Genomic DNA, 43,508 nt, shown 5'->3' on the forward strand with positions numbered 1-43,508 from the left:
TTTTCAACAGAATCGGCCGATTGCTGCGCGTCACAAACGGCAAAAATCGGCCAAAAGCTGCCACTCTGTCCCTCATAATCGCGACGAGTTATTCGCCTATTTCGACCGGCATAAGTCGTTGGCAGCGAGTAGCTTTTTTTGCATTTCGGCTCCATCCGCATGGGATCAGATATCCCTGAGAAGCCCTTGGGATTCATGTGCTGACTGGTTAGCCAAGTCTATGGCTGATGCTGCCTTCTGTCGAAAAGCACGCGGTGGGCAATTGCACTCTTTTCTGTTCATCCATACAGTAGTAGTCTCGCTCGAATGCAAGGCCGAAAACAATCAGCTTGAGGCAGATTGACATCATGAGGTAAATTCGGTGACTTAACTAGGTTATTTGTCGAAAACAAGGAAGTATATATGGACGTAAAGGTAAATTTCGCGGTTGTTCATGAATTAATCAAAGAACAATTTAAAGATATTCAAAAATCCGATATTCGTGAGGTCGTGCTCAAGAAAGATAAGCCGGCTGTAAATAAGCTGATAATTGGTGCGACGTCTATTTACGGCAAGAAGAACAATGCTACTCACTACGGGATATTTGCAAAAAAGACCGTGAGTGATTTTCCTAAAGATTTTGATGCCTATTCAAAGATCGAGATTTCGGAAAAATCTTTTTTGGAGATTACTGAGTCGGCAATGGTAGAACTTTTCGCCGCAGCAAAAAAAACGGCAGCGTCTTCTGGTGGTTATATTTTGTTTGTAGATTACGAGAATAGCCAAGGGCGGTTCTTGCTAATTGCAATGCTTAAAAAGCGTGATGGTTTAAGACTGAACGAGCACCTCGAACCTGAAGAGTTAATTGAGTTAGATCTGAGCAGCCTGTATCACGCAGCTCGCATTAATTTCAACAAATATAATGAGCACGCTGCAGCCGATGATGAGGCTAAACAGGAGCTAAACTACCTTAGCTTTTTGAGTCAAAGCGCAGGTCGGTCTGCTGCTGGATATTTTGTAACGGCGCTTGGATGTGCAGTAGGCACCGCTTCAGCAGCAGCCACAAAAAATCTTATTCTGGAGAGTGTAAAGTTTTTCAGGGAGCGTCCCAATCTCCGTGACAAGCGAATTCAGTTCAAGGATGAGGTTCTGAGGTACTTGGAGCGCCAACGAGACTCTGGACAATCTGTGAAACTGTCGGAAGTGGAGGCCATCGCTCGTCAGTTCTTTCCTGCGGAGATGGAAGGTGAGGCTGATGATTTAGCAAGTGAGTTTATAGGGCATCTAAATAGTGAGGCAGTAGGGATTCCCGTCGAGTTTCCTATTAGTAAAGCCACACTTGATAAGTACACCCATGTGGTCTATAAGGCAGACAACTGGCAGCTAAAATTTGATCGTAACTCTTTAGGTGAGGGGATTGATGCTGAAATTCGCTTTGTTGAACAAGATCGCAAGCTAATCATCAACAACCTTTCTGAAAACGCTATCGAAGTTATACGTCAAGCTATTGCCGATAAGCGAGACTCAGCCGAGATAGAGTAAACGATATGGTGGATGTGCTTATATTTGCCGAGGCGTACCGGTCACTTGGACGTCCTGTGCTTGCAACGGGCAACGCTTTTGATTTCAGAGCGTCCTGTTTTGATCCTAAAATAAACACTGCAATTGAAGCATTGGCAATTTCTAAGACTGGACGGTTTGATGAATTAGTTGTTGATGGGCACGACATCAGTTCATCTGTTATGGAACTCCCTAAGCAGTGGTCCTCAATTGAGCTAACGTTCGTGCTTGATACTTCAGGAATGGTGCCGATTTTCAAAAACTTTGATCAGCTTATGGCTCGTTCAAAAAGCTTTGTGCGCGCGCAACTCCCAGAAGTCTTCTACCTTCTGGAGGAAGATATTCTTTCCTCGGAAGAACCGTTTGATAAACGGATAATAACTCTCCAATCATTATGTAGGCTTATTGTTTACTTGGCCGACCTGGCGCACTTTCATGATGAAAAGGAGTCCAGCGATGAATACAAGCTAGTATTCGTTGCAGAAGATATCGCCAAAGGCGAACGCGCCATAACACTTTATCCTTATTTGGATGGTGAGCTTCTAACTTTTGAGGTTGGAACAGACCTAGTCGACAGTCTTCAAATGAATAGCTTGGATAAGAGCCCGCATCTCTTTAAGGAACGGTCGATTTTTCGTGCGACTTTGATTGAGTATTTATCTGGGTATCACGGAGGAAAAGAGCGATTTAAAGCTTTAGTTGCCACTTGGTCGCAATTTTTGAGTTTGTATGGGAATAATCTTTCTACTTATCTTAGCGGCTTCTCTTTTCACAAGGCAAAACAAGAAGTGGCTGCCGCACAACTAACTATCGCGGATCAAATGTCAAAAGTGGTAAGTGATATTAGTGGGAAAATACTTGGCGTCCCGATTTCGTTGATTGCTGTTATTGCAATTTCAAAAACCGATAATGCTTTAGAGAGCTCGATTCTAGTTGTGGGGATTTTAATGGCCTCTGCCTTATTGGCGGAGACTCTAGCTGCTCAAAAACTACAATATGACAGAATCAAGCATTCGCGCCTAATTTTGTTCTCATCCCATCAACAGAAATTAATTCAATATCCGACAGATCTTCGTAACTATATACATGAGTCTGTGGTTGCTCTAGTTGCGAATGAGACAAAGCTCAAGCGCTCGCTACTGATACTGCGATGTCTATCATGGTTTCCCGCGATGACTGCAGCAAGCGTGCATGCATATATCTATCGAAAGGATTTGAGTGAGGGTGTGATGATGATTGCTAATTTTGCGTGCGGGGTAAGTCATCGCCTTTGCGCATAGCCTTAAGCGGTCGTAAGTCTAGGGCTGTCATAGACCAGAAGTCAAAAAAGTTCTGAAATTTTGGTTTGTAAGGATAGTATCTAGCGAAGCGGAAGCTGTTTAGGCTTCCACCTTTTCATTACCCGTTCTTTCTTTTGAGCTGGAGGTCAATGAAATCAAGCTCCGCCTTAATTGCATTAATCGTGAGCGTCTCAACTTTGGTGTCTTTGTTTTCTCTAGCGTTGCGCTTTTTCATGCCAGCCAGGACGACAATTATCCCGTTTAAATGAAACTTTCGGGCCTTCAGGTAATCATGCATCTGTGCGCTGTTTTGTGGTGGTTTGTTCATGATTGGACCGATGGTAGGCCCGAAGCCACTAGCTCTCGCCGGTTGCTTCGGGGTAGGTTGGGTTAGGCAGCCAGCAGGTCATGCAGGCTGTGTTGGTGAGAGCGATCCACGAGTTCGCGCCAAGTCCAGCTTCCAAAGTGCTCGCCCTGTTCAGGGATATCCAGTTTCATCAGTGCGACCGGGTCACGACTAATCAGGTTGCGTGCTGCCCACAGCTTGCCGCCTGTCTCCAGCAGTGTTTTCGCGGCCTCATTCCATTGTCCTTCTAACACTGTGTTCGCCAGATGAGCCGCTTGGTTTTCGATCTTGGCGCGTTCTTTTTGTGCCTCCGTAATGTGCAGATCAATCGTCACCAGCTCTTGCTCCAGCGCGGTGATGATCAGTTGTTTGCGACGGTGATGCTCAGCCGCCGCCGTAAGGTTTTTTGCTGCCTTTTGAGCTTCCGCGTTAGCGGCTTTCTCGCCCTCCACATCGCCCCAGGCGACAGCCTGCGCATAAGCGGTGGCTGCGTACGTTTCAGCTTGTCGAGCCTTTGCCATGTCTTCCTGATCGCTCTGGCGGACCTGCTGCAACCGGGTCTCGATGCTGCTGCGCTTTTCGTTGAGTTCCATCTCGTCGGCTTTCCCGTTCGCCATATCGCTGAGATAGCCCGCAGCCAAGCTCTCACGGTTTGCCAATGTCTCAAGGCGATCTATTTTCTGGTTCAGTGCGCTGATCTCGAGATTTCGCGAGTCGATGCGTCTTTTGTGATCGTTGATTTCATCCTGGACGGCCCTTTGGCGGCCCTCCTGGATAACCTCGGGACATTCCAATGCCGCTTCAAAGGGCGCTAGATCGCGCCGAATGCTCTCCATTTCGAGGGTCAGTGTGTCGCGGCGTTCTTTCAGTTCTTGGATAGTGTTCATCTGTATTGCCTCTGGGTACTGCGGGTGATAGGGATGGTTGTCGAACGGCTGGCGAGGCTGGGAATGAGCCGGCGCTACCTCGATCAGCAGGCTCGCCGTCAGGCGGCCTTGGCCGCGCCTTCGTCCGTTCCTGGAACGGTCTTAACCACGTAGCAGCGCTGGGGCCCTAACCCGGGCAGGCGAATCAAGCTGTAGGCCTTGCCGTCACTACCCGGCTCAAGCACGCCGCATTGCAGCAGCTCCTTGTTCACCGCACTGATGTTCATGCCTTTGAAGATCTCGGCCCTCCAGGCTTCAGGCAGTACGTAATAGGTGTTGGTGGTGTGCAGGGCATCGCCCATGCCGTGCTCCATCGTCTTGCGAAAGCCCAGCCGATCAATCGTGCGTGGTCCGTGTTCATCGATCTTGGCGGCGGCAGATTCCCAACGGGTAAAGCGGCTTTCTCCAAAGCGCTCGATGACCTGTCTCAGTCGCGCCAAAATCGCATCGCCCTCGAAATTTCCGGCGCCGCCACGCTCGGCTAACCACGCATGCAGACACACACGTGCTGCGGTCGTGGCTGTGCCGTCCGGCCAACCGGTGACGCCGAAGGCGGTGGCCAACTCTCCGGCCGCTGCCGCAAGACCGAAACGAAGGGCGGCACGCTGGGCCTGACCACTGGCAGAGGCGGGCAGGTTCTGGTTGATGAACTGCTCCACCGTGCGACGAATGATCACCGACCATCTGAGCATTTCCCCTGGTGCGCACAGTGCGTGCATGAAGGCGGTGAGGGGTGTGCCGTAGTATTTGGCTACACGGGCCTTGAGCGCATCGGAGAGGGCGGCAGCGTCCTCAAAACCGTTCAGCACATCGAACATGCCTAGCCCTTGCTGGCATCTGCTGGTACCGCAAGCATGCGCACCTCCATGCCCGCTTTCAGCTCCTTGTTTGCATCCGCCATGTGCTGCGCCAATGTCTTCTCGCCGGTCGAGAGAAACAGCAAGCGCCACTCCTGCACCTGTCGGCCCGCTTGTCCTCGATCATTCACCCGGGCTTTACCCGTGCCATTGCCGAGCATGTACACCGTCTCGCCAATGATGCGCGGGTCACACATGCCGATTTCATGCAGCACCAGGAGGCCGTCTGAGTGTGCAGCGGCAATGGACTCCAAGGCGTTATCGGTCGAGCGCCACGAACGCACCAGACGCGGTCGGCCATAAACCGAGGCAGCAATTTGCAGGTGGGTGGTCTTTCCCCGGAACTGTCGCCGTGGCGATGGAAGCCGCCGGAATCATGCCCCAGCAGGTTCAGCGGAGGTTCTGCAAAGTCTGTTCGGGCAGAAGCAAAGCGTTGTCGCTTACAGCGCGGGAAGTTACAGGGCGATAGGCGAGGAATGGATCGCCAGAAACAAGAAAGCCCGCACAGGGCGGGCTTCTTGGGGTGTTTCGTAGCCTGTCTTAGACAGCCCGAAACCACTATATGGTGCACCCGGCGGGATTCGAACCCACGACCCCTGCCTTCGGAGGGCAGTACTCTATCCAGCTGAGCTACGGATGCTTTGCGGGCGCCATCATACCCATGTCGCCCTTGGGCGTCCATGCTGGTTTTTCCGCGTTGGCAGGTAGGAAAAAGCGCCGCGAAGGCCCTGCGCCGGTGACCGCTGATCACTGCGATGCAACCCGACCTCGCAACGCTGATCAAAAAGCACTGGCAAAGTCGGCGCTTTCGTTCTTTTTTTCGAACAGACTATTGCCCTGTACCCCCATTGATCCTAGGATTCGTTTGAGATTTCAAACGCTTTGTCTCCCGCGCGCTGTTCACTTTACCTCCGCGTGCTGGGGCTGATTTTCCTGACGGCAGCCCACAAGGCGCCTTTCTACAACTCTAATTCGCTCCGCGTGCGCGCGGTGCTGTTAAGGAAAGCCGACATGCAGCTCAAAGATACTCAGTTGTTCCGCCAACAAGCCTTTATCGACGGCGCTTGGGTGGATGCGGACAACGGTCAAACCATCAAGGTTAATAACCCTGCCACCGGCGAGATTCTCGGCACTGTGCCGAAGATGGGTGCTGCTGAAACGCGCCGTGCCATCGAGGCCGCTGACAAGGCGCTGCCGGCGTGGCGTGCGCTGACGGCCAAGGAGCGCGCGAATAAGCTGCGCCGTTGGTTCGAGCTGTTGATCGAAAACCAGGATGATCTCGGTCGCCTGATGACGCTTGAACAAGGCAAGCCGCTGGCCGAGGCCAAGGGTGAAATTGTTTACGCCGCGTCTTTTATCGAGTGGTTCGCTGAAGAGGCCAAGCGCATCTACGGTGATGTGATTCCTGGCCATCAGCCCGATAAGCGCCTGATTGTGATCAAGCAGCCGATTGGCGTGACGGCGGCGATTACGCCGTGGAACTTCCCGGCCGCGATGATCACGCGTAAAGCTGGCCCGGCGTTGGCTGCTGGTTGCACGATGGTTATCAAACCGGCTTCGCAAACCCCGTTCTCGGCCTTGGCTTTGGTAGAACTGGCGCACCGTGCCGGTATCCCGAAAGGTGTGCTGAGTGTGGTCACCGGCAGCGCCGGCGACATCGGTGGCGAGCTGACCAGCAACCCGATTGTGCGTAAGTTGTCGTTCACCGGCTCGACCGAAATCGGTCGTCAGTTGATGGCTGAATGCGCCAAGGACATCAAGAAAGTCTCGCTGGAATTGGGCGGCAACGCGCCGTTTATCGTGTTCGACGACGCGGACCTGGATAAGGCCGTTGAGGGCGCGATCATCTCCAAGTACCGCAACAACGGCCAGACCTGCGTTTGCGCGAACCGTCTGTATATTCAGGATTCGGTGTACGACGCGTTCGCTGAAAAACTCAAGGTGGCGGTGGCCAAACTCAAGATCGGCAACGGCTTGGAAGACGGCACCACCACGGGGCCGCTGATCGACGAAAAAGCCGTGGCCAAGGTGCAGGAACATATCGCTGATGCCCTGAGCAAAGGCGCCAAGCTGTTGGCCGGTGGCAAGGTGATGGAAGGCAATTTCTTCGAGCCGACCATTTTGGTGGACGTGCCGAAAAACGCTGCCGTGGCCAAGGAAGAGACCTTCGGGCCACTGGCGCCGTTGTTCCGTTTCAAAGACGAAGCCGACGTGATCGCGATGGCCAACGACACCGAGTTCGGCCTGGCGTCCTACTTCTATGCCCGCGACCTGGGCCGTGTGTTCCGTGTGGCGGAAGCCCTGGAATACGGCATGGTCGGCGTCAACACCGGGTTGATCTCCAACGAAGTGGCGCCGTTCGGCGGCATCAAGGCGTCAGGCCTTGGCCGTGAAGGCTCCAAGTACGGGATCGAGGATTACCTGGAAATCAAATACCTCTGCTTGAGTATCTAAGCTCGGCAAGGCATGGCTGCAAACGCAGAGGGCACGAGAGCGCTGACCCTTTGCGTGTTTCAAAACGTTATTCGTAGTGGCCGGGAAAGCTGTGGCAGTCGATCATCGCATGCTGCCGTAGTTGCCTCCCCGCCACGTATTCCTTGGACCACGCCACCCGATGAGTGGCGAATGAGGACTTTATGAGCAAGACCAACGCATCCCTGATGAAACGCCGCGAAGCCGCTGTACCGCGCGGTGTTGGCCAGATTCACCCGATCTTCGCTGAATCCGCGAAGAACGCCACCGTGACCGACGTTGAAGGTCGCGAGTTCATCGACTTCGCCGGCGGTATCGCCGTGCTGAACACCGGCCACGTGCACCCCAAAATCATCGCCGCCGTGACCGAGCAACTGAACAAGCTGACCCACACCTGCTTCCAGGTATTGGCCTACGAGCCGTACGTAGAAGTGTGCGAAAAGATCAATGCCAAGGTGCCAGGTGATTTCGTCAAGAAAACCCTGCTGGTCACCACCGGTTCCGAAGCGGTTGAAAACGCGGTGAAAATCGCCCGCGCTGCGACTGGCCGCGCCGGCGTGATCGCGTTTACCGGCGCTTACCATGGCCGCACCATGATGACCCTGGGCCTGACCGGTAAAGTGGTGCCTTATTCGGCGGGCATGGGCTTGATGCCGGGCGGCGTGTTCCGCGCGCTGTACCCGAACGAATTGCACGGCGTGAGCGTCGACGATGCGATCGCCAGCATCGAACGCATCTTCAAGAACGATGCCGAGCCGCGTGACATCGCCGCCATCATCATCGAGCCAGTGCAGGGCGAAGGCGGTTTTTACGTCGCGCCTAAAGCCTTCATGAAGCGCCTGCGTGAGCTGTGCGACGCGCACGGCATTCTGCTGATCGCCGACGAAGTGCAAACCGGCGCCGGCCGCACCGGTACGTTCTTCGCCATGGAACAGATGGGCGTTGCTGCCGACCTGACCACCTTCGCCAAATCCATCGCGGGCGGCTTCCCGCTGGCCGGTGTGTGCGGCAAGGCTGAATACATGGACGCCATCGCGCCAGGCGGCCTGGGCGGCACTTACGCCGGTAGCCCGATTGCGTGCGCGGCGGCTTTGGCGGTGATGGAAGTGTTCGAAGAAGAGCACTTGCTGGACCGCTGCAAAGCCGTCGGCGAGCGCTTGGTGACCGGCCTGAAAGCTATCCAGGCCAAGTACCCGGTGATCGGCGAAGTGCGTGCCTTGGGCGCGATGATCGCGCTGGAGCTGTTCGAAGATGGCGACAGCCACAAGCCGAACGCTGCTGCCGTGGCGGCTGTGGTCGCCAAGGCGCGCGACAAGGGCCTGATCCTGCTGTCTTGCGGCACTTACGGCAACGTGTTGCGTGTGTTGGTGCCGCTGACCTCGCCGGACGAGCAGTTGGACAAAGGTTTGGCGATCATTGAAGAGTGCTTCTCTGAGCTGTAAGCAGAGGCTGACTTGATCGACAGAAAAAACCCGCTTCGGCGGGTTTTTTTGTGCTTGGCGCTGCGCATTCTTGGCTGGTTGGTTGTGCGCAGGCAGCCTGATTGGTGTCTTTTGTGGGCGCGGGCTTGCTCGCGATGCGGGCACTTCGGAGCATCAGGCATACCGGGTTGAGGCCATCGCGAGCAAGCCCGCACACAGTTGACTGCATTTCAACAGTGACTCAACGAGTGAGCGCTTTAACTGGCTATTACGCGGTTTTTGCCTTGGCGCTTGGCCTCATACATGGCCGCATCCGCCCGAGCGAACAGCACGTCCAGCGTTGAGTCATCTTCGCGCAGGTTGGAGAGGCCTTGGCTGACGGTCACGGTAAACGCGCGGCCTTCATAGTTGAAACTCAGTGCCTGAATCTCCTTGCCCAGCCGCTCGGCCACTTGCAATGCCATTTCCGGCGGGCAACCGGGCAGCACGGCGGCGAACTCTTCGCCGCCAATGCGCCCGAACAGGTCGCCACGGCGCAATACGCCGCGACCGCTCTCGGCGATGCGCCGCAACACCTGGTCACCCTCCAGGTGGCCGTAGGTGTCGTTGACCTCTTTGAAGTCATCGATGTCCAGCAACAGGAAGGCCAGCGGCGCGCCTTGGGCGCAGGCGCTGTCGAACGCCTGGTTGGCGCATTCAAAAAAGTGCCTGCGGTTGCTGCTTTGGGTCAGCACGTCGGTGGTCGCCAGACGGTGCAGTTCCAGCTCCATCTGTTTCTTTTCGGTGATGTCTTCAGCCATGCCGACCACGATCACCGGCTCGCCGGGTTCGACCTGCTGGTTGATATAGCATTTGTCACTCAGCCAGCGAATCTGCCCGTCGGCGGTGATGATGCGGTACTCGCGGTCTTCCACGGCGCCTTGCTCCAGGACCCGGGCGAGGCTTTGTTCGGCGTAGTCGAGGTCTTCGGGATGAATGCTGTTGCGCCATTCGCGATGATCGCCCAGCAACATACCCGATGAACGGCCAAATACCCGTTCATAAGCCGGGCTGACATACAGCACGCGGCGGGTTTCCCAATCAATTGCCCATAGCACGGCGTTCACACTGACCAGCAGTGAACTGAGCAGTTGTTCGCGCTCGCTCAGCCGCTCGACTTCGCCCTGGGCGTGCATCAGCGCCAGCAGGGTAGCTGCCGCCGAACGGGGTGTTTCAGCCGTCGGGGTATCGGGCAGGTAGGGCTTTTCGTGAACCATCGGCACAACTCTCTCTGGGCGCGCCGCAGGATGGAGCAGCGGTCACTACAAGGGCCACCATGATGGCGAAGTGTTCATTGAGAGAGGGTAAATGCGGTGAAGTTCCGTGAATGGGGTGACTAAGAACTGACGTCAGAAAGTGGTGACAAAGCGAAATTTGAGCTTTGCAAGGGGGCTGGGGCGGTAGTTTATGCGGGGTTTTTTGATGAACGTGGGCGTTGGGTTTCAGGGGCGCTACGCGCCCCAACGCAGGCAAGCCCGCTCGCCACAGAAAGCCCATTCACCAAGGCAAGCCCGACCGTTCCATTCGGGCTGTGAATACCCGGTTATAACGCCGCGGGGCGCAGGGAGTAAGTCTTCAATTGGTGCGCAAAGTCGCGCAGCGATTGAATGCCGCTCGCCTCGGCCTCATGCACCCACTCCTTGATCGCGGCCAGCATATCGTGGCCGTTGGAGCTGGTTTTGAGCCAGATCTGTTGCAACGCCAGGCGCTTCTCGTAGATCACTTTCAGGGCGTGGCTGTGTTCCAGCAGGCTTTGGATGCGCAGGTGGTGGCGGTCATCCAGCAGGCTGGTTTCACGCGACAGCAGGCGCTTGGCACGGTGGAATTGGTGGCGCACCGAATGATCAACCTTCCCAAGCTCTTGCTTGACCAGTGGGCCGATAACCAACTTGCGGTACTGGGCCATGATCTGGAAGCGGTTGTTGAGGATCGCCATGGCGGTGTCCATGTCCAGGTGGCCCTTGCCCTCCACGCGGTGCGCGATAGGCGCTACGCGCTGCACTTTGGCCAGGCGCAGGAAGCTGAACACTTTGATCCACGCCCAACCGAGGTCGAACTCCCACTTTTTCACCGACAGCTTGGCCGAGTTGGGGTAGGTGTGGTGATTGTTGTGCAGTTCTTCGCCGCCGACGATGATGCCCCACGGCACGAGGTTGGTCGCCGCGTCACGGCATTCGAAGTTGCGATAGCCCACGGCGTGCCCAAGGCCGTTGATGACACCGGCGGCCCAGAAGGGGATCCACATCATCTGGATCGCCCAGATGGTGACGCCGATGGTGCCGAACAGCAGCAGGTCGATCACGCCCATGATCGCCACGCCCAGCAGCGGGTAGGGCGTGTAGACGTTGCGTTCGATCCAGTCGTCCGGGCAGTTCTTGCCGTAGATGCGCAAGGTCTCGGGGTTCTCCGCCTCGGTGCGATAAAGCTCGGCACCTTTGCGCAGTACCGTGGACAAACCTTTTATGACCGGGCTGTGCGGGTCATCGACGGTTTCGCATTTGGCGTGGTGTTTGCGGTGGATGGCGGTCCACTCGCGGGTGTTCTGCGCCGTGGTCAGCCACAGCCAGAAGCGGAAGAAGTGTTTCAGGCCGGCATTCAGCTCTAACGAGCGATGGGCTGAATATCGGTGCAGATAGACCGTGACCCCAATGATGGTCACGTGGGTCATCAACAACGTGACTGCAACCAGTTGCCAGGCTGACAGGTCAAGAAAACCGTTGTACCACATAGGCTGTATGGCCCTCTGATAAAGTAAAAAACAGCTCACGCATTATCACTAAGCCTACAAAGAAAACCAGCCGCTCTTTCAGATAGGAGTGACCGGATGTTTCTTATTCTATAATCCGCAGTCTTTGTAGGGCGATTTTGTTTTTTGGGTAAGGATTACTGACTATATGCTGTTTTCGTACCGAGGTGCCTTGGGAGTGGGGCTGGCATACCTGCTGGTTTCCATCGTGTGGCTTCAGCTCGGCAACCACTTATTGATCGAGTTTCTCGATGACCCACGGGATCTGGGGCTCTGGCGTGAGGTGCTCGGGTATGTGTGGGTGGCGCTCAGTGCGCTGGCCATCTACCTGATATGTGCGCGTTCTGCCCGCACCCATCAACTGCAGCAACCTCTTCAGGAAAACCGCGAGCGCTTGCGCCAAGCTGCCGCCGTGTTCGATTGCACCCGAGAAGGGGTGCTGGTCACCGACGCGCAGGGGCTGATCGTGCACGTCAACCGGGCTTTTATGGAGATAACCGGGTATAGCCGCGAAGACGTAATGGGCGAGCAACCGAGCCTGTTGAAATCCGGGCACCACCCGTCGAATTTTTATCAGCAGATGTTTCAGGCCCTGGAGCGCACAGGCGAATGGAGCGGTGAAATCTGGAACCGGCGCAAAAGCGGTGAAATTTATCCACAGTGGCAAACCATCCGCGTGATCCCGGATGACCAGGGCGATGTCAGTCATTACGTCGCGGTGTTTTCCGACATCAGCGCCATCAAGGATTCCCAGCACGAACTGGCGCACCTCGCCCACCACGACCCGCTGACCGACCTGCCCAACCGCCTGTTGTTCACCGACCGCGCCGAGCAGGCGTTGGCCTCGGCGCAAGTGCACAAGCGCGGCTGTGCCTTGCTGCTGCTGGACCTGGACCACTTCAAAATCATCAACGACAGCCTCGGCCATAACGTCGGCGACCAGTTGCTCAAAGCGGTGGGCGAGCGGCTTAAAGGCCTGTTCGGCCCCGGCGTGACCTTGGCGCGCCTCGGTGGGGATGAGTTCGCCGTACTGGCAGAAAGTTGTCCACAGGTGGTGCAGGCCGCCGCGTTGGCGCAACGCATGCTCGATGCCATGAAGCAGCCCTTTATATTTGACGGCCACCAGTTGTTTATCAGTGCCAGCCTCGGCATCAGCCTGTTCCCGAGTGATGCGCTGAGCGCCGAACAGTTGCTGCGTAATGCCGATTCCGCGCTGTTCAAGGCCAAGAGCGCCGGCCGCGAAAGCTACGCGCTGTATACCGAAGAGCTGACCGCGCATGCGCAGAATCGCGTCGAGGTGGCCAGCGAGTTGCGCCGCGCCCTCGATCAGCAAGAACTGCGCGTCTACTACCAACCGGTGCACGACCTGCGCGGTGGCCGCCTGATCGGCGTCGAAGCCCTGGTGCGCTGGGAGCACCCGGAGCGGGGCATGGTGCCGCCGGGCGACTTCATCCCCATCGCCGAACGTACCGGGCTGATTGCCGACATTGACGCCTGGGTCATGGGCCAGGCCTGCCGCCAGATGTGTGAATGGCTGGCGGGCGGCGCGCCGCTGAGCTTTATCGCGGTTAACGTCTCCAGCCGGTTGTTTGCCCGTCGCGAGTTGTACCAGCAAGTGGCTCAGGTACTGCACACCACCGGCCTGGACCCTGCGTTCCTTGAGCTTGAAGTGACTGAAAGCGCAGTGATGGACGACCCCGAAGTGGCCCTTGAACAGTTGCACCGCCTGCGCGAACTGGGCCTGCAACTGGCGATCGACGACTTTGGCACCGGTTATTCCTCGCTGCTGCGCCTCAAGCGCCTGCCGGTGCAAAAGCTCAAGATCGACCAGGGTTTTGTTGCCGGGTTGCCGTGGGATGAAGACGACGCGGCGATTGTGCGCGTGGTCATTGCCTTGGCGAAAAGCATGGGCATGCAGGTGCACGCCGAAGGCATCGAGCAAGTCGAGCAGGCGCGGTTTCTGTTGGATCAGGAATGCGATATGGGCCAAGGGTATTGGTTCGGGCGCCCAATGCCGGCGCATCAGATTGATTGGTCACGTGCGCCAGCCATCCGATAGGCAACACCGGGCCAATGTGGGAGAGGGCTTGCTCCCGCATTGGAGCTACTCCAGCGTTACTGTTGGCGCTGCCGGCAAAAATCCCCTCGCAACCCCACGGCCCGCCAGAAAATTCTTTCTGGTTATATAAACATTCTTAAATAGTATTTTTAAGAATATCCGCGCTTATCTACTATCGCCCTACGCCGCAAGCAGTGCCGCCACTGCGAGGCACTATTCATTTCAGGAGCGAGACCATGAGCGCATCTCTACGTAGCGTCGACGGCCAGGACGAAGCAGCCATTTTGCGTGAGATCCAGAGCGCCTTGCGCGACCTGCGGTTTGGCGCGGTGGAAATCACTGTGCACAACGCCCAGGTCGTACAAATCGAACGCAAAGAAAAATTCCGTTTGCAGAACCCCGGCAACAAACCGGCTTAAGCGACACCGGCGATTCGCATGCCAGACCCGCAACTATAAGAAAAAGCCAACACCCCAGAATTTCAGGAGCCTTCTATGTCGTCGATTCGCCGTTACGCCCTGGCCGCACTGGCCAGTGCTGTGTTTGCAGGTTCCGCTGTTGCCAAGGACTACGAGTTGCTTAACGTCTCGTACGACCCTACCCGTGAGCTGTACCAGGACTACAACGCTGAGTTCACCAATTTCTGGAAACAGTCCCACCCCGGTGACAACGTCAAGATCCAGCAATCTCACGGTGGTTCGGGCAAGCAAGGCCGGGCAGTCATCGACGGCCTGCGCGCTGACGTGGTGACGTTGGCCCTGGCCGGTGACATCGACGAAATCGCCAAGTTGGGCAAAACCCTGCCGGAAAACTGGCAAACCCGCCTGCCGGATGCGAGCACCCCGTACACCTCGACCATCGTGTTCCTGGTGCGCAAGGGCAACCCTAAAGGCATCAAGGATTGGGGCGACCTGATCAAAAAAGACGTGTCGGTGATCACCCCGAACCCGAAAACCTCCGGCGGCGCCCGCTGGAACTTCCTCGCCGCCTGGGCCTACGGCCTGAAAGCCGGTGGCAGCGAAGCCAAGGCGCAGGAATACGTTCAAGCGCTGTTCAAGCACGTGCCGATCCTCGACACCGGCGCTCGCGGTTCGACCATCACCTTCGTCAACAACGGTCAGGGTGACGTGTTGCTGGCGTGGGAGAACGAAGCGTTCCTGGCGCTGAAAGAAGACGGCGGCGCCGACAAGTTCGACATCGTGGTGCCTTCGCTGTCGATCCTCGCGGAGCCGCCGGTGGCCGTGGTCGACAAGAACGCCGAGAAAAAGGGCAACACCGAGATCGCGACCGAATACCTCAAACACCTGTACAGCCCGGCTGGCCAAGAGATTGCGGCGAAGAACTTCTACCGCCCACGCGATGCAGCATTGGCCGCCAAATACGCCCAACAGTTCCCGAAACTGGACCTGGTGACTATCGACAAAGACTTCGGCGGCTGGAAAACTGCCCAACCGAAATTCTTCAATGACGGTGGCGTGTTCGACCAGATCTACACGGCGCAGTAAGCAACACTACTGGCAGGAGCAAGTTTTCTGTGTGACGCACTCATTGTGGCGAGGGGGCTTGCTCCCGTTGTAGTGCGAAGCGCTCCCAAACCGGTATCCGAGATGCGCCTGATGCATCTGGGTCGCCTGGTTTTGGGGCCGCTTCGCAACCCAACGGGAGCAAGCCCCCTCGCCACAGTGAGCTAACCTTTGCAGGTGCGGCGCGCTCTTACAGTGGTCTCTACCCCGTTAACCAAGGACTCTTATGTCGCGTCGTATTTCCCCCGTCATACCCGGCTTCGGGCTGACGCTGGGCTACACCGTCGTGTACCTCAGCCTGATTGTGCTCATCCCGCTGGCGGCGATGTTTGTACACGCCGCCCAACTCACTTGGGATCAGTTCTGGAACATCATCTCGGCACCGCGCGTGCTTGCCGCGTTGAAACTGAGTTTCAGCACCGCGCTTTACGCGGCGCTGATCAACGGCGTTATCGGTACGCTGCTGGCGTGGGTGCTGGTGCGCTACACCTTCCCCGGCCGCAAGATCATCGATGCGATGATTGACCTGCCGTTCGCCCTGCCCACCGCTGTCGCCGGTATCGCACTGACGGCGCTGTACACGCCCAACGGCCTGGTTGGCCAATTCGCCGCAGACCTCGGCTTCAAAATCGCCTACACGCCGCTGGGCATCACCCTGGCACTGACCTTCGTCACGCTGCCGTTTGTGGTGCGCACGGTGCAGCCGGTACTCGCTGACATCCCCCGCGAAATCGAAGAAGCCGCCGCCTGCCTGGGCGCCAAGCCATTGCAGGTGTTCCGCTACATCCTCGTGCCCGCGTTGTTGCCCGCCTGGCTGACCGGTTTCGCGCTGGCGTTTGCGCGTGGCGTCGGTGAGTACGGTTCGGTGATTTTCATTGCTGGCAACATGCCGATGAAAACCGAGATTTTGCCGTTGCTGATCATGGTCAAGCTCGACCAATACGACTACCGCGGTGCCACCTCCATTGGCGTGCTGATGCTGGTGGTTTCCTTTGTTTTGCTGCTGCTGATCAACTTGTTGCAGCGGCGCATCGAACGTCCATAAGGAGGCGCGGAACATGTCCCAATCGTCTATTTCCGCCGCGTCCTCGGCCAACGCTGCCCGCCGTGGCAGTGCAGTGTCGCGCCGCATCCTGATCGGCCTTGGCTGGCTGGTGTTCTTCCTGTTTTTGCTGCTGCCGCTGTTTATCGTGGTGTCCCAAGGCTTGAAGAATGGCCTCGGCGCGTTCTTCACCGCGATCCTGGAGCCCGACGCGCTGTCGGCCCTCAAGCTCACGGTGATCGCCGTGGCGATTTCGGTGCCGCTTAACGTGGTATTCGGCGTCAGCGCCGCCTGGTGCGTCAGCAAGTACTCGTTCCGTGGCAAGAGCATTTTGGTGACGCTGATCGACCTGCCGTTTTCGGTATCACCGGTGATCGCGGGCCTGGTCTACGTGCTGATGTTCGGTGCGCAGGGCTTCTTTGGCCCGTGGCTGCAAGAGCATGACATTCAGATCGTGTTTGCGTTGCCGGGCATCGTGCTGGCGACCATTTTCGTCACCGTGCCGTTCGTGGCGCGTGAACTGATCCCGCTGATGCAAGAGCAGGGCACCCAGGAAGAAGAGGCCGCGCGGCTGCTGGGCGCGAATGGCTGGCAGATGTTCTGGTACGTAACCGTGCCGAACATCAAGTGGGGTTTGATCTATGGCGTGGTGCTGTGTACGGCACGCGCATGGGTGAGTTCGGCGCGGTGTCGGTGGTCTCCGGGCATATTCGCGGCGTGACCAACACGCTGCCGCTGCACGTCGAGATCCTCTACAACGAATACAACCATGTCGCCGCGTTTGCTGTCGCGAGCCTGTTGCTGATCCTGGCGCTCTTCATCCTGCTGCTCAAGCAGTGGAGCGAGAACCGTATCAACCGCCTGCGCAAAAGCGCCGGTGAGGAATAAGTCATGTCGATCGAAGTCCGTAATGTCAGCAAGAATTTCAACGCCTTCAAGGCCCTGAACAGCATCAATCTGGACATCCAGAGTGGCGAGCTGGTGGCGTTGCTCGGCCCGTCCGGCTGCGGCAAAACCACCTTGCTGCGCATCATTGCCGGCCTGGAAACCCCGGATGACGGCAGCATCGTGTTCCATGGTGAAGACGTGTCCGGCCATGACGTGCGTGATCGCAACGTCGGTTTCGTGTTCCAGCACTACGCGCTGTTCCGCCACATGACCGTGTTCGACAACGTGGCTTTCGGCTTGCGCATGAAGCCGAAAAACCAGCGCCCGAGCGAAAGCCAAATCGCGGTAAAAGTCCACGAATTGCTGAACATGGTGCAGCTCGACTGGTTGTCTGATCGCTACCCGGAGCAGCTTTCCGGTGGTCAGCGCCAGCGTATCGCCCTGGCCCGCGCGCTGGCGGTAGAGCCCAAAGTACTGCTGCTGGATGAGCCGTTCGGCGCGCTGGATGCCAAGGTGCGTAAAGAGCTGCGCCGCTGGCTGGCGCGCCTGCACGAAGACATCAACCTGACCTCGGTATTCGTGACCCACGACCAGGAAGAGGCCATGGAGGTGGCCGACCGTATCGTGGTGATGAACAAGGGCGTGATCGAGCAAATCGGTTCACCGGGCGACGTCTATGAAAACCCGGCCAGCGACTTTGTGTACCACTTCCTCGGTGACTCCAACCGCCTGCATTTGGGCGAAGACCAGCACGTATTGTTCCGCCCTCACGAAGTGTCGCTGTCGCGCCATGAGCTGGAGGACCACCACGCGGCCGAAGTGCGCGACATTCGCCCGCTGGGCGCCACGACCCGCGTGACCTTGAAGGTCGAAGGCCAGAGTGAGCTGATCGAAGCCGAAGTGGTGAAAGACCACGACAGCCTGACCGGCCTGGCGCGCGGTGAAACGCTCTTCTTCAAACCCAAGGTGTGGCAAAAAGCCTGAACCCACTGCACAACCTGCGTGGGAATGGGCTTTTGTGGGAGGGGTTTGCCCCCTCCCACATTTCAGACCGGTTTAGCCCTTGGATCATGGCGCGTTACCGGCCCGGAACGGGCTTCGATCTGCTGCTTCAGGCCCTGCCGCAATCCCAGCAAAAATGCCAATTCTGCCACCACAAACAACGGCCCGACGATCAGCCCCGACACGTCATCTATAAACGCAGGCTTCTTGCCCTCGTAATAGTGGCCGACAAACTGAATCACCCAGCCCACCACAAACAGGCCGATGCCGCTGCTGAGCCACACCAGCGTGCTGTGCGCTGCCAGTACATGCCCGACCCACACCGACAACCCCATCAACAGCGTCATCAGCACGCCGAGCGCGCGTTCCAGGCGCAGGTAAAACCACGCCGAACACAGCGCCACAATCACCGCCGGCGACAGCCATAACCCGCCCAGCGGCCATTCGGGGCGTGACAGCAGCACAGCTACGGCGACCACAATCAGCGGGATGCCGATAAAGTGGCTGGCGATGTTGCGTGGGTCGCGGTGGTACGCGGCGTATTGACTGAGGTGGTCGACGAGGCTTTTCATTGTTGTTCCTCCTGTAGGATGCTTGATCATGCCCTGCCAGCCTGCGCCTGACTGTCAGGTGGGCGACAATCTTCGGAGTGCTCATGATTGCGGCTAAATGGTACGCCCAACTGGCCAGCGGGCATTGGTTCAGCCACTTGCCTGCCGAGCTTCAGGATAGTCTGTTGGCTGCGGCGCGCCTGCACGTGCTGACGGCGGGGCAGGCGCTGTTCAAGCGTGGCGATTGCCCGTGCGGGGTGTACGCGGTATTGCAGGGCACCGTGCGTATCAGCGCGGTCAGCGCACAGGGCAAGGAAGCGGTGTTGAGCCTGGTTGAGCCGCCTCACTGGTTCGGTGAAATCTGCCTGTTCGACGGTTTGCCGCGTACCCACGACGCAATGGCCGTCGGCCCTTGCATGCTGTTGCAGGTGCCGCAGCCTGCGCTGCTCAAAATACTCGACAACCGCCCGGTCTATTGGCGGGACATGGCCTTGCTGATGAGCCACAAGTTGCGCCTGTCGTTGATCAACATCGAGCAGATGAGCCTGATGCCTGCAGCCCAGCGGCTGGCCCACCGGTTGTTGATGATCGCCGAAGGCTACGGCGAAACAACCTCGGCGCGGCGCGTGTTGCAACTGCCCCAGGAAGACCTGGCCGCGATGCTCAGCGTGTCGCGCCAAACCACCAATGCCTTGCTCAAAGCGTTGCAGCAGCAGGGCATTGTCGACTTGAGTTATGGCGCAATCGAAGTGCTCGATTTACCGCGCCTGCGCGCTGCCGCAGGCGCCGCTTGAACTAGGAACCGCGATAGGTCGAGAAGCCGTAAGGGCTCAGCAGCAGCGGGATGTGGTAATGCTGGTCGGCCTGTTTGACCTGAAAAATCACCGGCACTTCTGGAAAGAACGTTTCGCGGTTGGCCTTCTTGTAGTAATCGCCGGTCTTGAACACCACGCGATACTCACCGGGGCTCATGCTGCGGTCGGCCGGGAACAGTTCGGCGATGCGCCCCTGTTGGTTGGTCACACCTTGGGACAGTGGCTGCCATTGGTCGCCCACCTGTTGTTCCAGGGTAACGCTGACACCGGCAGACGGCAGGCCATTCTCCAGGTTCAACACGTGCACGCTCAGCGGGTTGCCGGCGGCCATGGCCAGGTTGCACAGGCCGCTCAGGCTGAGGGCGGCAAGGGTCATGCTTAGCGTTTTCATCGAAGTCTCCATTAACGGGGGATCAAAGGGTGATTTTCAGGCCGATTTGCTCGGCGGCCTGCACCGCGCACGCCTCGTCCTGCGCCGCGCCGCCGGCACCGGCGATGCCCAGGGCGCCGACCAGTTCTGCGCCTGCAAATAACGGCACGCCACCACCGAGCAACAGCAAGTGGGGCAAGCTGTTAAGGTTGGTTGCCTCGGGGTTATTGCGGGCGCGCTCGGCGAACAAGCGGGTTGCGGTTTTTGTCGACAGCGCCGTGTACGCCTTGCGCTGGCTGGCGTCGCTGTTGTGAGGGCCGACGCCATCGGCCCGCAGGCTCAGCAACAGGTTGCCGCCACGGTCGAGTACGGTCAGCGCCGCGGTGCAATGGGCCAGGCCGGCATCGGCGAGTTGTTGCGCGGTGTGCAAATTCAAGTCGGCGTGGCGCGGCAATTGCGGCGCCGCCAGCGCGACGCTGCTGAGGCCAAGGCTCAGGCATAAAGCAATGCGAAACATGGTGGAACCTCCAGAAAGCAGGCGGCCACGTTAGCCAGTGAACGGCGTCAAAAGCCGAACAATTCAATGACAGGTTTGTAATCAAACCAAGAGGTAGGGCATGCAGGTGTTGTTAGTGGAAGACCAGCCGCAACTGGCGCGGCGCATGGCTCAGGGTTTGAGCGAGGCGGGCTTTGCGGTAGAAGTGGCGGCCAATGGCATGGCGGCGCTACGGTTTGTTGAAAGCAACGAGTACGACCTGGTGATTCTGGATGTGATGTTGCCGGGCCTGAATGCCTGGAAGTTGCAGCAGGCGATTCGATTGAAGGGCGACACGCCGCTGTTGTTTTTGACCACGCCGGACGGGATTGAAGACCGGTTGCGTGGGCTGGAATTGCATGAAGATGATTATTTGCTCAAGCCATTTGAGGACAAGGTATTGGTGGCGCGCGTGAGGAAGCTTTTGCGCCGCGATCGCGGGCGCTGATTACGGTTGTAGTGCCTGAGCCACCGCTATCGGGAGCAAGCCCCCTCCCACCTTTGAAATATATCCACAGGTCAAAAATGTGGGAGGGCCGATGCGACGATTCGACTTGGTCCCGATGAGGTCCTTACTGCTACCGCGACCCATCCCGAAACTGCCCGGGCGTCATCCCGGTCCAGCGCTTGAACGCCCGGTTAAAGCTGCTGGTATCGGCGAACCCGAGCAAATGGCTGATCTCGGCCAATGAACATTGCGGGTCGCGCAGGTGCAACAGCGCCAAATTTTCCCGGCACTCATTGAGCAAGGCATCAAACCGGCAGCCCTCATCCGCCAGATGCCGCTGCAAACTGCGCAGGCTCAAATGCAACGCCTGGGCGATCCGCTCGGCACTCGGTTCACCGTCCGGCAATTGCGCTTCAATGGCTGCGCGCACCTTGCGCTCCCAGGTCAGCGGTTGCAGTTGGGCGAGGGTGCGCTTGAGCACGGTCTCGTTGTGTTCGGCCAACTCCGGGTTGGCGTCATCCAGATGGCTGTCGAAGTCGTGTGCGGCAAACTCCAGGCGGTCTTCTTCAGCGCCAAAGAATACCGGCGCGCGAAATACCGTGTGCCACGGCGTCGGATCATTAGGCTTTGGACGCCGCAAATACACCGCCAGCGGTGCATAGGCCCGGCCCAAACGGTTGCGACAGGTGCGCACATAGATCGCCGCAAACGCATCAATTGCTTCCAGCGCCGGTGCCGGGCTGCCCTGCGGTTGCAGCAAGCGAAAGAGGTAACGCTCGCCCTCCCGGCTCAGCTCCAGCGCCAGCGCATCGCTGACCACCTGGTGATAACGCACGATGCGCTCGAACACCTCGCGCAAACTGCCGCTGGCCACCAGCGCATAACCCAACGCATGAAAGGTGGTGGGGCTGACAAACCGCGACACCCGCAGGCCGATCGCCGGGTCGCCGCTGGCCTGCACCGCCAGTTCCCACAGGCGCGTGGTCGCCGACAGCGGGTAGCGCGCGTTGGGGTCGTCCATCTGCTGCGGGTCGAGCCCGGCCTGTGCGCACAGCGCGGCGCTGTCGAGGCCCAAGGCATCAAGCTGCTTGCGCAGGGCGCGGGTCCAACTGGCGAGTGAGGTGGGTTCGGTCATGGCGATTGGCGCTTGCGGTCAACAGGTTGGCGTGTGGGGCTGATGCCCTGGCGCACCGCTTGGGCCAGGATGCATCCATCACTGCACAAGAGGATGGGAGCATGGACGGTACTTCTGCAAGTCCCCAACAGATGAACGCACACCAGCGTGCGGCGCGCATTCGCGAAGTGGTGCTCGCCGAAGGCGTGAGATTGCGCCAGCAACACCCGTGGTTGCTGCATCAGGACGCGCTGGGCGCGGGCATCCTGGCGTTTGCGCTGCTCGGCATGCTCGGCTCGGCGGCGCTCTACATAACCGGTTATATGGCCTGGTGGGTGTGCCTGCTGCTGAACGCTTTTCTTGCCTCACTGACGCACGAACTGGAACACGACCTGATCCACAGTATGTATTTTCGCAAACAGCGCCTGCCGCACAACCTGATGATGGGCCTGGTGTGGCTGGCGCGGCCGAGCACGATCAACCCGTGGGTACGCAGGCACCTGCACCTTAATCACCACAAATTTTCCGGCACCGAAGCCGATATGGAAGAGCGCGCCATCACCAACGGTGAACCCTGGGGTTTTGCGCGGTTGCTGATGGTCGGCGACAACGTGATGTCGGCGTTCATCCGTGTGCTGCGTGCCAAGACATGGGGCCACAAATTCAAGATCCTCAAGCGCGCGCTGCGGGTGTACGCACCGCTGGCGTTGCTGCATTGGGGCGCGTGGTATGTGTTCCTGGGCTTTCACGCGGCGCAGGGTATTGCGATGCTTATGGGCACGCCCATCGACTGGTCGGCCGGCACGTTACAGGTCATGCAGGTGATCGATATCGCCGCGGTGGTGATCATCGGCCCCAACGTGCTGCGCACTTTTTGCCTGCACTTTGTCAGCTCCAACATGCACTACTACGGTGATGTGGAGTTGGGCAATGTGATCCAGCAAACCCAAGTATTGAACCCCTGGTGGATGTGGCCGTTGCAAGCGTTTTGCTTCAACTTCGGCAGCACCCACGGCATCCATCACTTCGTGGTCAAAGAGCCGTTTTACATCCGCCAGATGACCGCCAGGGTGGCGCATAAAGTCATGGCCGAGATGGGCGTGCGCTTCAATGATTTCGGCACCTTTGCGCGAGCCAATCGGCTGCAGCCGCAGGTGTAGGTGCCGCTTTTGTGGCGAGCGGGCTTATGGTGGCGAGCGGGCTTGCTCGCGTTGCGCTGCGTAGCAGCCCCTGTCATGAACAATGCATGACTTCAGGCACTCTTCAGCGCCTGGTTTTCCACCGCCAGCAGGCTCTCGATCAACGCCTTCGCCGCAGCCGACAGGCGATCCCCCGCCCGGCTGATCACCCCGCAGCGGTTGTTCAAACTGTCCAGTGCAGGCGGCAGATTGCGCCAATGCAACACGCGCAACTCGCCGCTGCCGAACGCCTGGGCAAAGGCCTCTTCGGACCCCAGCCCGATAGCGTTCGACTGCTGCACCACGGTAGCCAGCGCAGCAAACAGCTCAAGCTCGACAGCCGGCGCAAAGTCGATGCGCCCGCTGAGGTTGGCGAGTATTTTTCGAATGCCGGGTGCGATCAACGGGGTTGCCAGCGGGTAGTCGAACAAGTCGTTGGTGGACAGGCTGTCCTTGGCCAGCAGCGGGTGCCCGTCGCGGCAGAAAAATACCGTGCGGCGGGGCGTCAAGGCTTGGGTCTGGAAATTCGGATCAGCTTCGAAGTGACGCACATCGGCGATAAAAAACTCGATCTCTTCACGGTTCAGGCTGCGGCCGAGTCTTTCCCAGTTATCGACCTGCAAGCGGCTGCGTACCTTGGGGTAGGCGGTCACAAATCGCGCGATTGCCTGTGGCACCAAGTGCACTGCCGCCACCGCATCGCTGCCAAAACGCACCTCGCCCGCGTCAAGTTTGGTCATGCGCGTAACTTCATGGCTCAACAATGCCGCACCTTGCACAAGGCTCAACGCGTGCTGCAGCACCACCTGGCCTTCCGGTGTCGGGCGCAGGTCTTTATTGGCGCGGTCAACCAGCACGCAGCCCAGCTCCTGCTCCAGCCCCTGAATGCTGCGGCTGAACGCCGGCTGAGTGATGCCCATGGCATCTGCGGCGCGCACAAAACTGCGATGCTCGTTGAGCGCGATGAGGTAGCGCAGTTGGCGAAGGTCCATGGTGTGCCCGGCGTCCTTTAAAGAACCGGGATTTTAAGGTCAGCGCTTATTCCGTCAACAATGCTTTGTTGTTTTTTATAGATCTTAAATGCATATATATAGAGCGACCGAACCGAAAGTCCGGCCACGCCTGCCATCAACCCGCCCTGCCGCGCGCTTACTTCAACTTATAGGCCTCTGCCCAGCCATTTGGCCTGCTTCCCAAATTACCGTAGTTTTCTATTCGGCCATTCAGCACGGTGAAAACATGGTCGTTTTGAGCCATGACGCCAGGTGTGCCATTGGCCAGTTCCTTTGCGCTGGTGCGCTGCACATAGTTTCTCAAGCCCAGGCGCTGCAGCCCTTCCTGGGTGTGTTCCCACGTGTCGAGGGTCTTCACGGCTGCGGCAAAACTGCGCGACGCAGTGCCATCGTTGTTTTCCATCTGTGCCCGTTTGGCACTGACCGCGTACATGAAGTTGGCATCGTTAAGCATCTTCTGGTTGCTGCCTTTAAACCCTGAGTGGGCAGCTGCGTATTTAAGCTCAGCAGTGGTCACATGAAAGGTTTTGTTAGGCGCGTCTCTCATCTTGACGTCCACACCGTCTTTAGTTTGTTCGACCGACGCGTAGACCTCTTTCGGGCCGCCGAATCGTTGCATTGCCGCCTTGATGCCCGCGACGGTCACGCAATTCATGCTGCCTCGCTTCTGCGAGAATCCATTTATCAGCGCATCTGGCGTATAGGGCTTTCCGGGTTTTGGCGCGTTGTCTGGTAGGTCTTTGGGTGTGGGTGTGGGTGTGGGTTTGGCGTCTGGCGGCGTCTTCTTTTCATCCAACCCAGCCAACAGCGTTTCGATGGCGGTCACCATCGAGCGCACTAAGCTCAGCAGCTCCTGCAGGGGCTGCTTGCCGTCGGTGGTGTCAGCTTTGGCCGTTGTTGAACTGGAGGCGGGGCTCTTTGAATTAGCTGGGCCAAAGCTAATCGACTGAGGCCCTTTCGTAGGGCGTGGCGCGCGGCGCGCGGGCGGTTGCGTGTCGGCCGGTGCGCTACTGGGCGGGTGGCCGTTGAAGGTGTTTATGATCAGGGAGTAGATATTCATGGGCTCTCCAGTCCAGTGCGCTCCGCCAATGCAGGAGCAGCCAGGCGTATTAGCGACTATGTGCCGACGTGCAAGCGGCCCGCCGTATCAACCCTTGGTGGTTCCTGACGGTTTGGGGTTCCAGTAATGAGAGTGGGAAACGCGGACTTGGGCAGGCTGCCGGTTCTGACGTTTGAGCCGCCAATCGGCCGAAAAACCATGCTTTCCATGAATATTTTGTATGCCTCAAAGGCATCGACATTCAGCGTTTGCTCGCTAAGCCACGTAGTGCGGGGCTTTGACGTTTCAGAATATTTCGCTTATTCGATCAGGGCATATATATAACTTTAAAGGTTACTTTAAGAGATAAGCGTCTAGCCCCGATGATTCAGCCCTCGACGGCCTACCAGGCAGGCCTGTCGGTTTTTTTGTTTCAAAACCGTAGGGAGTGAATCAATGGGCAATGTCCAGACCGCCGCCAGTGCACCCGAGGCGCAGTGGCGCCAGGCACCGGGTGGTGAGTTGGTCGACCTTGGCCGGCAGCACCGCACGCCATTGGGGCAACTGCGGTTGCAGAAAACCCCGAAGCGCTTTTCGAGTCGCCGTGAAGGGATTCTGTTGGCGTTGCTGGTGTTGGCCCTGCACGGTGCGGTGATTTATTGGGTGAGCCAGAAACCGACGCCGGTGCTGCCGATTGTGCCGCCGGAAATTCCGCCGATGACTATCGAATTTTCCCGGCCGGCGCCGCCGGTGGTTGAACCGCCACCGCCTGTACCGCCGCCACCGCCACCAGTGGTCGAGCCACCGCCGCCGGTGGTGGATGAATTGGCCGCCAAACCGGCACCGCCAAAACCGATTCCAAAACCGAAACCCAAGCCGGTACCGAAGCCCGAGCCCAAGCCCGCACCGAAACCGGTCGAGCAACCGCCTGCGCCTCCAACGCCTGCACCGCTGGCGCCTGCGCCAGTAGCGCCGCCTGCGCCGGCGCCGGTGACTCCCGCGTCGGCCAACGCCGCGTACTTGAAGAACCCGGCGCCCGAATACCCTTCGCTGGCTCAGCGGCGCGGTTGGGAAGGCACGGTGTTGCTGCGCGTGCACGTACTGGCCAACGGCAAGCCGGGTGAGATCCAGATCCAAAAGAGCAGTGGTCGCCAGCAACTCGACGACGCCGCACTGACCGCCGTGAAGCGTTGGAGCTTCGTGCCGGCCAAGCAGGGCGATGTAGCTCAGGACGGCTGGGTCAGCGTACCGATCGACTTCAAGATTCACTAACTATTCGGCAGCGGTGTGTTGTGCACGCCGCGACCTGCACAGAGGGAAAACATCATGGCATTAGCATCTCCACTTGAATCCATCGAAAGCGCGGTGATCTGGCTGCTGGTGGTCTTTTCGGTCGCGACCTGGGGCTTTGCCCTGCTCAAAGGCCTGCAGTTCGGTCGCCTCAAGGCGCAGGATCGAAAATTCCATAAACAGTTCTGGGCGGCGTCCAGCCTCGACGCGGCCGCCGAACTCGCCGAAACCCAGCCCGGCGCCGCCGCCCGTGTTGCACAGGCCGGATATGCCGCGATTCAGGTCGGCGATGCGCCGCACGCGGCAGACCTGAGCCAGGCGATTAACCATCAGGACCGCCTCGAACGCGCCTTGCGCCAACAGATCGTGCGTGAACGCCGCTCCCTCGAAACCGGCCTGGCCGTGGTCGCCAGTATCGGCAGCACCTCGCCGTTTATCGGCCTGTTCGGCACCGTGTGGGGCATCATGGAAGCGCTCAAGGGCATCAGTGCCGCCGGTTCCGCCAGCCTCGAAACCGTGGCCGGGCCGATTGGCGCAGCGCTGGTCGCGACCGGCGTGGGTATCGCCGTCGCGGTGCCGGCGGTGCTGGTCTACAACTACTTTTTACGCCGCCTGAAGCTGACCGCTGCTGACCTGGATGACTTTGCCCACGACTTCTACAGCCTCGCGCAGAAGAATGCGTTCCGCGTACTGCTGCATCCGGCGTTGACCAAAACAGCGGCGGCCAGCCCGCAGAAAGTCAAGGAGGCGTCTTGAGATGGCCTTCTCCACGCAAGACAGTGATGAGGTACTGAGCGAGATCAACGTTACGCCGCTGGTCGACGTGATGCTGGTGCTGCTGGTGGTGTTTATCGTCACCGCGCCGCTTTTGACCAACTCGATTCCGATCAACCTGCCCAAGACCGAGGCCGTGGCACCGGTCGAGCAGAAAGACCCGCTGGTGGTGAGTATCGACGGCGCCGGCAAGCTGTTCATCAACAAGGATGAAATTCAGCCGGGTTTGCTCGAGTTCAACCTGCAAGCGGCCAAGGCCAAAGACCCCGAAGTGCGGGTGCAACTGCAGGCCGATGATGGTGTGAATTACGGCGAAGTGGCGCGAGCCATGGCGTCTATTGAACGCGCGGGTATCACCAAGCTGTCGGTGATTACTGCACGATAGTTTCAAAAGCCTCGACAATTTTAGGGCCGTCTCCTTGGCAGGGTGCGGCCTTTTTTTTGTTTGTATTTTAATGCATGTATCCAGATGTTGTGATTGTAAGATGTTTATATATTTTTGGATATTTCGTTGCGTGCAATTCGCGGCGATCTGATTATTCTGGTCGGCACACGGAGAAGTTCTATTAAAGGATAAATGGACATGGCTATACGCTTTCCTATTCAGGTAATACGCGAATTTGTTAACCCACCGGCACACGTGCCCGCTGTTGAAGAAACAAAAATCGTCGCCCCTTTGCCGCCTGGTAGATCAGGCCCCGCGCACCCACTCGCTCATGCGCGGTCAAGTTATGCCGAAAACGCCAATCAAAACAGTCCTCCACAAAACACTGAATCAGCTGATGGCACCAGAGGCCAGGGCGCAGGACGTTTCGCACTCAAGCACAATGCCAATATCGATAACTATATACATCAGCACTTGGCCGATTTTGCTTCTCCAGAAAAAGCAATTGCAAACATGCTTGCGGAGAAAATAAAGCAGCGCTGGGGGCTCGACGTTGACCCGGATAAAACCTATCTGGTTACTTTCAAAAACAATGGTGACACCGAGAAGGATGTTGTAGAAAAAATTACGCTGACGCAGGCAGCGTTGAAAAACAGACAGGACGTGCCCATTGAAGACGATGAAGGGTGGTTTCGAAAAACCGCTCAGTATTTTTCACCGTTGATGTATGGCTATAACCAAATAGACCACTGGGTGAAGGCCGCGAACACTCGACAAGCTATTTATCAAGTGCCCAAGCCGCCCGCGTCATCTCCTTATACGTCGGCTACTAAAGTCGCTATACCCGTCGATGCGTTCAAAACACTGGTATGGGATACGGACAGGACCCAGCTTTATAAAAACAGGCTTGACGGGTTTTGGGAAAAACACACGGCTACCTATGATTCACTGAGTAAAATTTCCTTTGTTAAAGCTATCAATCTACAACGTCTGGAAGGGACGCTTGGGCCTATCGAGGCGAAACTCGCCCAGCGAGCCCTGGGCGCTGCTGCACAGAAGGAATGGTCCGAGCTAACGGTTCAGGACTTTACCAACCCCGCCGTCAAAGACCCGGATCTGCACATCGGTTTACTGAGCATCTACGGCTCGCAGTCTGCGGACTTGATGTGCGTGACGGATAAGAAAACCCAACTGACATTGCTCTATATTCCAGGTAACTCCTCGCCGATACATCGTTTCGACAATCCAGAGCAAATGAAGACGTGGCTGGCCAGGCAGGCATCTGATCCCGTAAAGCGCGAATCGCTGTTGACGCACTTCTCCCTGAAGGATCAGGCGCACAAGACATTTTTCGAAGGTGTACGCCAAACCCTTGAAGGGCTGGGCGCCTGGTCCGATGCGCAGGAGCCAGGCAGCTCCTTTTTTGACAGGATCAATGACTGGTCGCCAGACCGCTACATCACCGTTGATGCAGTGAGTGGTGATCCTTTTCAAGAGGTGTTGGTTCGACAAAAAGCGCGCTCTTACTCTGATGCAGAAAATGCGATCGTCAGCGACAATGACTACACGAAGGACAAAATAGCTCAGGGCGTGGAAGAGGCGTTAAAAGTCGCAATGTTCATGACGCCTTTGGCAATGGTCATGCCGGAAGCCGCGATAGCACTGGATGTTTTCTATCTGGCAGCGGGGGCTACTCAGGTGGGCATCGGTATCGACGATGTCACCAAGGGGAAAGCGGCCGGCACTGACCGCATCGTTTTCGGCGTATTGAACGCGGTGCCGCCCTTGGTTACTCATGTAGGCGCGCCGCTTGCAAAAGCGCTGACAGCGTCAAGGCTGTTGAACCAAGTGTCGAGTGAGGGAGCGGCAGCCGGGGTTGAGGTGGGAGCCCAAGTGACCGCTCAAACCGGCGTACAGGAGCGCCCATTTTTCAACCCGCCTCAACGCGTTAACGGCAGAATCGGCTACCCGATGAGCCCTGTTTCGCCGCCCGTGATCGTTGAAGAATTCACAGTTCCCATGGACGATGTTCATAAGTTTGCCATGAATAAAAATAATATTTTTGTTAACGGCTACTCATGCCCAGTCAAGTACGACGTGGCGGCGGGCCTGTGGCGTGGACTTAACGAAGAAGGTCAGGTGAATGATATTTTTTATTGGCGTGAAGGCGCCGATCAGTGGGCGTCCGGTACTAAAGCTGAAGCAGTTGTGGGTAAGCGAAATGGACCTGTCTCTTTGACTCATAAAACACTGAAGTTGCCGATGTTGCCGTCGATACCGTCAAACGCTACGCAGGTACCCAAGGTCATCCATTATTTTTGGGCAGGCAATGAGATGCCTGAACATTTGATCGAGAACATCATTGAAAACTCAAGAAAAAGTCCAGGGTATAAATCTATTGTTCACGTCGATGGCAACAATGAAAGTGTTTTTCAGAAAATAAAGTCCGAATTGGACCACAAGGTGGGCGGCCTTGAAGTGCAGGACCTGCAAAAAGACGAAGCGTTTCGAGAACTGAGTGCCAGTAACTATGGTGAGATGTATCAGTATTTTCGCGCAGGGCAGGGGCAAAACCTCTCGGCTTCGTCGGACGTCATGCGCGTTGCACTGATCAAGAAATACGGTGGGATATACCTGGATACCGACGACACGCTCACTGTTAACGTGGGGAATGTCGTGCTGAACGCCGCGCCGAATGACATTTTACTGAACGGGCATGTGAAGTATGAGCCTGCGGATTTCAGCGGGTTTAATACCAGTAATTTTGCCAGCCACGCAGACAACCCGCTTCTCGCTGAGATTCTGGAAACGTCCTATCAGCGATATAAAGCTAACAAGGAATGGTTGAAGGCTAATCGGCCTTTACTCAGCAGTCATCCGACCGCCGCGGAAGAGCAGGTATTTAAAATTTATCAGAAGAAAATTTTCGAGATAACGGGGCCCAGCATGGTGAACGATGTCTTGCACGCATCAGAGTATGGCCTGTTACCGGTAAGTGAAGACTTGGTCGAGCTGATGAATGCCGACGTTAAACTCCCCGATGACTATCACCAACGACTGGGGCAGGCGTTGGCTTATTATGAATCGATGAGAAGCAAGTTTGGGGTGACCATTGGCGCAGAGGGATCGATGAATCATTCTCGCTGACCTTCGGTCAGTTCCGCCTCCGATGGCTCGCTGTCGGGGGCGCACTGCTTATGAGTGTTGGAGCGAAGTCGCCGGGCAAGGCATGGCGCGGTTTAAAGCGTGAATTCATTTTGGTTATTAATAAATTCTTTTTTATTCCTTATTGGGTGAGTGACTCCCCCCTATACTGGTCAGCAACGCTAAACGCTGCAGGAGGGCACACCCATGCACAGCGAGTCGATTCGTTATCTGATCGTGCCGGGCTGGCAAGGATCGCCAGAAGAACATTGGCAAAGCCATTGGCAGAACAGCCTGCCTAACAGTGCGCGCGTGGAGCAGGCCGATTGGCTGACGCCGCGTCGCGAAGACTGGGTGGCTGCGCTGGCCGAGGCGATTGCTGCCGACAGTACGCCTGTCATTCTGATCGCCCATAGCCTGGGTTGCATCACCGTCGCGCATTGGGCCGCCACCGCGCCTGTGCAGTTTTTACGTCAGGTGCGCGGCGCTTTACTGGTGGCTCCGGCGGACGTCGAACGGCCTGCCTGTTCGCCCGCTCTGCGCAATTTCGCACCGATTCCGGTTCATCTGTTGCCGTTTCCCAGCCAAGTGGTCAGCTCCGACAACGACAGTGCCGTCAGCGCCCCACGCGCGTTGGAACTGGCACGTCACTGGGGCGCCGAAGCGGGCATTTTGTCTGGCGCCGGCCATATCAATGTGAAGTCCGGCCACCAGCGCTGGGAGCAGGGTTTTGCCTACCTTTATCGCCTGCAAAACCGCCTTGAGCACCACGCCCGGCGTAGTGCCTGAATTTTTTCAACGCCCCGTCCCTAGTGGATTCGGGGCGGGAGCCTGCCATGAGTCATGACACATTCGGCCAGCCGCTGCTGACCTTCCCCGATGCCGAAAAAAGCCCGCTGAGTATCCGCGCCAAGGCCTTGGTGTTTGTCGACCCACGCTCGCGCAGGCTGCGCGAAGACCTGGAAAGCCTCGCGCCGCGTGCCTTGCCCGTGCTGATTCGCGGCGAGACCGGTAGCGGTAAAGAATTGCTGGCGCGGCATATCCACCGTGGCAGCGACCGCACCGGGCTGTTTGTCTCGGTTAATTGCGGCGCGATCAGCCCCACGTATGCCGACGCTGAACTGTTCGGCTACGCCGCCGGTAGCCACAGTGGCGCGGCCAGCAGCCGCGCCGGGTGGTTTGGCTCGGCCAACGGCGGCACCTTGTACCTGGATGAGATCGGCGACTTGCCGTTGCCGATCCAGGTCAAATTGCTCGCCGCCCTGGAAAACCACGAGGTCACTCGCGTGGGTGCTCATCAGCCCAGCCCGGTGGATGTGCGCCTGGTCGCTGCTACCAGCATCGACTTGGCGCAGGCCGTGGCGGCCGGCAAGTTTCATGAGCGGCTGTTCCATTATTTGAGCGAAGGCCGACTCGACCTGCCGGCGCTGCGCGAGCGCACCGGCGACATCTTGTCGCTGGCTGAATACTTCCTCGGCATTTACAGCCAGCGCCTCGACTTGCCGGTGCCGCTGATCAGCGACGCCGCCCAACGCGTGCTGGAACACCACAGTTGGCCGGGCAATACACGTGAGCTGGAAAACGTCATTCACTTTGCGTTGCTGGTCAGCAGTGGCGATGAGATTTTGCCTGAACATTTGAATTTGCCGACGGCGGGCTCAGCGCTGGAGCAAGTGCAGCGGATTTTCGCGAGTGCCAGCCCTGCTGAGCAGCAAACACTGCTTAAATTCCTGTATGAGCAAAATGGAATATCAACGTGAATAAAAGATATTGTTCGGGAATAAAAAATCTAGGTATTGTCCACCGCATGCCGCGATAGCACTTCGCTGGCACACCACAAAAACGGTCGTCAGAGACGCCCCGGAATTTCGATAAGGACACTGCATGAAAAAGGTTCTGTTGTTTACCGCACTGGCGGCTGCCCTGACTGCCAGCTTCGCCCAGGCCAATGAGAAACTGGTCGTGGCCGCGACCCCGATCCCGCACGCCGAGATCCTTGAGCTGGTCAAACCGACCCTGGCCAAAGAAGGCGTGGACCTTGAGATCAAAGTATTCACCGACTACGTGCAGCCTAACGTGCAAGTTGCCGAGAAGCGTCTGGACGCCAACTACTTCCAGACCCTGCCGTACCTGAAAAACTTCAACGAAGGCAAAGGCACCAACCTGGTCACCGTGATCGGCGTGCACGTTGAACCCTTCGGCGGCTACTCGAAGAAAATCAAGAAAATCGAAGATTTGAAAGATGGCGCCACCGTCGCCATTCCGAACGAAGGCTCCAACAGTGGCCGCGCGCTGTTGCTGCTGCAAAAGAATGGTCTGATTACCCTGAAAGACCCGACCAATGCCTTGGCCACGCCAAAAGACATCGCCAGCAACCCGAAGAACCTGAAATTCAAAGAGCTGGAATCGGCCCTGCTGCCGCGCGTACTCGACCAGGTTGACCTGGACCTGATCAACACCAACTACGCGCTGGAAGCTGGCTTGAACCCAGCGAAAGACGCGCTGATCATCGAAGACGCCAAGTCGCCGTACGTCAACTTCCTGGTGGCTCGCCCGGACAACAAAGACAGCGACGCGATCCAGAAGCTGGCCAAGGCGCTGACCAGCCCGGAAGTCAAAGCCTTCATCGATGCGAAGTACAAAGGCGCGGTAGTGCCTGCGTTCTGATGTAACTCAAAACCCCCTTCAAGGTTTGAACGCCGACGGCTAACACAGCGTCGGCGTTTTTTTATGCCAGCATCAAAAACACTTTTTTGTGGGAGCGGGCTTGCTCGCGATGCAGGCACCTCGGACCCTCAGGTACACCGAGTTGATGCCATCGCGAGCAAGCCCGCTCCCACAGTTGACTGTGTTCTGCTTGGGAGATGGGTCGGCTGTCACCAAACGGGTGGGGCAAGGGCGTTATCTGTTTGGGTGATATGAATATGCTTTTTGGGTATTTAAATTTTACTTTTTATACCTTTAAAGTTCGCGCTACCCGGCGTTACCCACGCCGGTTCGTATTGCGCTCGCTGCATACCCTTGCGGCGTCATGGACCCCAGATGACCTTCGATTTCGCATTTATCCTCAGCACCTTGCCGGCGTTTCTCAACGCCGTGGGGGTGACGCTGCAAGTCGGCTTGATCGCCATTGCCACCTCCTTGCTGGTGGCGCTGATCAACGCGGCGCTGCTGGTGTTTCGCACGCCGTACCTGTCGCGCCTGGTGGCGGTGTACGTGGAGCTGGCGCGGAACACGCCGTTGCTGATCCAACTGTTCTTCGTGTATTTCGCCTTGCCGGCGCTGGGTTTCAATATTTCCGGCTTCTGGGCGGCGATCATCACCCTGACGTTTCTTGGCGGTGCTTACCTTACCGAAGTGCTGCGCGCAGGTGTGGAGGCGGTGCCGCTGGCGCAGATCGAGTCGGGCAAGTCCATCGGCTTGTCTGACTGGCAACTGCTGCGTTACGTGATTCTGCCCCAGGCCGGCATCCTCAGCCTGCCGGCACTGTTTGCCAATTTCATCTTTCTGCTCAAGGAGACCACCGTGGTTTCCGCCGTGGCGGTGCCGGAGATTCTCTACACCACCAAGAGCTACATCGCGCTCTACTACAAAACTTACGAAATGCTCGCCGTGCTGACGCTGATTTGCGTGCTGTTGTTCTTGCCGCTGTCGCTGCTGCTCAGCCGCCTGGAAAGGAGGCTCCAGCATGGCCAGTTCGGGTCTTGAATTGTTGTGGGTGTCGTTGCCGCAACTGGGCAAGGGCGCTGCGCAAACCCTGTCTATTTCGTTTTTGAGCATCGCTTTCAGCACGCTCGGTGGCGTGCTGTATGGCGTGCTGCGCACCTTGAATAACAGGCTGATCAACACCGTATTGCGTGTCTACCTGGAGCTGTTCCGGGCGATTCCAGTGCTGGTGTGGTTGTACTTGCTGTTTTTCGGCCTGCCGATTTTCTTCGGCCTGAGCATTCCGAGTTTCTGGTGCGCAGTGCTGGTGTTGTCGTTGTGGGGCGCCAGCGAGGTGGGCGAAGTGGTGCGCGGCGCCTTGCATTCGCTGCCGCGTGGCCAGCGTGAAGCCGGGTTGTCGATCGGCTTGTCGGGCCCGCAGCTGTACGGCTACGTGTTGCTGCCCCAAGCCCTGAAACGCATGACGCCGCCGACCATCAACGTCTACACACGCATCATCAAGACCAGCTCGCTGGCGGTGCTGATCGGCGTGGTGGACGTGATCAAGGTCGGCCAGCAAATCATCGAGCGCACCTACGAATCAGTGTTGATCTACGGCGCGCTGTTCCTGTTTTTCTTCTTTATTTGCTACCCGTTGTCGGCCGCCTCCAAGGTGCTGGAACGGCGCTGGGCCCAAGCATGAGTGCATTGATCGAGTTTCAGGGTTTCAACAAATTCTTCGGCGACCAGCAGGTGCTCAAGGGCATCGACCTGAGCGTGCAAAGCGGCGAAGTGGTGGTCATCCTCGGCCCCAGCGGTTGCGGCAAAAGCACCTTGCTGCGCTGCCTGAACGGACTGGAAGTCGCGCACAGCGGGCACCTGCGCTTTGCCGGCAAGGAGCTGTTGGATAAGAGCACCGACTGGCGCCAGGTGCGCCAGGACGTGGGCATGGTGTTCCAGAGCTATCACCTGTTCCCGCATATGAGCGTGCTCGAGAACATTTTGCTCGGCCCGCTGAAAGTGCAAAAACGCGAGCCTCGCGAAGCCCGTGCCCAAGCGGAAAAACTCTTGAAGCGCGTCGGCCTCGCCGACAAACGTGACGCCTTCCCGCGTCAGTTGTCCGGCGGGCAACAGCAACGCATCGCGATTGTCCGCTCGTTGTGCATGAACCCGCAGGTCATGCTGTTCGACGAAGTCACCGCAGCCCTTGACCCGGAGATGGTCAAGGAAGTGCTGGAAGTGATTCAGGGCCTGGCCCGCGATGGCATGACCTTGCTGATCGTCACGCATGAAATGGCCTTCGCCCGCGCGGTCGCCGACCGCGTGGTGTTTATGGAGGCCGGTCGCATCCTCGAACAAACCACCCCCGAAGAATTCTTTACGAACCCGCAAACCGCACGCGCGCAGCAGTTTCTGGAGAAGTTCTCCTTTGTTTCAACACTGCCCAAAAAAACCAAGGAACTGGAGCTGCCATGAAAAAATTACTGCTGCCACTGTTTGCCGTCGCCTTACTGGCCGGCTGCGACAAGAAGGCCGAAGAGCCGGTCAAACCTGCCGCCGCTGTGAGCTACATCGACAAAATCAAAGCGCGCGACAAGCTGATCGTCGGCGTATTCACCGACAAGCCACCGTTCGGCTTTGTAGACGAAGCCGGTCGTTACGTTGGTTTTGATACCGACATCGGCCGCCAATTCGCCAAAGACCTGCTCGGCGATGAAAACAAAGTCGAGTTTGTCGCCGTGGAGCCGGCCAGTCGTATTCCGTTCCTGCAGAGCGACAAGGTTGACCTGATCCTTGCCAACATGACCGTAACCCCTGAGCGCAAGGAAGCGGTGGACTTCACCAACCCCAACCTGAAAGTCGCGGTGCAGGCCTTGGTACCGCAAGACAGCTCAGTGAAAAGCCTGGATGACCTGGCCACCCGCACCACCATCGTCACCACCGGCACGACCGCCGACATCTGGCTGACCAAGCACCACCCGGACTGGAAACTGCTCAAGTTCGAGAAGAACTCCGAGTCGCTGCAAGCACTGTCGGCGGGGCGGGGCGATGCGTATGCACAAGACAACTTGGTGCTGTTCAGCTGGGCCAAGCAGAACCCCGGCTACCGCGTGCTGGAAGAAAAGCTCGGTGATGAAGCGCCGATTGCGCCAGCGGTGAAAAAGGGCAATATCGAGCTGCGCGACTGGGTGAATGCCGAGTTGGCGAAATTGGGTGAGGAGAAGTTCCTGCTCAAGCTTTACGATCAATATGTGCGCAAAGAGCTGAGCGACGAGACCAAGCCCGAGAGTGTGATTGTTGAAGGCGGCAAGTGGCAGGGCTGATTTTGCGCTGACTGTTCTACCGCTATCGCTAGCAAGCCCGCTACCGCCTTTGAGTGTGTTCACAAATCAAAATGTGGGAGCGGGCTTGCTCGCGATGAGGCCCTTACAGGCGCCACCTACTCAGGCCAATGCCAAGCCGGCGCATCCAAAATCCCCTGGCCCACAATCCGCGTCTCGCCCATCACCTTCTCCAACACAATCGAATTGCACGCCTCATCCTGCTGCAACGCCGCAATCAAGCGGCTGGCATGCGACACCACCCACACTTGGCATTGCCGGGATGCCTGGATAATCAAGCGCGCCAACGCCGGCAGCAAATCCGGGTGCAGGCTGGTTTCCGGCTCGTTCAGCACCATCATCGTCGGCGGCCGTGGCGTCAGCAGCGCTGCGATCAGCAGCAGGTAACGCAGGGTCCCGTCTGACAGTTCCGCTGCGGATAACGGGCGCAGCAAACCTTCCTGATAAAACTCAATCGCAAAACGCCCGCCCTGCAGCGGTTGGATGTTCAGGTGCGCCCCCGGAAATGCATCGCTCACCGCCCGCTGTAATGCCGCCGGGTCGCCGATTTCGCGGATGGTTTGCAGGGCCGCCGCCAAATCGCGCCCATCGTGATGCAACACCGGCGTGCGCGTGCCTAATTGTGGTTGGCGGACGGGGGCATCCACATCGCTGCGAAAGTGGTCATAAAAGCGCCAGCCACGAATGCTTTCACGCAGCAGCAATACCTCGGGTGAGCCACGCAGGCTGCCGACCTGATCGAACAGGCTATGGTAGTTCGGTGTGTGCTGGGCCAATACATCCCAGGTACGGCCTTCGCGCGCCCGAACCATCGGCCCGGAGCGCTGCACCAGCAGGCTGGCCGGGCGGTAAACGGGACCGGCCCAGATGCATTCTTTTTTCACTTCCGGGTCCAGCGAGAAACACGACTGGCTGGGTTCGGGCATTCCCAGGGAAATGGCGTAGCTGAAATCTTCCCCCGCAAACCCCAGGCGCAGGCGTTTGACACCGTTGCGCACGATGGGCTCCACCGGCACGTCGCGGTTGTGCATGCGCCGGCTGATGGTTTCCGGCCCGGCCCAGAAGGTCGAGTCCAGCCCGCCTTCACGCGCCAGGGCATTGATCACCCCGCCCTGAGCGGTTTCGGCCAGCAGGCGCAGGGCGCGGTACAAGTTGGACTTGCCGCTGCCATTGGGCCCGGTGACCAGATTCAACCGGTCCAGCGGTACCACCAACTTATTGATCGAGCGGTAATTGGCCACCGCGAGGGTGTTCAGCATGGGAGAGTTCGCGATTAGAGGGAGGTTGCATGTTAACCGCGTTGACACAGAGGGTGGATGTCGCAAATATCCTGAGTCTCTTGGCGTAGAACGGCTATAACGTGGAACCCTGATCTACGCTCACAGTCGCATACACACTGGCAAGTCGGCATCACGCAAAAGGAGCCTGCATGGGCGGTCGCACTTCGATATTTTTATTCAGCCTTGGCTTGTTGGCGCTGCTCAGCGGCTGCGGCGAGGAAAAGGCCGAACCCAAGGCGCATTCGCGGGTATTCGTGCAGACCGTGCAGCCGGTGGATTTCGCCGCAGCCGTGACCTTGACCGGCGATATTCAGGCGCGCGTGCAAACCGACTTGTCGTTCCGTGTGAGCGGCAAGATTATCCAGCGCATGGTGGATGTGGGCGACCGCGTCACCGCCAGGCAAGTGCTGGCCAAGCTCGACCCCAAAGACTTGCAGACTCGCGTCGATTCCGCCCAGGCTCAGGTCGTGGCCGAGCAGGCGCGCGTCAAGCAAACCGCTGCCGCGTTTGTGCGTCAGGAAAAGCTCCTGCCCAAGGGTTACACCAGCCGTAGCGAATACGACACTGCCCAAGCCACGCTGCGCAGCAGTCAAAGTGCCTTGGCCGCCGCGCAGGCCCAATTGGCCGATGCCCGCGAACAACTCGGTTATACCGCGCTGATTGCCGATGCTCCCGGCGTGATTACTGCGCGCCAGGCCGAAGTCGGTCAGGTGGTGCAGGCCACCGTGCCGATTTTCAGCCTGGCCCGCGATGGCGAGCGCGATGCGGTGTTTAACGTGTATGAATCGCTGTTGATGCAGCCGCCGCCGAACGCGCCGATCACCGTCAGCCTGTTGGATAACCCGAGCATCAAGGCGCAGGGCAAAGTTCGCGAAGTCACGCCCGCCGTGGCCGCGAATACCGGCACCGTGCAAGTCAAGATTGCCTTGGCGGCGTTGCCCGACGGTATGCGGTTGGGTTCGGTGGTCAGCGCCACCGCCAACGGCCCGGCCAAATCGAGTATCGAGCTGCCCTGGTCGGCACTCACCAAAGACCTCAACGAACCCGCCGTGTGGTTGGTGGACGCCGACGGCAAAGCGCAACTGCATAAAGTCAGCGTGGTGCGTTACCTCACCGGCAAAGTGATTATTGGCGACGGCCTCAAAGGCGGCGAAAAAGTCGTGGTGGCCGGTGGGCAATTACTGCACCCCGGCATGCTCGTCGAGATCGCCCAGCCGCCGGATCAGGCTCAGGCCCAAGGAGTGCAGCCATGAAGCTCCTGACGGCTGTGATCGCCGCCAGCCTGGTGCTGGTCGCCTGCTCCAAGCAAGAGGCGCCGCCCGAGCCGGTGCGCCCGGTGCTGTCGATGGAAGTCAAAGCCGAAGACCAGGAAAACCTCGGGCGCTTCGCTGGCACCCTTCAGGCCCGCTACGAGAGCAATCTGGGTTTCCGCGTGCCTGGCCGTATCGCCCGCCGCGCGGTGGATGTGGGCGCGCAAGTGGAGAAGGGCGCCTTGCTCGCGGTGCTCGACCCAACCGACCAACAAAACCAACTGCGTTCGGCCCAAGGTGACCTTGCCCGCGTGCAGGCGCAGTTTATCAATGCCCAGGCCAACGCCCGGCGTCAGCAGGAATTGTTCAACCGCGGCGTCGGCGCCCAAGCCCAGTTGGACGTGGCCCAGACCGACCTGAAAACCACCCAGGCCACCCTCGACCAAGCCAAAGCCTCGGTCAACCAGGCCAAGGACCAACTCAACTACGCCGAACTGCGCACCGACCACGCCGGCATCGTCACTGCCTGGAACGCCGAGGCTGGCCAGGTGGTCAGCGCCGGTCAGCAAGTGGTGACCCTGGCGCGCCCGGACATCAAGGAAGCGGTGATCGACCTGCCCGCCGGCCTCGCCGAGCGCCTGCCCAGCGATGTGGTGTTCAAGGTCGCGGGGCAACTCGACCCGAGCGTCAACACGACTGCCATCGTGCGCGAAATTGAACCCCAGGCCCAAAGCGCTACGCGCACTCGCCGCGCACGCCTGACGTTGACCGAGACGCCAGCGGCGTTTCGTTTGGGCACGGCGATCAGCGTGACCTTGAGTTCGGCCATCGCGCCACGCATCGAGGTGCCCCTCAGCGCGTTGCAGGAAGTGGACGGCAAAACGCGTATCTGGTTGCTCGACACGCAAAGCCAGACCGTGCAGCCGCGTGACATCAGCGTGATCAGCCGCGACGCCGACAGTGCCCTGCTCAACGGCGGCGTCAAAGCCGGCGAACGCATCGTCACCGCCGGTGTGAACAGCCTGAAACCCGGGCAAAAAGTCAAAATCGACGAGGGCAGCCCGCGATGAAAGGGAGTTTCAATTTATCCGACTGGGCGCTCAAGCATCAGTCCTTCGTCTGGTACCTGATGTTCGTCGCGCTGCTGATGGGCGTGTTCTCGTACATGAACCTGGGACGTGAGGAAGACCCCTCGTTCACCATCAAGACCATGGTGATCCAGACCCGCTGGCCGGGCGCCACCCAGGAAGAAACGCTCAAACAGGTGACCGACCGCATCGAGAAAAAACTCGAAGAGCTCGACTCCCTCGACTACGTGAAAAGCTACACCCGGCCGGGCGAGTCCACGGTGTTCGTGTTCCTCAAGGACACCACCAGCGCCAAGGCCATCCCCGAGATCTGGTACCAGGTGCGCAAGAAGATCGACGACATTCGTGGCACCTTCCCGCAGGGTTTGCAGGGGCCGTCGTTCAATGACGAGTTCGGTGACGTATTCGGCTCGGTGTATGCCTTTACCGGCGACGGCCTGTCGATGCGCCAGTTGCGCGACTATGTTGAGCAGGTGCGCGCCGAGATCCGTTCGGTGCCGGGGCTGGGCAAGGTCGAGATGATCGGCCAGCAGGACGAAGTGATTTACCTGAATTTTTCCACGCGCAAACTGGCGGCCCTGGGGGTTGATCAGCGCCAGGTCGTGCAAAGCCTGCAGTCGCAAAATGCGGTGACGCCCGCCGGTGTGATCGAGGCCGGGCCGGAGCGCATTTCCGTGCGCACGTCGGGGCAGTTCGCCTCGGAAAAAGACCTGGCCAACGTCAACCTGCGGCTGAATGACCGGTTCTATCGTCTGGCCGACATTGCTGATATCACCCGTGGCTACGTCGACCCGGCGCGGCCGATGTTCCGCTTCAACGGCAAGCCGGCGATTGGTCTGGCCATCGCCATGCAGAAGGGCGGCAACATCCAGTCATTCGGCAAAGCCTTGCACACGCGCATGGACGAGTTGACCGCCGACCTGCCGGTGGGTGTCGGCGTACACAAGGTCTCCGACCAGGCTGAAGTGGTCGAAGAGGCCGTCGGCGGCTTTACCAGCGCGCTGTTTGAAGCGGTGATTATTGTGTTGGTGGTGAGCTTTATCAGCCTCGGCATGCGCGCCGGGCTGGTGGTGGCGTGCTCGATTCCGTTGGTGCTGGCGCTGGTGTTTGTGTTCATGGAATACAGCGGCATCACCATGCAGCGGGTGTCGCTGGGTGCCCTGATCATCGCCCTCGGCCTGCTGGTTGACGACGCGATGATCACCGTCGAGATGATGATCACGCGCCTGGAAAAAGGCGAAACCAAAGAACAGGCCGCGACCTACGCGTACACCTCCACGGCCTTCCCGATGCTCACCGGTACACTGGTCACGGTTGCGGGCTTCGTGCCGATCGGCCTTAACGCCAGTTCGGCGGGCGAATACACCTTCACGCTGTTCGCGGTGATTGCCGTGGCGATGCTGGTGTCGTGGGTGGTGGCCGTACTGTTTGCGCCGGTGATTGGCGTGCACATCCTCAGCACCAACGTGAAACCGCATAACAACGAACCGGGGCGCATCGGGCGTGCCTTCAATGGCGGCATGCTCTGGGCCATGCGCAACCGCTGGTGGGCGATCGGTATCACCGTGGGGCTGTTTGTGGCGTCGGTGTTCTCGATGCAGTTTGTGCAGAACCAGTTCTTCCCGTCGTCGGACCGCCCGGAAGTTCTGGTGGACCTGAACCTGCCGCAAAACGTCTCGATCAACGAGACGCGCAAGGCCGTCGACCGCCTTGAAGCGATCATCAAGGACGACCCGGACATCGCGCGTTGGAGCACCTACATCGGCCAGGGCGCGATTCGTTTTTACCTGCCCCTCGACCAGCAACTGGAAAACCCTTACTACGCGCAGTTGGTCATCGTCAGCAAAGGCCTGGAAGAGCGCAGCGCGTTGATTGCGCGCTTGCAAAAACGCCTGCGTGAGGACTTCGTCGGCGTCGGCAGCTATGTGCAGCCACTGGAAATGGGCCCGCCGGTGGGGCGCCCGATCCAGTACCGCGTGTCTGGCAAAGACACCGACCAGGTGCGTAAACACGCCATTGAGCTGGCGACATTGCTCGATCAAAACACCCACTTGGGCGAGATCATCTACGACTGGAACGAGCCGGGCAAAGTGCTGCGGGTCGACATCGCCCAAGACAAGGCGCGGCAACTGGGGCTGTCGTCGGAAGACGTGGCGCAGTTGATGAACAGCGTGGTCAGCGGCGCCTCGGTGACCCAAGTGCACGACGATATTTACCTGATCAACGTGGTCGGCCGCGCCGAAGACGCCGAGCGTGGTACGCCGGAAACCTTGCAGAACTTGCAAATCGTTACGCCCAACGGCACCTCGATTCCACTGCTGGCCTTCGCCACCGTGCGCTATGAACTGGAGCAGCCACTGGTGTGGCGTCGCGACCGCAAGCCGACCATTACCGTCAAGGCCTCGGTGCGCGATGAAATGCAGCCCACTGACCTGGTGAAACAGCTGGCGCCGACCATCGAAAAATTCGCCGCGGGTTTGCCGGTGGGCTACAAGGTCGCCACTGGCGGCACCGTCGAAGAAAGCGGCAAGGCCCAAGGCCCCATCGCCAAAGTGGTGCCGCTGATGCTGTTCCTGATGGCGACGTTCCTGATGATCCAACTGCACAGCGTGCAGAAGATGTTCCTGGTGGCGAGTGTCGCGCCGCTCGGCCTGATCGGCGTGGTGCTGGCGTTGATCCCGACGGGAACACCGATGGGTTTTGTGGCGATCCTGGGCATCCTCGCGCTGATCGGCATCATCATCCGCAACTCGGTGATTCTGGTGACGCAGATCGATGCCTATGAGAACGACGGCTATACGCCGTGGGACGCGGTGGTGGAAGCCACCGAGCACCGGCGTCGACCTATCCTGCTCACCGCAGCGGCTGCCAGCCTGGGCATGATCCCGATTGCGCGCGAAGTGTTTTGGGGGCCGATGGCTTACGCGATGATTGGCGGAATCATCATTGCGACCTTGCTGACGTTGCTGTTCCTGCCGGCGCTCTACGTGGCCTGGTACAAAATCCGCGAGCCGAAGAAAGACCAGCAGGAACAACACAGTTAAACAGGTGGGTGGTTCAGTCAGCTTATCTGGTGACTGGTGCACCGCTATCGGGAGCAAGCCCGC

General features: G+C 58.4%; 38 protein-coding genes, 1 tRNA gene and 2 pseudogenes. 28 read left to right on the forward strand and 13 right to left on the reverse strand.

Going from position 1 to position 43,508, the window contains the following annotated elements:
* The 3 genes from F0169_RS27530 to F0169_RS04395 form a co-directional block, all read left to right on the forward strand.
* On the forward strand, window positions 1-343 hold a 343-nt coding region (locus F0169_RS27530), incomplete at its 5' end, for a hypothetical protein (RefSeq protein ID WP_206670173.1).
* 59 nt (window positions 344-402) lie between these two features.
* Window positions 403-1,521 (forward strand): nucleoid-associated protein, encoded by a 1,119-nt coding sequence (locus tag F0169_RS04390; RefSeq protein WP_152745757.1) that lies wholly within the window; start codon window positions 403-405, stop codon window positions 1,519-1,521.
* A 5-nt stretch (window positions 1,522-1,526) separates the two neighbouring features.
* On the forward strand, window positions 1,527-2,819 hold the full coding sequence (locus tag F0169_RS04395) for a hypothetical protein (RefSeq protein ID WP_152745759.1): 1,293 nt from the start codon (window positions 1,527-1,529) through the stop codon (window positions 2,817-2,819).
* A gap of 118 nt (window positions 2,820-2,937) precedes the next feature.
* Here the strand turns inward: F0169_RS04395 and F0169_RS04400 are convergent, their stop codons facing one another.
* From F0169_RS04400 to F0169_RS04415, 4 genes and pseudogenes are all read right to left on the reverse strand, one after another.
* Window positions 2,938-3,147 (reverse strand): hypothetical protein, encoded by a 210-nt coding sequence (locus F0169_RS04400; RefSeq protein WP_241679053.1) that lies wholly within the window; start codon window positions 3,145-3,147, stop codon window positions 2,938-2,940.
* 62 nt (window positions 3,148-3,209) lie between these two features.
* The gene (locus F0169_RS04405) at window positions 3,210-4,052 is read right to left on the reverse strand and encodes a chromosome segregation protein SMC (protein ID WP_152745761.1); all 843 of its coding nucleotides are present in this window, start codon (window positions 4,050-4,052) and stop codon (window positions 3,210-3,212) included.
* Window positions 4,053-4,150: 98 nt separating this feature from the next.
* A pseudogene (locus F0169_RS04410) lies at window positions 4,151-5,357 on the reverse strand (DUF927 domain-containing protein); the annotation flags it as partial.
* A 154-nt stretch (window positions 5,358-5,511) separates the two neighbouring features.
* Window positions 5,512-5,588: transfer RNA gene (locus F0169_RS04415), tRNA-Arg, on the reverse strand.
* Window positions 5,589-5,959: 371 nt separating this feature from the next.
* Between F0169_RS04415 and gabD the strand changes: the two genes are divergently transcribed.
* Both gabD and gabT read left to right on the forward strand, forming a co-directional pair.
* Window positions 5,960-7,402: an NADP-dependent succinate-semialdehyde dehydrogenase gene (gabD, locus tag F0169_RS04420; RefSeq protein ID WP_058413029.1), complete on the forward strand. Its 1,443-nt coding sequence runs from the start codon at window positions 5,960-5,962 to the stop codon at window positions 7,400-7,402.
* A gap of 182 nt (window positions 7,403-7,584) precedes the next feature.
* Complete coding sequence (gene gabT / locus F0169_RS04425; protein ID WP_152745763.1) at window positions 7,585-8,862, forward strand: 4-aminobutyrate--2-oxoglutarate transaminase; 1,278 nt, start codon at window positions 7,585-7,587, stop codon at window positions 8,860-8,862.
* 236 nt (window positions 8,863-9,098) lie between these two features.
* Here the strand turns inward: gabT and F0169_RS04430 are convergent, their stop codons facing one another.
* Window positions 9,099-10,097 carry a sensor domain-containing diguanylate cyclase gene (locus tag F0169_RS04430; RefSeq protein WP_058413031.1) on the reverse strand — a complete coding sequence of 333 codons (999 nt, stop codon included), beginning with the start codon at window positions 10,095-10,097 and terminating at the stop codon, window positions 9,099-9,101.
* Window positions 10,098-10,423: 326 nt separating this feature from the next.
* Window positions 10,424-11,608: a delta-9 fatty acid desaturase DesA gene (gene desA / locus F0169_RS04435; RefSeq protein ID WP_152745764.1), complete on the reverse strand. Its 1,185-nt coding sequence runs from the start codon at window positions 11,606-11,608 to the stop codon at window positions 10,424-10,426.
* Between the two features lie 166 nt (window positions 11,609-11,774).
* Here desA and dibA point away from each other — a divergent pair, with 166 nt between their 5' ends.
* From dibA to F0169_RS04465, 6 genes and pseudogenes are all read left to right on the forward strand, one after another.
* On the forward strand, window positions 11,775-13,685 hold the full coding sequence (gene dibA, locus F0169_RS04440; protein ID WP_152745766.1) for a phosphodiesterase DibA: 1,911 nt from the start codon (window positions 11,775-11,777) through the stop codon (window positions 13,683-13,685).
* A 236-nt stretch (window positions 13,686-13,921) separates the two neighbouring features.
* The gene (gene oscA / locus F0169_RS04445; RefSeq protein ID WP_010565387.1) at window positions 13,922-14,104 is read left to right on the forward strand and encodes a sulfur starvation response protein OscA; all 183 of its coding nucleotides are present in this window, start codon (window positions 13,922-13,924) and stop codon (window positions 14,102-14,104) included.
* Between the two features lie 75 nt (window positions 14,105-14,179).
* Window positions 14,180-15,190 carry a sulfate ABC transporter substrate-binding protein gene (locus tag F0169_RS04450; RefSeq protein ID WP_152745768.1) on the forward strand — a complete coding sequence of 337 codons (1,011 nt, stop codon included), beginning with the start codon at window positions 14,180-14,182 and terminating at the stop codon, window positions 15,188-15,190.
* A gap of 244 nt (window positions 15,191-15,434) precedes the next feature.
* Window positions 15,435-16,253: a sulfate ABC transporter permease subunit CysT gene (gene cysT, locus F0169_RS04455; RefSeq protein ID WP_058413035.1), complete on the forward strand. Its 819-nt coding sequence runs from the start codon at window positions 15,435-15,437 to the stop codon at window positions 16,251-16,253.
* Window positions 16,254-16,266: 13 nt separating this feature from the next.
* Window positions 16,267-17,138: pseudogene (gene cysW, locus F0169_RS04460) on the forward strand (sulfate ABC transporter permease subunit CysW).
* Window positions 17,139-17,141: 3 nt separating this feature from the next.
* A complete protein-coding gene (locus F0169_RS04465) occupies window positions 17,142-18,122 on the forward strand; it encodes a sulfate/molybdate ABC transporter ATP-binding protein (protein ID WP_025855485.1) in 981 nt (326 codons plus the stop codon).
* A 62-nt stretch (window positions 18,123-18,184) separates the two neighbouring features.
* Here F0169_RS04465 and F0169_RS04470 read toward each other — a convergent pair whose 3' ends face one another.
* Entirely contained in the window at window positions 18,185-18,712 is a 528-nt protein-coding gene (locus F0169_RS04470) for an Mpo1 family 2-hydroxy fatty acid dioxygenase (RefSeq protein WP_152745770.1), read from the reverse strand.
* 83 nt (window positions 18,713-18,795) lie between these two features.
* Between F0169_RS04470 and F0169_RS04475 the strand changes: the two genes are divergently transcribed.
* A complete protein-coding gene (locus F0169_RS04475; protein WP_152745772.1) occupies window positions 18,796-19,485 on the forward strand; it encodes a Crp/Fnr family transcriptional regulator in 690 nt (229 codons plus the stop codon).
* A gap of 1 nt (window position 19,486) precedes the next feature.
* Here F0169_RS04475 and uraH read toward each other — a convergent pair whose 3' ends face one another.
* Together uraH and F0169_RS04485 are read right to left on the reverse strand one after the other, a co-directional pair.
* Entirely contained in the window at window positions 19,487-19,897 is a 411-nt protein-coding gene (uraH, locus tag F0169_RS04480) for a hydroxyisourate hydrolase (protein WP_058413040.1), read from the reverse strand.
* A gap of 22 nt (window positions 19,898-19,919) precedes the next feature.
* On the reverse strand, window positions 19,920-20,393 hold the full coding sequence (locus F0169_RS04485; RefSeq protein ID WP_058413041.1) for a GlcG/HbpS family heme-binding protein: 474 nt from the start codon (window positions 20,391-20,393) through the stop codon (window positions 19,920-19,922).
* Window positions 20,394-20,493: 100 nt separating this feature from the next.
* Between F0169_RS04485 and F0169_RS04490 the strand changes: the two genes are divergently transcribed.
* Window positions 20,494-20,859 carry a response regulator gene (locus tag F0169_RS04490; RefSeq protein ID WP_099237485.1) on the forward strand — a complete coding sequence of 122 codons (366 nt, stop codon included), beginning with the start codon at window positions 20,494-20,496 and terminating at the stop codon, window positions 20,857-20,859.
* Between the two features lie 130 nt (window positions 20,860-20,989).
* On the opposite strand, the gene F0169_RS04495 is transcribed toward F0169_RS04490, so the two are convergent.
* Window positions 20,990-21,994 carry an AraC family transcriptional regulator gene (locus F0169_RS04495; RefSeq protein WP_152745774.1) on the reverse strand — a complete coding sequence of 335 codons (1,005 nt, stop codon included), beginning with the start codon at window positions 21,992-21,994 and terminating at the stop codon, window positions 20,990-20,992.
* 101 nt (window positions 21,995-22,095) lie between these two features.
* Here F0169_RS04495 and F0169_RS04500 point away from each other — a divergent pair, with 101 nt between their 5' ends.
* A complete protein-coding gene (locus tag F0169_RS04500) occupies window positions 22,096-23,133 on the forward strand; it encodes a fatty acid desaturase (RefSeq protein WP_058413044.1) in 1,038 nt (345 codons plus the stop codon).
* 92 nt (window positions 23,134-23,225) lie between these two features.
* On the opposite strand, the gene F0169_RS04505 is transcribed toward F0169_RS04500, so the two are convergent.
* Both F0169_RS04505 and F0169_RS04510 read right to left on the reverse strand, forming a co-directional pair.
* On the reverse strand, window positions 23,226-24,143 hold the full coding sequence (locus tag F0169_RS04505) for a LysR family transcriptional regulator (RefSeq protein ID WP_152745776.1): 918 nt from the start codon (window positions 24,141-24,143) through the stop codon (window positions 23,226-23,228).
* Window positions 24,144-24,300: 157 nt separating this feature from the next.
* A complete protein-coding gene (locus F0169_RS04510) occupies window positions 24,301-25,224 on the reverse strand; it encodes a hypothetical protein (protein ID WP_152745778.1) in 924 nt (307 codons plus the stop codon).
* A 435-nt stretch (window positions 25,225-25,659) separates the two neighbouring features.
* Between F0169_RS04510 and F0169_RS04515 the strand changes: the two genes are divergently transcribed.
* The 11 genes from F0169_RS04515 to F0169_RS04565 all read left to right on the forward strand — a co-directional run bounded on the left by F0169_RS04515 (window position 25,660) and on the right by F0169_RS04565 (window position 36,765).
* On the forward strand, window positions 25,660-26,475 hold the full coding sequence (locus tag F0169_RS04515; RefSeq protein ID WP_152745780.1) for an energy transducer TonB: 816 nt from the start codon (window positions 25,660-25,662) through the stop codon (window positions 26,473-26,475).
* Between the two features lie 51 nt (window positions 26,476-26,526).
* Window positions 26,527-27,249, forward strand: a complete 723-nt coding sequence (locus F0169_RS04520) for a MotA/TolQ/ExbB proton channel family protein (protein ID WP_172979325.1) — start codon at window positions 26,527-26,529, stop codon at window positions 27,247-27,249.
* A 1-nt stretch (window position 27,250) separates the two neighbouring features.
* Window positions 27,251-27,652 carry an ExbD/TolR family protein gene (locus F0169_RS04525; protein WP_058413049.1) on the forward strand — a complete coding sequence of 134 codons (402 nt, stop codon included), beginning with the start codon at window positions 27,251-27,253 and terminating at the stop codon, window positions 27,650-27,652.
* A 198-nt stretch (window positions 27,653-27,850) separates the two neighbouring features.
* Entirely contained in the window at window positions 27,851-30,799 is a 2,949-nt protein-coding gene (locus F0169_RS04530) for a dermonecrotic toxin domain-containing protein (RefSeq protein WP_152745784.1), read from the forward strand.
* 204 nt (window positions 30,800-31,003) lie between these two features.
* Window positions 31,004-31,585: an alpha/beta hydrolase gene (locus F0169_RS04535; protein ID WP_152745786.1), complete on the forward strand. Its 582-nt coding sequence runs from the start codon at window positions 31,004-31,006 to the stop codon at window positions 31,583-31,585.
* A gap of 47 nt (window positions 31,586-31,632) precedes the next feature.
* Window positions 31,633-32,556, forward strand: coding sequence for a sigma 54-interacting transcriptional regulator (locus F0169_RS04540; protein ID WP_152745788.1), 924 nt, complete (start codon window positions 31,633-31,635; stop codon window positions 32,554-32,556).
* Window positions 32,557-32,680: 124 nt separating this feature from the next.
* Complete coding sequence (locus F0169_RS04545; protein ID WP_058413053.1) at window positions 32,681-33,463, forward strand: MetQ/NlpA family ABC transporter substrate-binding protein; 783 nt, start codon at window positions 32,681-32,683, stop codon at window positions 33,461-33,463.
* Between the two features lie 375 nt (window positions 33,464-33,838).
* Entirely contained in the window at window positions 33,839-34,504 is a 666-nt protein-coding gene (locus F0169_RS04550) for an amino acid ABC transporter permease (RefSeq protein WP_152745790.1), read from the forward strand.
* On the forward strand, window positions 34,485-35,144 hold the full coding sequence (locus tag F0169_RS04555) for an amino acid ABC transporter permease (protein ID WP_058413055.1): 660 nt from the start codon (window positions 34,485-34,487) through the stop codon (window positions 35,142-35,144). The genes F0169_RS04550 and F0169_RS04555 overlap by 20 nt, the downstream gene beginning before the upstream one ends.
* Complete coding sequence (locus tag F0169_RS04560; protein WP_152745792.1) at window positions 35,141-35,917, forward strand: amino acid ABC transporter ATP-binding protein; 777 nt, start codon at window positions 35,141-35,143, stop codon at window positions 35,915-35,917. The genes F0169_RS04555 and F0169_RS04560 overlap by 4 nt, the downstream gene beginning before the upstream one ends.
* On the forward strand, window positions 35,914-36,765 hold the full coding sequence (locus F0169_RS04565) for a transporter substrate-binding domain-containing protein (RefSeq protein ID WP_152745794.1): 852 nt from the start codon (window positions 35,914-35,916) through the stop codon (window positions 36,763-36,765). Before F0169_RS04560 ends, F0169_RS04565 begins: the two co-directional genes overlap by 4 nt.
* A 116-nt stretch (window positions 36,766-36,881) precedes the next feature.
* On the opposite strand, the gene F0169_RS04570 is transcribed toward F0169_RS04565, so the two are convergent.
* Complete coding sequence (locus F0169_RS04570) at window positions 36,882-38,042, reverse strand: AAA family ATPase (RefSeq protein ID WP_152745796.1); 1,161 nt, start codon at window positions 38,040-38,042, stop codon at window positions 36,882-36,884.
* Between the two features lie 170 nt (window positions 38,043-38,212).
* On the opposite strand from F0169_RS04570, the gene F0169_RS04575 reads away from it, so the two are divergent.
* From F0169_RS04575 to F0169_RS04585, 3 genes are read left to right on the forward strand one after another with little or no spacing between them, the layout of a single operon-like run.
* Window positions 38,213-39,316, forward strand: coding sequence for an efflux RND transporter periplasmic adaptor subunit (locus tag F0169_RS04575; RefSeq protein WP_058413059.1), 1,104 nt, complete (start codon window positions 38,213-38,215; stop codon window positions 39,314-39,316).
* Window positions 39,313-40,383 carry an efflux RND transporter periplasmic adaptor subunit gene (locus tag F0169_RS04580; RefSeq protein WP_152745798.1) on the forward strand — a complete coding sequence of 357 codons (1,071 nt, stop codon included), beginning with the start codon at window positions 39,313-39,315 and terminating at the stop codon, window positions 40,381-40,383. Before F0169_RS04575 ends, F0169_RS04580 begins: the two co-directional genes overlap by 4 nt.
* Window positions 40,380-43,445, forward strand: coding sequence for an efflux RND transporter permease subunit (locus F0169_RS04585; protein WP_058413061.1), 3,066 nt, complete (start codon window positions 40,380-40,382; stop codon window positions 43,443-43,445). The genes F0169_RS04580 and F0169_RS04585 overlap by 4 nt, the downstream gene beginning before the upstream one ends.
* Window positions 43,446-43,508 lie beyond the last annotated feature (63 nt).

Origin of the sequence: Pseudomonas kitaguniensis (assembly GCF_009296165.1) — a bacterium.
In the GTDB taxonomy this organism is placed as follows: Bacteria; Pseudomonadota; Gammaproteobacteria; order Pseudomonadales; family Pseudomonadaceae; genus Aquipseudomonas; species Aquipseudomonas kitaguniensis.

What these genes read in the sequence shown, in the direction of transcription:
- F0169_RS04390 (WP_152745757.1), top strand. Translation starts at nt 403, where the DNA reads ATGGACGTAAAGGTAAATTTCGCGGTTGTTCATGAATTAATCAAAGAA.
- F0169_RS04395 (WP_152745759.1), top strand. Translation starts at nt 1,527, where the DNA reads ATGGTGGATGTGCTTATATTTGCCGAGGCGTACCGGTCACTTGGACGT.
- F0169_RS04400 (WP_241679053.1), bottom strand. Translation starts at nt 3,147, where the DNA reads ATGAACAAACCACCACAAAACAGCGCACAGATGCATGATTACCTGAAG.
- F0169_RS04405 (WP_152745761.1), bottom strand. Translation starts at nt 4,052, where the DNA reads ATGAACACTATCCAAGAACTGAAAGAACGCCGCGACACACTGACCCTC.
- gabD (WP_058413029.1), top strand. Translation starts at nt 5,960, where the DNA reads ATGCAGCTCAAAGATACTCAGTTGTTCCGCCAACAAGCCTTTATCGAC.
- gabT (WP_152745763.1), top strand. Translation starts at nt 7,585, where the DNA reads ATGAGCAAGACCAACGCATCCCTGATGAAACGCCGCGAAGCCGCTGTA.
- F0169_RS04430 (WP_058413031.1), bottom strand. Translation starts at nt 10,097, where the DNA reads ATGGTTCACGAAAAGCCCTACCTGCCCGATACCCCGACGGCTGAAACA.
- desA (WP_152745764.1), bottom strand. Translation starts at nt 11,608, where the DNA reads ATGTGGTACAACGGTTTTCTTGACCTGTCAGCCTGGCAACTGGTTGCA.
- dibA (WP_152745766.1), top strand. Translation starts at nt 11,775, where the DNA reads ATGCTGTTTTCGTACCGAGGTGCCTTGGGAGTGGGGCTGGCATACCTG.
- oscA (WP_010565387.1), top strand. Translation starts at nt 13,922, where the DNA reads ATGAGCGCATCTCTACGTAGCGTCGACGGCCAGGACGAAGCAGCCATT.
- F0169_RS04450 (WP_152745768.1), top strand. Translation starts at nt 14,180, where the DNA reads ATGTCGTCGATTCGCCGTTACGCCCTGGCCGCACTGGCCAGTGCTGTG.
- cysT (WP_058413035.1), top strand. Translation starts at nt 15,435, where the DNA reads ATGTCGCGTCGTATTTCCCCCGTCATACCCGGCTTCGGGCTGACGCTG.
- F0169_RS04465 (WP_025855485.1), top strand. Translation starts at nt 17,142, where the DNA reads ATGTCGATCGAAGTCCGTAATGTCAGCAAGAATTTCAACGCCTTCAAG.
- F0169_RS04470 (WP_152745770.1), bottom strand. Translation starts at nt 18,712, where the DNA reads ATGAAAAGCCTCGTCGACCACCTCAGTCAATACGCCGCGTACCACCGC.
- F0169_RS04475 (WP_152745772.1), top strand. Translation starts at nt 18,796, where the DNA reads ATGATTGCGGCTAAATGGTACGCCCAACTGGCCAGCGGGCATTGGTTC.
- uraH (WP_058413040.1), bottom strand. Translation starts at nt 19,897, where the DNA reads ATGAAAACGCTAAGCATGACCCTTGCCGCCCTCAGCCTGAGCGGCCTG.
- F0169_RS04485 (WP_058413041.1), bottom strand. Translation starts at nt 20,393, where the DNA reads ATGTTTCGCATTGCTTTATGCCTGAGCCTTGGCCTCAGCAGCGTCGCG.
- F0169_RS04490 (WP_099237485.1), top strand. Translation starts at nt 20,494, where the DNA reads ATGCAGGTGTTGTTAGTGGAAGACCAGCCGCAACTGGCGCGGCGCATG.
- F0169_RS04495 (WP_152745774.1), bottom strand. Translation starts at nt 21,994, where the DNA reads ATGACCGAACCCACCTCACTCGCCAGTTGGACCCGCGCCCTGCGCAAG.
- F0169_RS04500 (WP_058413044.1), top strand. Translation starts at nt 22,096, where the DNA reads ATGGACGGTACTTCTGCAAGTCCCCAACAGATGAACGCACACCAGCGT.
- F0169_RS04505 (WP_152745776.1), bottom strand. Translation starts at nt 24,143, where the DNA reads ATGGACCTTCGCCAACTGCGCTACCTCATCGCGCTCAACGAGCATCGC.
- F0169_RS04510 (WP_152745778.1), bottom strand. Translation starts at nt 25,224, where the DNA reads ATGAATATCTACTCCCTGATCATAAACACCTTCAACGGCCACCCGCCC.
- F0169_RS04515 (WP_152745780.1), top strand. Translation starts at nt 25,660, where the DNA reads ATGGGCAATGTCCAGACCGCCGCCAGTGCACCCGAGGCGCAGTGGCGC.
- F0169_RS04525 (WP_058413049.1), top strand. Translation starts at nt 27,251, where the DNA reads ATGGCCTTCTCCACGCAAGACAGTGATGAGGTACTGAGCGAGATCAAC.
- F0169_RS04530 (WP_152745784.1), top strand. Translation starts at nt 27,851, where the DNA reads ATGGCTATACGCTTTCCTATTCAGGTAATACGCGAATTTGTTAACCCA.
- F0169_RS04535 (WP_152745786.1), top strand. Translation starts at nt 31,004, where the DNA reads ATGCACAGCGAGTCGATTCGTTATCTGATCGTGCCGGGCTGGCAAGGA.
- F0169_RS04540 (WP_152745788.1), top strand. Translation starts at nt 31,633, where the DNA reads ATGAGTCATGACACATTCGGCCAGCCGCTGCTGACCTTCCCCGATGCC.
- F0169_RS04545 (WP_058413053.1), top strand. Translation starts at nt 32,681, where the DNA reads ATGAAAAAGGTTCTGTTGTTTACCGCACTGGCGGCTGCCCTGACTGCC.
- F0169_RS04550 (WP_152745790.1), top strand. Translation starts at nt 33,839, where the DNA reads ATGACCTTCGATTTCGCATTTATCCTCAGCACCTTGCCGGCGTTTCTC.
- F0169_RS04555 (WP_058413055.1), top strand. Translation starts at nt 34,485, where the DNA reads ATGGCCAGTTCGGGTCTTGAATTGTTGTGGGTGTCGTTGCCGCAACTG.
- F0169_RS04560 (WP_152745792.1), top strand. Translation starts at nt 35,141, where the DNA reads ATGAGTGCATTGATCGAGTTTCAGGGTTTCAACAAATTCTTCGGCGAC.
- F0169_RS04565 (WP_152745794.1), top strand. Translation starts at nt 35,914, where the DNA reads ATGAAAAAATTACTGCTGCCACTGTTTGCCGTCGCCTTACTGGCCGGC.
- F0169_RS04570 (WP_152745796.1), bottom strand. Translation starts at nt 38,042, where the DNA reads ATGCTGAACACCCTCGCGGTGGCCAATTACCGCTCGATCAATAAGTTG.
- F0169_RS04575 (WP_058413059.1), top strand. Translation starts at nt 38,213, where the DNA reads ATGGGCGGTCGCACTTCGATATTTTTATTCAGCCTTGGCTTGTTGGCG.
- F0169_RS04580 (WP_152745798.1), top strand. Translation starts at nt 39,313, where the DNA reads ATGAAGCTCCTGACGGCTGTGATCGCCGCCAGCCTGGTGCTGGTCGCC.
- F0169_RS04585 (WP_058413061.1), top strand. Translation starts at nt 40,380, where the DNA reads ATGAAAGGGAGTTTCAATTTATCCGACTGGGCGCTCAAGCATCAGTCC.